This is a genomic window from Streptomyces sp. NPDC005803 (genome assembly GCF_040630435.1).
Classification (GTDB): domain Bacteria; phylum Actinomycetota; class Actinomycetes; order Streptomycetales; family Streptomycetaceae; genus Streptomyces.
The window spans coordinates 1-57671 of record NZ_JBEXXO010000005.1 but is presented as its reverse complement, the minus strand read 5'-3'; the positions used below and the strand labels follow the sequence as shown (position 1 = coordinate 57671).

At 71.7% G+C, this 57671-nt stretch carries 47 protein-coding genes (1 of these 47 running past the window's edge); 15 read left to right on the top strand and 32 right to left on the bottom strand.

Annotation, left to right across the window (positions count from 1 at the left end; all coding sequences use genetic code 11):
• Positions 1–2586 carry the 5' portion of a DNRLRE domain-containing protein gene (locus ABZ454_RS09200; protein WP_359536802.1) on the bottom strand. Its footprint begins 594 nt before the window's first position, so only the first 2586 of its 3180 coding nucleotides appear in the window; it begins with the start codon at positions 2584–2586; the stop codon falls past the left edge of the window.
• A gap of 614 nt (positions 2587–3200) precedes the next feature.
• On the opposite strand from ABZ454_RS09200, the gene ABZ454_RS09195 reads away from it, so the two are divergent.
• From ABZ454_RS09195 to ABZ454_RS09185, 3 genes are all read left to right on the top strand, one after another.
• Positions 3201–11102 carry a ricin-type beta-trefoil lectin domain protein gene (locus tag ABZ454_RS09195; RefSeq protein WP_359537122.1) on the top strand — a complete coding sequence of 2634 codons (7902 nt, stop codon included), beginning with the start codon at positions 3201–3203 and terminating at the stop codon, positions 11100–11102.
• 129 nt (positions 11103–11231) lie between these two features.
• Complete coding sequence (locus ABZ454_RS09190; RefSeq protein ID WP_359536800.1) at positions 11232–11963, top strand: hypothetical protein; 732 nt, start codon at positions 11232–11234, stop codon at positions 11961–11963.
• A gap of 48 nt (positions 11964–12011) precedes the next feature.
• Positions 12012–12278, top strand: a complete 267-nt coding sequence (locus ABZ454_RS09185) for a hypothetical protein (RefSeq protein WP_359536798.1) — start codon at positions 12012–12014, stop codon at positions 12276–12278.
• Positions 12279–12329: 51 nt separating this feature from the next.
• Here the strand turns inward: ABZ454_RS09185 and ABZ454_RS09180 are convergent, their stop codons facing one another.
• Positions 12330–13247, bottom strand: coding sequence for an RNA polymerase sigma-70 factor (locus tag ABZ454_RS09180; protein WP_359536796.1), 918 nt, complete (start codon positions 13245–13247; stop codon positions 12330–12332).
• Entirely contained in the window at positions 13244–14440 is a 1197-nt protein-coding gene (locus ABZ454_RS09175) for an FAD-dependent oxidoreductase (protein WP_359536795.1), read from the bottom strand. Before ABZ454_RS09175 ends, ABZ454_RS09180 begins: the two co-directional genes overlap by 4 nt.
• 159 nt (positions 14441–14599) lie before the next feature.
• Here ABZ454_RS09175 and ABZ454_RS09170 point away from each other — a divergent pair, with 159 nt between their 5' ends.
• Both ABZ454_RS09170 and ABZ454_RS09165 read left to right on the top strand, forming a co-directional pair.
• Positions 14600–15070, top strand: coding sequence for a MarR family transcriptional regulator (locus ABZ454_RS09170; protein WP_359536793.1), 471 nt, complete (start codon positions 14600–14602; stop codon positions 15068–15070).
• Positions 15071–15235: 165 nt separating this feature from the next.
• On the top strand, positions 15236–16828 hold the full coding sequence (locus ABZ454_RS09165; protein WP_359536791.1) for an MFS transporter: 1593 nt from the start codon (positions 15236–15238) through the stop codon (positions 16826–16828).
• A gap of 203 nt (positions 16829–17031) precedes the next feature.
• Here ABZ454_RS09165 and ABZ454_RS09160 read toward each other — a convergent pair whose 3' ends face one another.
• The 4 genes from ABZ454_RS09160 to ABZ454_RS09145 form a co-directional block, all read right to left on the bottom strand.
• Complete coding sequence (locus ABZ454_RS09160; RefSeq protein ID WP_359536789.1) at positions 17032–17829, bottom strand: VOC family protein; 798 nt, start codon at positions 17827–17829, stop codon at positions 17032–17034.
• Between the two features lie 89 nt (positions 17830–17918).
• On the bottom strand, positions 17919–19268 hold the full coding sequence (locus ABZ454_RS09155) for a carboxyl transferase domain-containing protein (protein ID WP_359536788.1): 1350 nt from the start codon (positions 19266–19268) through the stop codon (positions 17919–17921).
• Positions 19261–20721 (bottom strand): acyl-CoA synthetase, encoded by a 1461-nt coding sequence (locus ABZ454_RS09150; RefSeq protein ID WP_359536786.1) that lies wholly within the window; start codon positions 20719–20721, stop codon positions 19261–19263. Before ABZ454_RS09150 ends, ABZ454_RS09155 begins: the two co-directional genes overlap by 8 nt.
• A 107-nt stretch (positions 20722–20828) precedes the next feature.
• Positions 20829–22040 (bottom strand): MFS transporter, encoded by a 1212-nt coding sequence (locus ABZ454_RS09145; protein ID WP_359536784.1) that lies wholly within the window; start codon positions 22038–22040, stop codon positions 20829–20831.
• Positions 22041–22173: 133 nt separating this feature from the next.
• Here ABZ454_RS09145 and ABZ454_RS09140 point away from each other — a divergent pair, with 133 nt between their 5' ends.
• Entirely contained in the window at positions 22174–22605 is a 432-nt protein-coding gene (locus ABZ454_RS09140) for an Lrp/AsnC family transcriptional regulator (protein ID WP_356319689.1), read from the top strand.
• Here the strand turns inward: ABZ454_RS09140 and ABZ454_RS09135 are convergent.
• From ABZ454_RS09135 to ABZ454_RS09120, 4 genes are all read right to left on the bottom strand, one after another.
• The gene (locus ABZ454_RS09135) at positions 22583–24166 is read right to left on the bottom strand and encodes a GAF domain-containing protein (protein ID WP_359536781.1); all 1584 of its coding nucleotides are present in this window, start codon (positions 24164–24166) and stop codon (positions 22583–22585) included. The two genes, ABZ454_RS09140 and ABZ454_RS09135, sit on opposite strands and share 23 nt — an antisense overlap.
• Positions 24167–24184: 18 nt before the next feature.
• Positions 24185–25222, bottom strand: coding sequence for a rod shape-determining protein (locus ABZ454_RS09130; RefSeq protein WP_359536780.1), 1038 nt, complete (start codon positions 25220–25222; stop codon positions 24185–24187).
• Between the two features lie 152 nt (positions 25223–25374).
• Complete coding sequence (locus tag ABZ454_RS09125; protein WP_359536778.1) at positions 25375–25953, bottom strand: hypothetical protein; 579 nt, start codon at positions 25951–25953, stop codon at positions 25375–25377.
• Between the two features lie 207 nt (positions 25954–26160).
• Positions 26161–26604 carry a MarR family transcriptional regulator gene (locus ABZ454_RS09120; protein WP_356319685.1) on the bottom strand — a complete coding sequence of 148 codons (444 nt, stop codon included), beginning with the start codon at positions 26602–26604 and terminating at the stop codon, positions 26161–26163.
• 130 nt (positions 26605–26734) lie between these two features.
• Here ABZ454_RS09120 and ABZ454_RS09115 point away from each other — a divergent pair, with 130 nt between their 5' ends.
• The 3 genes from ABZ454_RS09115 to ABZ454_RS09105 all read left to right on the top strand — a co-directional run bounded on the left by ABZ454_RS09115 (position 26735) and on the right by ABZ454_RS09105 (position 30516).
• Positions 26735–27754, top strand: a complete 1020-nt coding sequence (locus tag ABZ454_RS09115) for an NADP-dependent oxidoreductase (protein WP_356319684.1) — start codon at positions 26735–26737, stop codon at positions 27752–27754.
• Positions 27755–28123: 369 nt separating this feature from the next.
• The gene (locus tag ABZ454_RS09110; RefSeq protein WP_359536775.1) at positions 28124–29641 is read left to right on the top strand and encodes an alpha-N-arabinofuranosidase; all 1518 of its coding nucleotides are present in this window, start codon (positions 28124–28126) and stop codon (positions 29639–29641) included.
• Positions 29642–29694: 53 nt separating this feature from the next.
• A complete protein-coding gene (locus ABZ454_RS09105) occupies positions 29695–30516 on the top strand; it encodes an EI24 domain-containing protein (protein WP_359536773.1) in 822 nt (273 codons plus the stop codon).
• 15 nt (positions 30517–30531) lie between these two features.
• Here the strand turns inward: ABZ454_RS09105 and ABZ454_RS09100 are convergent, their stop codons facing one another.
• The 3 genes from ABZ454_RS09100 to ABZ454_RS09090 form a co-directional block, all read right to left on the bottom strand.
• Positions 30532–32460 carry an FAD-dependent oxidoreductase gene (locus tag ABZ454_RS09100; RefSeq protein ID WP_359536771.1) on the bottom strand — a complete coding sequence of 643 codons (1929 nt, stop codon included), beginning with the start codon at positions 32458–32460 and terminating at the stop codon, positions 30532–30534.
• A gap of 190 nt (positions 32461–32650) precedes the next feature.
• On the bottom strand, positions 32651–33649 hold the full coding sequence (locus ABZ454_RS09095) for an aldose epimerase family protein (protein ID WP_359536769.1): 999 nt from the start codon (positions 33647–33649) through the stop codon (positions 32651–32653).
• A 26-nt stretch (positions 33650–33675) separates the two neighbouring features.
• Positions 33676–34590, bottom strand: coding sequence for an SGNH/GDSL hydrolase family protein (locus tag ABZ454_RS09090; RefSeq protein ID WP_359536767.1), 915 nt, complete (start codon positions 34588–34590; stop codon positions 33676–33678).
• A gap of 353 nt (positions 34591–34943) precedes the next feature.
• On the opposite strand from ABZ454_RS09090, the gene ABZ454_RS09085 reads away from it, so the two are divergent.
• Entirely contained in the window at positions 34944–35438 is a 495-nt protein-coding gene (locus ABZ454_RS09085; protein ID WP_356319678.1) for a DUF3145 domain-containing protein, read from the top strand.
• 79 nt (positions 35439–35517) lie between these two features.
• Here the strand turns inward: ABZ454_RS09085 and fabF are convergent, their stop codons facing one another.
• From fabF to ABZ454_RS09060, 5 genes are all read right to left on the bottom strand, one after another.
• On the bottom strand, positions 35518–36780 hold the full coding sequence (gene fabF, locus ABZ454_RS09080; RefSeq protein ID WP_356319677.1) for a beta-ketoacyl-ACP synthase II: 1263 nt from the start codon (positions 36778–36780) through the stop codon (positions 35518–35520).
• 76 nt (positions 36781–36856) lie between these two features.
• Positions 36857–37105 carry an acyl carrier protein gene (locus ABZ454_RS09075; protein ID WP_014045780.1) on the bottom strand — a complete coding sequence of 83 codons (249 nt, stop codon included), beginning with the start codon at positions 37103–37105 and terminating at the stop codon, positions 36857–36859.
• Between the two features lie 63 nt (positions 37106–37168).
• The gene (locus ABZ454_RS09070; RefSeq protein WP_359536766.1) at positions 37169–38170 is read right to left on the bottom strand and encodes a ketoacyl-ACP synthase III; all 1002 of its coding nucleotides are present in this window, start codon (positions 38168–38170) and stop codon (positions 37169–37171) included.
• Positions 38171–38183: 13 nt separating this feature from the next.
• The gene (locus ABZ454_RS09065; protein WP_356319675.1) at positions 38184–39098 is read right to left on the bottom strand and encodes an ACP S-malonyltransferase; all 915 of its coding nucleotides are present in this window, start codon (positions 39096–39098) and stop codon (positions 38184–38186) included.
• An 89-nt stretch (positions 39099–39187) separates the two neighbouring features.
• The gene (locus ABZ454_RS09060; RefSeq protein WP_356319674.1) at positions 39188–40387 is read right to left on the bottom strand and encodes a helix-turn-helix domain-containing protein; all 1200 of its coding nucleotides are present in this window, start codon (positions 40385–40387) and stop codon (positions 39188–39190) included.
• A gap of 120 nt (positions 40388–40507) precedes the next feature.
• Here ABZ454_RS09060 and ABZ454_RS09055 point away from each other — a divergent pair, with 120 nt between their 5' ends.
• Positions 40508–41164, top strand: a complete 657-nt coding sequence (locus tag ABZ454_RS09055) for a pirin family protein (RefSeq protein ID WP_359536765.1) — start codon at positions 40508–40510, stop codon at positions 41162–41164.
• A gap of 43 nt (positions 41165–41207) precedes the next feature.
• Here the strand turns inward: ABZ454_RS09055 and ABZ454_RS09050 are convergent, their stop codons facing one another.
• Both ABZ454_RS09050 and ABZ454_RS09045 read right to left on the bottom strand, forming a co-directional pair.
• Positions 41208–41522 carry a hypothetical protein gene (locus ABZ454_RS09050; RefSeq protein WP_359536764.1) on the bottom strand — a complete coding sequence of 105 codons (315 nt, stop codon included), beginning with the start codon at positions 41520–41522 and terminating at the stop codon, positions 41208–41210.
• Positions 41523–41617: 95 nt separating this feature from the next.
• Positions 41618–42208: a GNAT family N-acetyltransferase gene (locus ABZ454_RS09045; protein ID WP_359536762.1), complete on the bottom strand. Its 591-nt coding sequence runs from the start codon at positions 42206–42208 to the stop codon at positions 41618–41620.
• Positions 42209–42457: 249 nt separating this feature from the next.
• Between ABZ454_RS09045 and ABZ454_RS09040 the strand changes: the two genes are divergently transcribed.
• On the top strand, positions 42458–44581 hold the full coding sequence (locus ABZ454_RS09040; RefSeq protein WP_359536761.1) for an alkaline phosphatase family protein: 2124 nt from the start codon (positions 42458–42460) through the stop codon (positions 44579–44581).
• Positions 44582–44762: 181 nt separating this feature from the next.
• On the opposite strand, the gene ABZ454_RS09035 is transcribed toward ABZ454_RS09040, so the two are convergent.
• The 4 genes from ABZ454_RS09035 to ABZ454_RS09020 form a co-directional block, all read right to left on the bottom strand.
• Complete coding sequence (locus ABZ454_RS09035) at positions 44763–45587, bottom strand: hypothetical protein (protein ID WP_359536760.1); 825 nt, start codon at positions 45585–45587, stop codon at positions 44763–44765.
• A 77-nt stretch (positions 45588–45664) separates the two neighbouring features.
• Positions 45665–46312 (bottom strand): RNA polymerase sigma factor, encoded by a 648-nt coding sequence (locus tag ABZ454_RS09030; RefSeq protein ID WP_359536759.1) that lies wholly within the window; start codon positions 46310–46312, stop codon positions 45665–45667.
• 103 nt (positions 46313–46415) lie between these two features.
• Entirely contained in the window at positions 46416–46688 is a 273-nt protein-coding gene (locus ABZ454_RS09025) for a DUF397 domain-containing protein (protein ID WP_359536758.1), read from the bottom strand.
• On the bottom strand, positions 46672–47496 hold the full coding sequence (locus ABZ454_RS09020) for a helix-turn-helix transcriptional regulator (RefSeq protein ID WP_359536755.1): 825 nt from the start codon (positions 47494–47496) through the stop codon (positions 46672–46674). The genes ABZ454_RS09025 and ABZ454_RS09020 overlap by 17 nt, the downstream gene beginning before the upstream one ends.
• An 83-nt stretch (positions 47497–47579) precedes the next feature.
• Here ABZ454_RS09020 and ABZ454_RS09015 point away from each other — a divergent pair, with 83 nt between their 5' ends.
• On the top strand, positions 47580–48041 hold the full coding sequence (locus tag ABZ454_RS09015) for an ATP-binding protein (protein ID WP_359536753.1): 462 nt from the start codon (positions 47580–47582) through the stop codon (positions 48039–48041).
• Here ABZ454_RS09015 and ABZ454_RS09010 read toward each other — a convergent pair.
• Complete coding sequence (locus ABZ454_RS09010) at positions 48007–48822, bottom strand: serine hydrolase domain-containing protein (protein ID WP_359536752.1); 816 nt, start codon at positions 48820–48822, stop codon at positions 48007–48009. The genes ABZ454_RS09015 and ABZ454_RS09010 overlap by 35 nt on opposite strands.
• 92 nt (positions 48823–48914) lie before the next feature.
• Here ABZ454_RS09010 and ABZ454_RS09005 point away from each other — a divergent pair, with 92 nt between their 5' ends.
• Together ABZ454_RS09005 and ABZ454_RS09000 are read left to right on the top strand one after the other, a co-directional pair.
• Entirely contained in the window at positions 48915–49376 is a 462-nt protein-coding gene (locus ABZ454_RS09005) for a MerR family transcriptional regulator (protein ID WP_356319663.1), read from the top strand.
• Positions 49376–50392 (top strand): aldo/keto reductase, encoded by a 1017-nt coding sequence (locus ABZ454_RS09000; RefSeq protein WP_359536748.1) that lies wholly within the window; start codon positions 49376–49378, stop codon positions 50390–50392. Before ABZ454_RS09005 ends, ABZ454_RS09000 begins: the two co-directional genes overlap by 1 nt.
• A 35-nt stretch (positions 50393–50427) precedes the next feature.
• Here the strand turns inward: ABZ454_RS09000 and ABZ454_RS08995 are convergent, their stop codons facing one another.
• The 6 genes from ABZ454_RS08995 to ABZ454_RS08970 all read right to left on the bottom strand — a co-directional run bounded on the left by ABZ454_RS08995 (position 50428) and on the right by ABZ454_RS08970 (position 57368).
• A complete protein-coding gene (locus tag ABZ454_RS08995; RefSeq protein ID WP_359536745.1) occupies positions 50428–51630 on the bottom strand; it encodes an acyltransferase in 1203 nt (400 codons plus the stop codon).
• Positions 51627–52694, bottom strand: a complete 1068-nt coding sequence (locus ABZ454_RS08990) for an alpha/beta hydrolase (protein WP_359536744.1) — start codon at positions 52692–52694, stop codon at positions 51627–51629. The genes ABZ454_RS08995 and ABZ454_RS08990 overlap by 4 nt, the downstream gene beginning before the upstream one ends.
• Before the next feature lie 187 nt (positions 52695–52881).
• Positions 52882–53565: a response regulator transcription factor gene (locus ABZ454_RS08985; protein ID WP_356319658.1), complete on the bottom strand. Its 684-nt coding sequence runs from the start codon at positions 53563–53565 to the stop codon at positions 52882–52884.
• Entirely contained in the window at positions 53562–54956 is a 1395-nt protein-coding gene (locus ABZ454_RS08980) for a sensor histidine kinase (protein ID WP_359536741.1), read from the bottom strand. Before ABZ454_RS08980 ends, ABZ454_RS08985 begins: the two co-directional genes overlap by 4 nt.
• A 119-nt stretch (positions 54957–55075) precedes the next feature.
• Complete coding sequence (locus tag ABZ454_RS08975; protein ID WP_359536740.1) at positions 55076–56041, bottom strand: DUF4429 domain-containing protein; 966 nt, start codon at positions 56039–56041, stop codon at positions 55076–55078.
• A gap of 115 nt (positions 56042–56156) precedes the next feature.
• Positions 56157–57368, bottom strand: a complete 1212-nt coding sequence (locus ABZ454_RS08970) for an alpha/beta hydrolase (protein WP_356319655.1) — start codon at positions 57366–57368, stop codon at positions 56157–56159.
• Positions 57369–57671: the final 303 nt, after the last annotated feature.

Genomic DNA, 57671 nt, shown 5'->3' with positions numbered 1-57671 from the left:
CCCGTCGCCCGGGTAGAGCCAGAACCCGCCGTCCGGGTTGACGGCGAAGAGGTCCGTGGTGCCGTCGCCCGGGTAGGCGTCCTGGTAGTGCGCGATCAGCGCGGCCTTGCCGGTCGTCGCGTCGTACCAGTGACCGGCCGGGGCCAGCACCGGCTTGGCGTCGGCGCCCACGGTGTACGACGAGGTCAGCTGGGCGTACAACTCGCCGCCCGGCTGGCCCGGATACGTCCGCAGGATGCCGGCGTTGTCGATGAGGAGCAGGTCAGGGGTGCCGTCGCCACCCGTGTCACCCGGGGCGTCGGCGCTGTCCCTCGGCGGGACGTACGTCGTGTGGTCCGTCCGCGCGCTCGCGTTGCCGAGGCTGTCGTAGGCGTAGACCTGGAGCGTGTTGGGGCCGGCGTTCAGCGGCCGCAGGTCGGGGACGGTGGCGACGCCGTTAGCGTCGGCGGTGACGGTGGCCGGGCTGACACCGCCCCACGCGTAGGTGAATTTCGCGGCCCCCGGCGATTCGAAGGTGATCGGTCCGGTCCGGCCGAAGGTGACCGTCGCCCACGTGGCGCCGTCCGCGGTGGCCTTGAGGAACACGTCACTGGTGACGACGGGCTGGGACGGTCCGCTCGGGTCCACCGTGATGCGGCAGGGCTCCGTGCCCGGCGGGTAGTTGGTGGACACCGCACCCGCCGAGTCCTTGCCCATGGCGTCCCAGGAGAAGGTGGTGTTGGTGGTGATGTCCTTCAGCAGCGGATCGCTGGACGGGATGGTGTACGTGGCGGTGCCGCCGGTGCTGCCGATCGGGACCTCGACACCGGCCGGGACCGTGCCGCCGGTCTTCCAGAACCGGAAGCGGACCTTGCTCATGTTGTTGTCGGGGTCCTTGGCGCTCACCGACAGGGTGATGTTGGTCTTGCCGACCGTCACACCCGCGCCGGGGGCGGGCGTGCAGGCGCCGCCGGGCTTCGAGGAGCCGCTGGTGGGTTCGGACGGGTTGCGGTTGTAGACGGCCTCGATGGTCGCGGAGGTCGCCTTGAACTTGCGCCAGGTCTGGGTGTCCGACTCGCTCGTGGCCCGCATGCCCAGGGTGACGGCCGAATCGCCCCGGTCGGTGGCGTACTGGGCGGCGTCCTTGACGTTGAAGGCCTCGTAGTCGTCCGGGCAGGAGGTCGACCACCCGTGCGCGAAGGACTTGCGCTGGATCTCGTCGGACCAGCTCGGCTGGGCGTTCCACGTCGTGCCGGACGAGATCGGGCCGGTGCGCCAGAGCTGGAACTCGCGGTCCGTGCAGGACCAGGAGTGGTTGTTGAGCACCTTGAAGGTCGCGCTGCTGATCGTCGCGCCCTTGATGCTCTTCGACCAGTCCATCCGCCAGAAGGAGCGGGCGGTGCCGCCGGTGTCGGACTCGTGGCCCACGCGGGCGTCGGAGGTGCCGGAGGAGAAGTTGGTGCCGTTGAAGAAGCTGGTGCTCGGGTACGGCTTGTAGGCCACCGTCCACGCGTCCCAGCCGGGGTTCAGCGGCGGGTCGACGAACAGCGGGTACGTGACGCCCTCGCGTGCCGCCAGACCGGTGGCGGCGAAGCCGAGGCCGAGACGGGCCTCGTGCGTGTTCTCGCCGTCCAGGGCGATCGGCAGCGGCGCGGCCAGCGCGCCGGGCTCGACGCCGCTCAGGCCCGACAGCTTCAGCACGTCGGCCGGGGTGGCGACGGACGTACGGTTCGCGGTGCCCTCGGGCAGCTCGGGGTCACGGCCGCTGGAGTCCCACGCGAACGGCGTCGGGACCGAGCCGACCTCCTTGCCGGCCTTGTCGAGGACCTGGACCCTGCTGGCCTTGCGGTCCTGCCGGAAGACGGCCGTGGCGGAACGCAGGCCGTACGAGACGGTCCTGAGCGCTTCCTGCCGCGCGGCCTCGGCGGTCTTGACGATGAGGACCTGCGCCATGCCGCCCTCCTCCCGGGCGACGAGCAGCAGGTCGACGCCGGGGAGGACCTCGGAGTACAGGGCGCGCGGCCCGTCGAGGACCGGCTCGGGCAGGACGTCCGGCCAGGTGTACGCCACGGTGTGTCCGTCGAGTTCGACCTCGGCGAGCACCGTCTCACCCGGCGTCTCGGTGCGGGCGAACGAGCGGTCGGCGCGCGCCTTGTGGGCCGTGCCGCTCGCGAAGCGGACGGGCACGGCCGGGTTCGCGGGCGCGATGCCGAGGCCCTTGGGCGCCTTGGCCGTGCGCTTCAGGGTGTTGTCGACCGGGGCCCACGCGCCCTGGGCGTTCTTCGCCCGGGTCGCCGCGGCCGTGATCCGGGTCTTGAAGCGCCCGTCGGGCAGCGCCCAGGTCAGCGTCGTGGCGTTGGTCGCGGTGTCGACGAGGACCTGCGCGTGGGTGCGCAGGGCCTGCGCCATCGCGGCGGCCTCGTCGCGCGGGCCGGTGGAGGCGGGCGTGGCGTCGGTGGCGCCGCCCGCGGTGGTCGGGGAGGAGCCGCCGGGCTGCCACCACGGCAGCAGGGCAGCGGTCAGGGCGGCCAGCACGAGGCCGAGGGTCAGGGCCAGCCGTGTGCGCGTGCGCACGAAGGGGCTGAGAAAACGAGGCGGCGCGGTCACGGCGGTCTACTCCGGTGGGAACCATGCGGATTGAGGACAGCACAGACAGCCCCAGTCGGCAGGCCGCGGGGCAGAAGGCGGGCACACGATCACACATGTGAAGCGTTGACGTCCACGCGTGAAGGATTTATGAATCCGTTACGCGCCTGCGACGGCGACGTGAACGGGCGGCGAACCGGCCTGGTTCAGGGCTTTTCTGGGCCCGAATTGAGGGGGACCGCGTGAATGTCCCCGACCTCGTTGATTGACCGTCAGTGGAATGTTCTGCTCCGTTTCGCCCTGTGTCCCAGATCACTTCTATGGCCCACCGGCGTCTTCTGTCGATCTTGAATATGTGGCGGACATGCCAGAGAGTGCGCACGCACGCGTCTGAGGCAGAGGTGTGCCATCTGGTGTTTTCCGCACCTCGACCATCGTTTGAACCGCCAGGGTGGGAGTCGACGCGTATGCGTGCTTCAGGTCCGCTGTCATGGCTGGGGCGGGGACGCCTAGCCATGACGGACTCACAACGACGGCGCCGGCGGCGAAGCCGCGCGGCGATCGTCCTTCTGTTGTCCTCGACACTGACCGTGACCACCCTGGGCAGCCAGGCGCTCGCGGTTCCCGGCCCCGGCATGAGCCGCGAGGAGTCGATCGCCCAGGTCGGCCTCCCGGACCTGCCGGAGGCCACCACCGTCGAGGGCGACGCGGCCGCCGACAAGGCCCTGACCCTGGCCCCCGAGAATCCGGTCGCCCCGTACACCCCCACAGCCACCGCGGCGTGGACCTCCGGCACCGGGCAGGCCACGCTCGACGCGTCCAGCGCGCCCGGCACCACCGAGCCGGTCAGCAACAACCTGCCGGTCGCCATCGGGGTCCCCGAGGGCGGTGACGCCGCCGCCCTCGCCGGCGACTGGACCGTGGGCGTGGCCCCGCAGACGACCTCGCAGGACGCGGGCGTCTCCGGCATCGTCATGAAGCTCACCCCGCCGGCCACGGTCGACCCGGACGCCGAAGTGGCGATCAGCATCGACACCACGGGCTTCGCCGACCTCTACGGACCGCAGGCCGCCGACCGCTTCGGTCTGATGCTGCTGCCCGAATGCGTCTACTCCGCCCCGACCGAGGGCGACTGCGCCGACGGCGGCGGCACGACCACGATGTCCCTCTCCGACGGGGAGAAGGACGTCAAGAACGGCAAGAAGGACTTCCAGCGCCTGCGCAGCACGGTGAAGACCGTGTCCGCCAAGAACGCGCCGACCAGGACCAAGACGGCCAAGAACGCCCCCACCCGCAAGATCCTCAGCGGCAGCATCCCGGTCTCCAGCCTCCTCGACGAGGGCTTCGTCCCCTCCCGGGCGTCCAAGGCCTCCTACCAGGACGGAGTCCAGCCCGCGGTCTCCGCCAACGGCGGCGCCGCCGTCGGCGGCCTCGACACCGGCTCGTCGGCGTCCGGTGACTTCACGGCCTCGCCGTTGCTGTCCTCGGGCTCCTGGTCCTCGGGCTCCTCCTCGGGCGCCTTCACCTACTCGTACGACATCCAGGTCCCGGAGACCGCCGGCGGCCTGATGCCGAAGGTCAACCTGGCGTACTCCTCGCAGTCCGTCGACGGCCGCACGTCCTCGACGAACAACCAGGCCTCCTGGATCGGCGACGGCTGGGACTACAACGCGGGCTCCATCACCCGTACGTACGCCAACTGCCGCCAGGACTCCAAGAAGGCCGGCTCCAACAACGCCACCCACCGGACCGCGGACCTGTGCTGGGGTTCGGAGAACGCCACCCTCTCCCTCGGCGGCATGACCACCGAGCTGGTCTGGGACGCGACCCAGAGCAAGTGGTTCACGGCCAACGGCGACGGCTCCACCGTCCAGGTGATCAAGGGCGAGGCCACCGGCAACGGCGCCAGGGACGGTGAGTACTGGATCGTCACCACCAAGGACGGCACCAAGTACCACTTCGGCAAGAACAAGCTCCCGGGCTGGTCGAACCACGGCGACGCCGCCGACGACCCGACCACCGACTCGGTGCTCACGGTCCCGGTCTACGGCAACCACCCGGGCGAGGACTGCTACAAGGGCTCCACGACCACCGACTGGACGAACTCCTGGTGCACGCAGGGCTGGCGCTGGGGCCTCGACTACATCGAGGATGTCCACGGCAACGCCATGTCGATGTGGTGGAAGAAGGACGTCCCGAACTACTACGCCCGCAACTTCAACTTCAAGGCCCCGGTCGCCTACGACCGTGACGGCTGGCTGGACCACATCGACTACGGCCAGCGCAAGGACACCCTCTTCACCGCGACCGCCCCGGCCCGGGTCGGCTTCAAGGTGGAGGAGCGCTGCTACACCGTCGACGACGTCACCTGCTCCGAGACCAACTTCGCCTCCAAGGACCCGCGCAACTACCGGCCCTGGTTCGACACCCCGGCCGACATGCGCTGCGAGTCCGGCAAGAAGTGCTGGAACGCCGGTCCGTCCTTCTGGTCCCGCAAGCGCCTCGACAAGATCACGACCTCGGCCCAGCGGCGCACCGACACCGCGGCCCGCCAGGTCGTCGACGAGTACCAGCTGCAGCAGAGCTTCGCCAAGCTGCTGACCGGCCCGAACACCGCCCTGTGGCTGGAGTCGATCCAGCGCACCGGCTACGCCCGCAAGGGCTCCACCGACGCGAGCACGCAGCTCAACACGGTGCGGTTCGAGCCCAACGCCGAGGACATGCCGAACCGCGTCAAGGCGGTGCACGCCTCGCGCCCCGGGTTCTCCCGGCTGCGCATCGGCCGCGTCGTCAACGAGTACGGCGGCGAGACCATCGTCACGTACAAGCCGATCGAGGGCGACTGCCTCACCGGCGACCTTCCCCTGCTCGACCAGCAGCCGGGCGAGGACCGTGCCACGGCCATGGCCCGGCTGCAGGCCCAGCTCAAGGGGAACGACCGGCTCTGCTACCCGTCGTTCTGGAACCCCGACCCCGAGGTCGAGGACATCGACTGGTTCCACAAGTACGCCGTGGACACCATCGAGGAACTGCCGAACATCGACGGCAACTTCACCACCAGGACGGAGTACCGGTACAAGAGCCCGGCCTGGAAGCTCGCCGAGTCCGAGTTCACCAAGAAGTCCCAGCGCACCTACTCGCAGTTCGCGGGCTTCGAGCAGACCACGGTCCTGACGGGGCCGGTCATCGAGGGTGCCGCCGACACCGCCGGCCAGCGCTCCAAGTCCGTCACCCGCTTCTTCCGGGGCCTCGGCGACACCGTGTCCGTCAAGGACATCACCGGCGCCGAGATCGCCAAGGACCGGGAGCCGTTCGCGGGGCGGATCGCCGAGGAGCTCACGTACACCGACTCCACCAAGGCCGACTCCGACTGGCTGTCCCGCTCGGTCACCGAGCCCGAGGCCACCGAACTCGCCAGACGCGACCGCGACGACGGCCTGAGCCCGCTGCGGGCCTGGCGGGTCACGGAGCCGGAGGAGATCGCGTACACGAGGTCGTCCGGCACCAATACCGACGACCCGCGCACGCTGCGCACGGTCAGGTCGCACTCGACCTACGAGCCGACGTACGGTCTGCCGATCCAGGTCGAGTCGCTGGGCGACGACGCCAAGACCGGTGACGAGTCCTGCACCAAGCTGGAGTACCTGCACCGGCCCGACAAGAACCTCATCGGCCTGTCCAAGCAGGTGCTGATCTCGCCGACGACCTGTGCGAACGCCGACTGGACCGACCTCGGCTCGCTGAGCGGCGCCACCCGCACGGCCTACGACGGCACGGCCTACGGCACCGCGCTCGGCTCCGCCACCCGTGGCCTGGCCACCGAGGCGTGGACGCTCAACGGGGCCGGCACCGGCTTCCGGACCACCGGCACCAGTGAGTTCGACGCCATCGGGCGTGTGGTCAAGGAGACCTCGCCGGAACAGCTGCAGCAGCTGATCCCGAAGTCCTCCACGATCGCGTACGAATCCATCGGGCCTGCCACGGACCAGGTCTTCAAGGTCACCACGACCAACGTCCTCGGGCAGCGCCAGATACAGGAGCTGGAGCCGGGCCGCTCGGTCACCGTCAAGACGACCGACGCCAACGACCTGGTCAGCGAGGCCGTGTACGACCCGCTCGGCCGGCTCGCCGAGGCCTGGGCCCCGGGCCGTACCCCCGGCAGCGGCATCCCTGACTTCCGTGCGGTCTACACGGTCCCGAAGGAGGAGACCGACCCCACCGACCCGAAGCTCAAGATCCGCAGACCTCCGTACGTCACCACGTACGCGCGTGGTTACGAGGACCGGATCGAGACCTCCGTCACCCTCTACGACGGCCTCGGCCGTGAGCGGCAGACGCAGGAGGAGGCCGACGGCGGCGCCGGCTGGCTGATCACCGACACGCTGTACAACAACTCCGGTGAGGTCTACCAGACCAACAACGCCTACCTGACCGACGAGGCGAAGCCGGGCGAGCTGTTCAGCCCCCTCTCCGACACGACCGTCCCCAACATCACGCGCTACACCTACGACGGTCTCGGCCGCGTGCTGAAGGAGACCCCGTACCTCAAGTGGATCGACCCCACCACCAAGGAGTCCTTCTCCAAGGCGTACGAGGACCGGGCCGTCCGCTACGAGTACGGCGAGGACTGGTCGAAGGTCATCCAGCCGGAGGGTGACTCGTCCTACCGCGTCTGGACCGACGCGACCGGCCGCACCGTGCGCACGGACACCTTCAACCCGGCCGCCCCCGGCGGGTTCACGTCCACGCGCTACCGGTTCGACGCGCACGGCCAGGTCCAGACGGCGACCGCCTCGGCGGACACGACGCACCCCTGGTCGTGGACGTACAACCACAACGGCCAGGTGGAGTCGGCGACCGACCCCGACTCGGGCACGACCAGCACGACCTACGACGCCTTCGGCCGGCTCGAGACGATGACGAACGCCCGCGGCGTCAAGGTCTGGAACGGCTACGACGAGCTGTCGCGTCCGAAGGAGGCGCGCGAGGACAGCTCCGCCGGCAAACTGCTGTCCTCGTTCACGTACGACACGGCCCCGGGCGGCAAGGGCATGCCCGCCACCGCCACCCGCTACACCGATTTCCAGGCGTACACCCAGAAGGTCAACGGCTACACCAAGGAGTACCAGCCGACCTCGACCACCCTGTCCCTGCCGCAGTCCGTCGTCGACACATGGGGTCTGAAGAAGGACTACACGTACGACTACACGTACAACGACCGCGGCATGCTGGACGAGACCACCCTTCCGGCGGTGGGCACGTTCGACGCCGAGAAGCTGGTCGTCCGCTACAACAAGGACGGCAAGCCGCTCTCCATCTCCGGCAAGGACTGGTACGGCTCCGAGACCACCTACGACGCCTACGGCCAGGTGCTCCGCTCCACGCTCGGCGCCCAGCCCTACCGCGTGTGGACGCAGAACACCTTCGACGAGGGCAGCGGCGAGCTCACCGAGCAGTCGGTCTACCGTGAGAAGGGTGACGCCACCGCGGACAAGACCGTCGTCGGCGGCAACCTCGTCTCCGACCGGGGGTACACCTACGACCCGGCCGGGAACGTCACCTCGATCGAGGAGAAGTCCACCGGGATCGCGGAGCGCCAGTGCTTCGTCTACGACCCGCTGGGACAGCTGAAGTCGGCCTGGACCTCCAAGGACCGGACGAGCTGTGTCAACCCGAGGAACCCGGACGGCTCGCTCAACAAGAACACGGACGGCACGCTCCGGGCCGCCTCGGGCGCCGACGGCTCCGGCTACTGGCAGGAGTACGAGTACGACCTGCTCGGCAACCGCACGAAGCTGACCGAGAACGACCTCTCCGGCGACACCGCCAAGAACGCGGTCTCCACGTACACGTACGGCAAGAACGCCGCCAAGGACCAGCCGCACGCGCTGACCAAGGTGTCGAAGACGTACACGACCCCCGCGGGGGCGCAGATCAAGGCCGAGGCCACCCGGCTGTACGAGCTGACCGGCGAGACCAAGTCGGTCACCTCGGTCGAGAACGGTGACAAGCAGGACCTGACCTGGACCTACGACGGCCAGGTCGACCGGATCACCGGTGCGGGCACCGGCGGCAAGACCCCGTACGTGGGGCTCGGGCAGAAGTGCCTGGACCTGAAGTCGGGCACTGCCGCGGCCGGCCAGCCGGTCCAGCTCTACGCCTGCAACGCCTCGGCGGCGCAGAACTTCAAGTTCACGCCCACCCCGGGCACGGCGTCGGCGCCGCAGACGGACCCCGACAAGGGCACGCTCTCGGTGTACGGCACCTGGTGCCTGCGGCCCGCCGCCAACACCGCCGGGTCGGCGCTCCAGATCCAGAAGTGCGACGGCTCGGCCGCGCAGGAGCTGAAGCGCAACGCCACCGGCCAGCTGATCCACTCGGCCTCCGGCCTGTGCCTCGCGGTACAGGGCGCGGCGGACGTGAACGCGACGCCGGTCGTGCTCGCCACCTGTGCCACGGCCCAGGCCGCACAGCAGTGGCTGCCGCAGAACGACACCCGTCACATCTACGGCCCCGACGGCGCCCGCCTGCTCACCATCACGGGCAAGCAGGCGACCCTCCACCTCGGCGATGCCGAGGTGACCGTCCAGCAGGGCGGCGTTCCGGTCAACACCCAGCGCACCTACGGGGTTCCGGGTGGCGCGGTCATGCGCTACGCCTACGGCAGCGGCGCGGAGACCCTGGTCGCCCAGACCACGGACCACCAGGGCAGCGCGTACGCGGAGGTCGTCCTCAACGGGGCCATGTCGGTCCGCATCCGCAAGCAGGACCCCTTCGGCAACGAGCGCGGTACCGCCGGTGCCAACCTCCAGAACCACAAGGGGTTCCTGGGCCAGACCCGCGACGACTCCTCCGGCTTCCAGCCGCTGGGTGTCCGTCTGTACGACCCGGTGGTCGGACGCTTCCTGTCCGTCGACCCGGTGCTCGACCTGAACGACCCGTTGCAGTCCAACGGGTACGCGTACGCGCAGAACAACCCGGTCACCTACTCCGACCCGACCGGTGAGTCGATCGTCCTGAGCGCTTCGGAGAAGGCCGCGGCCCTCGCCGGGGCGGGTCTGTCCGCGGCGCAGGTCGCGCAGGCGCAGTCGATGCAGGGCAAGTCCCTCACCTCCGTCATCCTGGCGGTCGCGTGGGAGACGCTGAAGGACTTCATCGGCATCAACGACGCCATGGCCTGCTTCGGCGGCGACATGTGGTCCTGCGTCAGCATCGCGGTCGACGCCATCCCGTGGTCCAAGCTCGGGAAGATCCCGTCCGTGATCAAGGCGGTCAACCGCACCATCGAGGCCATCAAGGCGTTCAAGGTGGCCAAACGGGCCGCCGAGCTGGTCCTCAAGGCCGCCAAGGCCGCCGAGTCCGCGGCGCTGCGGGCCAAGAAACTGGCCATCGAGAAGGCCAAGAAGGAGGCCGCGCAAAGGGCCAAGAAGAAGGCCGCCGAAGCCGCCAAGAGAAAGGCCGACGAAGCGGCCGCCGCGAAGCGGAAGACGGGTAACCCCGTCCACAAGCAGGCCCAGGCCAAGGCCGCACCCAAGTCCTCCTCCCACCCGAGTGCGGGCAAGAGCGGGGGAAGCAAGAGTTCGGGGGGCGGTGGCGGCGGCAAGTCCGGCGGCTCCTCCCGCAGCAAGGGCGGCACCAGCGGGGGCGGCGGCTCCGGCAAGGCCGGCGAAGGCGGTTCCTGCCCGGCCAACAGCTTCGTGCCCGGCACGAAGGTGCTGATGGCCGACGGTTCCACCAAGCCGATCGAGAAGGTGAAGACCGGCGACAAGATCGTCGCGACCGACCCGAAGTCCGGTGAGACCGTCGTCCAGACGGTCACCGCCGAGATCAAGGGCCAGGGTCTCAAGCACCTGGTGAAGGTCACGATCGACCTCGGGGGCGGGGACGGTCCGAAGACGGCAACGATCACCGCGACCGCCGGCCACCCCTTCTGGGTCGCCGAGCTCGGTGAGTGGATCGACGCCACCGACCTCGAGTCCGGTGAATGGCTCCGGACCAGCGCAGGCACGTACGTCCAGATCACCGCGATCCAGCGGTGGACGGCGCGGGACGCCACGGTCCACAACCTGACCGTCTCCGACCTGCACACGTACTACGTGCTGGCGGGGGCGACGCCGGTACTCGTCCACAACGCCAACTGCCCCACCGCGGACGAGAGAGCACACGCCAGGGCTTCGGAGACCGCGGCGCGTTCTTCGAACCCAGGAGGCTCCACCGGCACGAACGGCGCCACGGGAGGATTCCTCTGGATCGAGGGCCACGGAACGTTCGACCTCGTGTCGAGCAGGCCCTATCCCGGGTACCAGCCGCCGTCCGGAGTCACGGCCGGTTATGAAACACACGTGGAGGCTCAGGCGGCTGCCCTGATGCATCAGTTCCAGGCGACGAATGCCCGGTTGATGATCAGCCACCCCGGCGGAGCCTGCGGAACGTGTGCCGGCTCGCTTCGCTCCATGCTCCCGACGGGTGCATCACTCACGGTGCGATTCCAGCATGGCAGGAGATTCTTCACGGGTGGTACTTTCGTCGGGGATTAATGCGTGCTGACACGTGATTGATCTCCGACCACAAAGGACGCCTCCTGGTGACTCCCGGGCAACCGGGCAGAAACTGCCAGGAGGCGTCCTGCATTTCACCCCCACATCGCCTGTGGCATAATTTGGCCAATGGATGATGAACTGCCTGCCTCGCGTGCATTCCTCAGGAGTGTGGACTGGTCGCGTCTGGAGCACGGTGGTGGGTCGGCGGCGCCTGGAACGCCCATGGTGCTGGCCGGCCTTGCGCATGACAGTGCCCCCGACGCGGCTGCCCGCGCCCTGCGTCACCTCTGGGATGATCTCCTTCATCAAGGGTCGCTCTACTCCGCAACGCCTAAGGCCGCCGTGTATGTTGCCGCGGTCCTCGGGGAGTCTCACGGCGATGAGTCCTCGATGAGCTCTCGTCATGAAATCGAACTGCTGGAGTGGCTGGCCGAGGTGGCCTACGCCGTGAGCGTCTCGAGGGAGCGTCAGCTCAAGGAGTGGTTCGGTCCCGAGGTGATGGAGCGCAATCCGCTGTTCGGCGAAGTGCGAGCGATTCGTCCCCTTGTCTTCACAGGGGTGCATCCTTACATTTCTGATGCGCATACGGATGTGGTTGAGGCCGCGCTACTTGCTGCCACCCACCTCCTCGATGCCCCGGAACTCGCGGCCTATATCGACGTGCTGGCTCCCGATATCAGGGATGTATTGGGCGTCAGCTCGAAGCAGGGATACCGCGATGCGGCGATTTCCGCACTTGCGGCGTGGGGTGAAAATGTTGAATCGCTGACCGCGTCCACCGAATCGACGGAGGAAGGGGCGAGCTGGAATGAATTCTGGAACTCGGGCAGAGGGCCTGTCGATAACCCTCCCTTCTGATCTCGAGATTTCATGACGGACGGGTGCTGCGGAATCTGCGGTCAGCCGATGGATGCCCATGAAGCCCATCGGCAGCACGACAACGACCAGCCTGCCCGAAAAGGAAGGCGTGTCGCGTATGTCGTCGTAGAACTGCGCGGAGCCACTGCCCACTTTCAGGCGACCGACGACCCCGACCGGACGTTCAGGACCGGTGCAGCCGATCTGGCGGGGCAACTCGGCATTGATGTTTCGGAACTTCTCGGCCGCCCCTGCACATGCTGGGTGGAGCCCACCGAATACGGGGTCATCCGAAGCGACTTCACCCTCGCCTGACCTAACGCCCGGCCGAGTTCTCCCGGCCGGGCGTTCCGGCGTGGAAGGTGCTCAGGAGAGTGGGTGCCGGGTGCCGCCGGCCACGGCGTGGAGCTTGTCGGGGTTGGCCACGTTGCGGATGGCCAAGATGCGGCTCTCCGCGTCGAAGTCGAAGGTCAGCGTGGCGATCACGCGTTCCGGCCCGCGGAAGACCACGCCCGGGCCGCCGTTGATCCAGGTGAGCTCCGCCCGCATCTGCCCGGGCTCGACGCCCTGATAGGTCATGGTGCCCAGCGCGGCGAACCAGCGGGCCACGGTGTCCAGGCCGACGACCGGCTTGAGGGCCTGGCGGACCTTGCCGCCGCCGTCGGTCCACAGGGTCACGTCCGGGGAGAGCAGCTCCATGAGGGTGTTGATGTCGCCGCCCGTCGCCGCCGCGAAGAAGCGTTCGGCGACGTGGCGTTGGCGGGTGCGGTCCGCGGTGAAGCGGGGCCGACGGGCCTGGACGTGCTCGCGGGCACGGTGCGCGGCCTGCCGGACCGCCGGCTCCGAGCGCTCCACCGCGTCCGCGATCTCCGCGTAGCTGAAGGCGAAGGCCTCCTTCAGCACGAAGACCGCGCGCTCCAGGGGGCTCAGTGTCTCCAGGACGACCAGCAGGGCCATGGAGACCGTATCCGCCGCGGCGACTTCGTCGGCGGTGTCCGGGCCGGTGAGGATCGGCTCCGGCAGCCAGGGCCCGACGTAGGTCTCGCGCTGGTGGCGGGTGGAACGGAGCCGCTCCATCGAGAGGTTGGAGGCGATCCGGGTCAGATAGGCCTTGGGGTCGGCGACCTGGGAACGGTCGGCCGCCGACCACTTGAGCCACGCGTCCTGGACCACGTCCTCCGCGTCGGCGGCGGAGCCGAGGATGCGGTAGGCGACGGAGAAGAGCAGGGTGCGGTACTGCTGGAAGGCGAGCTGGTCGGGGCCGGCCTGCCGAGGCTGGGTCACTTGGCGCTCCTGATCCGGGTGTAGCGGCCGCCGTGCGGCCAGAGGGCGCCCGAGGCGGGCATCCTCTTCATGCGGGCGAAGGTGGGCCAGGGTGAGGCGGTGACCGTCTCCTTGTACGTCACGGCCCGCTTGCCGGTCAGGACGATCCGGCGCGGGCTGTCGTCGGGGCGGGTGAACTGCACGACGGCGTCCTTGCGGCCCAGGCTGACGGGCGTGTGGTAGTAGCCGAAGCGGAAGGGCTTGGGCTCCTTGCCGGCGAGAACCCGCAGGATCGAGAGAGCCGCGTGCACGCCGGAGGGCATGCCGCTCTGGCAGGTTCCGTGCATCACACCGTAGCCCTGACGGATCGCCGCCGCGTCGCCCACGGCGAAGACGTCCGGGTGGGAGACCGAGCGCAGCGCGCTGTCGGTGACCACCCGGCCGCGCTCGTCGACGCTCAGGCCCGCGGCGGCGGCCAGCGGCGAGACCCGCGTGCCGCTGGTCCACAGCACCGCGGCCGCCGGGATGCTCGTGCCGTCCGCCAGTTCGACGCTGTCCGGCAGTACCTTGACCACCTCGACGCCGCCGCGCACCCGCACGCCGAGCCGGGCGAGCGCCGCGTCCAGGTGGGCCTTGGCCTTCGGGTGCATGGTCGCGCCCGGCTCCGCCCGGCCCAGCAGCACCACCTGGAGGCGGGGGTGCCGTTCGGCGATCTCCGCGGCGGCCTCGACGCCGGTCAGGCCGCTGCCGACGACGACGACGGTCCCCCGGTCGAGCCGGGTCAGCCGGTCGGCGAGGGCGGCGGCGGCCTCCGGGCCGTCGAGGGTGTAGGCGTGGTCGTCCACACCCGGGACGGCGACGGTGTCCGCGATGCTGCCCAGCCCGTAGACCAGGGGGTCGTAGCGCAGGACCCGGTCGTCGTCGACGCGGACGGTCTTCGCCTCGGCGTCCACGGCGGTGACCCAGCCGCGGACGAAGCCGGCCCCGGTCCCGTCCAGCAGCTCCGGGATGTTCATCGCGGCCGTCTCCTGGCCGGTGGCGGTCATGTGCAGCCGGAGCCGCTCGGTGAAGGTCTCGTACGGGTTGACGAGCGTCACGCGCAGGGTGCCGCGCTTGCGGGTGCGGGCCGCGAGCTGGATCGCGGCCGAGACCCCGGCGTATCCGGCGCCCAGGACCAGGACCTCGTGCTGCTGCGCCGCTGCTGTCGTGTTCATCGCTCTGCCGCCTCTTCCGTGTGGGTCGTTCCGCCGTGCGGACGACCAGCAGACGCAAGCCGCGCTTCCGTTCGTGACACGAGTTCCCCATGACCCACGTCACACCCTCAGTCGGTGGGTATGTTGACGTAGCTATCTCTGCATATCTATATTGTCGGCATGCCCGAGCGCCATGCGTCCACCCAGGACATCGACCACGTGGCGGCACGCCTCGTGGCGTGCCTGCCGGAGCTGACCCGGGCTCTCGACCGGCAGGTCGCGCGGGACTACGCGCACCCCAAGCCCTCTGAGGCGCAGCTCGCACTGCTCCGTCACGTCGAGGACAACGACGGGGTCACCGTGCGCGCGGCGGCGCAGGCCCTGCTGATGAAGCCGAACAACGTCAGCGCCCTGGTCACTCAGCTGACCGGGCAAGGGCTGCTGGAGCGCCGGCAGGACCCGACCGACAAGAGGGTCGCGCACCTGCACCTCACCCCGCTCGCCCGGCAGCAGGTCGCCGACGTCGAGCAGTTGCTGAGTGCCCACCTCACCCAGGCGCTGCATGCTCTGACGGACGGCGAGCTGGATGCCATCGGCTCCGCGCTGTCCGCGCTCTCGGCACTCGGCCAGCACGTGCGAGCACGCCACTGATCACGCGTTCCGGTCCGGTCACGGCCCGGAGCACCGCGGCGTGATCCCCGCGCGCGGTCGCCGCCCCGTACCCCTTGTGCGGCCGGTCGCCGGTCCCGTACGTCCGCGGCCGTGTCCCCACCGGTCCGCGCCATCTCCGGAACTCCTCAAGGAACAGGCACAGCCATGCCCTCCGTCACCACCGACTCCTCCGTCCCGCCGACGCAAGCCCCACCCGTGGACCGGCCCCGTGGTCTGCGGGCCAAGCCGTGGCTGACCCTGATCGCGGTCGCCTTCGGCCTCTTCATGGTCGGTCTGGACGGTTCGGTCGTCTCGATCGCCAATCCCGAGATCGGCCGGGACCTGGGGGCCTCCACGTCCGGGCTGCAGTGGGTCACCAACTCCTACCTGCTCGCCCTCGCCGCCGCGCTGATCCTCGGCGGCAAGTTCGGCGACCGCTTCGGCCGCCGGACCGTCTACCTGATCGGTGTCGCCGGCTTCACCGTGGCGTCCGTCGCCATCGGGCTCTCCGGGCCCATCGAGGGCGTCATCACCTTCCGTGCGGTGCAGGGCTTCTTCGGCGCCCTGCTGATGCCGAACACCCTCGGCATGCTGCGTGCCGTCTTTCCGCCCAAGAAGTTCGGCATGGCGGTCGGCATATGGGCCATGGTGTCGTCGGTCTCCACCGCCCTCGGCCCCATCGTCGGCGGCCTGCTCGTCCAGCACGTCAACTGGGAGTCCGTCTTCTACATCAACGCCCCCATCGGCGTCATCGCGCTGGTCTTCAGCATGATCGTGCTGCCGCAGACCAAGAACGACGCCGCCGCTGACGAGAAGTTCGACATCCTCGGTGTCGTCCTGCTGGCGGTGGCGCTGCTCGCCCTCGTGTTCGGTGTCGTCAAGGGCGAGACGTGGGGCTGGACCTCGGGCGGCACCCTCGGCGCCATGGGAGCCGGTGTGGCGCTCCTGCTCGCCTTCGGACTCCACGAGAAGCGGGTCGCGTCCCCGCTGTTGCCCATGCGGCTGTTCCGTAACCGGGCACTGACCATCGGCACGGTCGTCACGGCGCTGAACTTCTTCGTGCTGCTCGGCGTGATCTTCTTCGTCATGCTGTACCTGCAGAGCGTGCGCGGGTTCACGCCGGTGGAAGCCGGGGTACGCACGCTGCCGCTGAGCCTCGCGTCGGTCGTGGCCTCCCCGCTCGGGGCCGCGCTCACGGGCAGGTTCGGGCCCCGGTTCACCATGCCGCTCGGCATGGCCCTGCAGGCGGGCGCCTGCTTCGCGATGCTCGGCTGGAGCGCGGACTCCTCCTACGGCGCGATGTGGCCGCCGTTCATCGCGCTCGGTCTGGGCGTGGGCATGGTGATGGCGTCCTCCTCCGACGCCATCGTCGGCAACGCGCCGGTCAGGGACGGCGGTGTGGCGGGCGGCCTGCAGGCGACCGCACTGCAGATGGGCGGCGCGCTCGGGACCTCCGTGCTGGTGTCGCTCATCAGCAGCCGGGTCGGCTCCACCCTGACCGGTGAACTGACCGCCGCGGGCGTACCCGCGGGCACGGCCGCCGGCCTGGAGCAGGCGAAGGACGCGGTGGCCATGGGCGTGGCCCCGGTCTCCGGCGACATGCCCGCCCCGCTCAGGAGCGCCGTCATCGAGGGCAGCCACCAGGCGTTCATGAACGGCGTGCACACCTCCGTGCTCGTCGCCGGTTCCCTGTGCGTCATCGGCGCGCTGGTGGCCGCCGTCGGCGTACGACGCGCCCCCGGGCACCCCGCCGCCTGAGGGATGGCACCGGCAGGGCCGCCGGTCAGCGGTGTGCGCCCCGTGGCTCGAAGACGCCACGGGGCCCACACCGTGCCGGTGCCCCGGCCCGGAGATGCCGCGCCGCCGGGCCGGCCCCCTGCTCCCCGCACGCGGCGACGCGGCCGGCCCAGGCGGGGGAGCTCAGGGGGAGGGTGCGTCGTCCGCGGCGCGCCTCGCGGTGGTCAGGAGACGTCCGTGAGCTGGGGCTTCTCGCCCTCGGTCGTCGTGCCGTCGATCAGCGAGAACGCGGCGCCCTGCGGGTCGGTCAGGGCGGCGAACCGGCCGAACGGCATGGTCATCGGGCCGAACCGGAGCTGCGCCCCGAGCGCCTTCGCCTTCTCCACCGCCGCGTCGCAGTCCGCGACGGTGAAGTACACGTTCAGATACGGCGGCACCTCGGGCGGGAAGTCCTCCGTCATCTTCATGCGCCCCATGACCGGGTCCGCGCCCAGGTCGTACAGCCGGAAGTCGACCGCGTCGTCGTCCATGCGCTTCACCCCGTACCCGAAGACCGCCGGGAAGAAGGCGTCCGCCTTCTCCGGCTCCCGGGTGAAGATCTCGGCCCAGCTGAAGGCACCGGGCACACCCCGCGCCTCGAAGCCCTCGTGGGTACCCGCCTGCCACACCCCGAACGCCGCGCCGCCCGGGTCGCTCGCCAGCACCATCGTCCCGAACTCACCGACCCGCATCGGCTCCACCAGGACCGTGCCGCCGTTCTCGCGCACCTTCGCGGCGGTGGCCGCCGCGTCCGGCGACGCCAGGTACAGGCACCAGGCGGCCGGTACGTCCTGGCCGGGTACGGGCGGCATCAGGGCGGCGACGGCCTTGCCGTCCACATAGGCCTGCGTGTAGTTGCCGAACTCGGGAAGTGAGTCGCCGTACGTCCAGCCCAGCACCTCACCGTAGAAGCGCTTCGCCCCGTCGAGGTCGCTGAACGTCGCGTCGGCCCAGCACGGAGTGCCCTCTGCTTCTGCGGCCATGACCTGTCCTCTCCTCGCGTGATGGTTGCCCCCATTCGTCCCCTTTGCCACGCTAGCCACCCCTCGCTCCTCCTGCGCGCCGAACGGTGTCAGCGCCCCGGCGGGTCCGCCCGGACGACGGAGCGGGCGACGCCGAGGTCCACCAGATCCTGCGGCCGCAGCCGAAGCTGGCCGGCCGTGGCCCGCACCTGGTCGGGGGAGCGCTTCAGGATCGCCGCGGCGAGCTCCGGGGCGATGACGGAGAAGTAGCTGTCCGCGGTGACATGCGTGTTGCCCGGCGCCGCCAGGGCCAGCGCCCCGCCCGATCCGCCCTCGCCGATCACCAGGGTCGTGACCGGCACCCGGGCCGCCGCGATCGCGGTGAAGGCGTCGGCGATGGCCGCGCCCGCGCCGGCCCGCTCCGCCTCCGCGTCGTTGGCCGCACCCGGGGTGTCGACCAGGGTGAGGACCGGCACCCCGAGCCGGTCGGCCAGCCTGATCACCCGGGCCGCGGTGCGGTAGCCGGCCGGGCGGGTCGCGGTGCCGCACTGCGCCACGTAGGCGACCGGCTCGCCCTCGCGCAGCCCGAATCCGCAGAGCAGCCCCGGGTCCGTGCCCCCGCACCGGTCCCCGCTCAACGGGAGCCGCAGGCTGAAGTAGGCGTCCAGATACGCCTCCGCGTGCGGCCGGGACGCGGACCTCGCCCGGAGCACGGCGTCCCAGCCGGTCCGGGGCAGCTCCGCCGAGGAGAGCGCGGCCGGCACCGGGGCGGGCCGGGGCGGGGCGTCGCGGTGGGCGAGCAGCCGGAGCCAGTGGCCCACCGCGGCCGGCAGCCCGGAGGGCGGGACGACCGCGTCGATCTGGCCGGCCGCCAGCTGGCCCTCGGCGGTGTAGGCGCCGGGATCCGCGTCCGCCGGCCGCACCCGGGAGCCCGCGAAACCGATCTGCGCCCTGGGCAGCGCCAGGATCACATCGGCGCCCGCGCCCAGGGTCGCCCAGCCGCCGCCGGTCGTCGGGTCGCGCAGGACCGCGAGCTGCGCCGGACCGGCCGCGCGCAGCCGGGCCGACGCACGGGCCACCCGGTGCAGTTGGGTGAGCGCGATCATGCCCTCCTGCATCCGGCTGCCGCCCGTCGCGATGAGCGAGACGAGGGGGAGCCGCCGGGTGATGGCCTGCTCGTACGCCGCCTCCAGCCGGTCGCCGGTGCGCTGCCCGAGTGAGCCGCCGAGGAAGCCGAACTCGAAGGAGATGAGCACGCAGGGCCGGCCGCCGACCGTGGCCGTGCCGTGGACGACGGATTCCTGCTCACCGGTGCGGGCGGTGGCCCGGGACCGGGAGTCCGCGTACCCCGTCCAGCCGAGCGGCCCGTCGGCCGCGGTGTCCCCGGCGGGTGCGGCGGACTCGGTGAAGTCGGCGGTGAGGGCGGCGATCGCCTCCCGGGCCGTCAGCCGGTCAGCCATGGAGGGACCGCTTCATGATCTTGCCCAGGTCGTTGCGCGGCAGCGCGTCCAGGTAGCGGACCGTGCGCGGGCGCTTGTGCGGGGAGAGCTGGGCCGCGACGTGGTCCGCCAGCGCGGCGGCCGTGGGCGGGGACGCGGGGTCGGCCGGCACCACCCACGCGACGACCCGCTCGCCCAGGTCCGGGTCCGGTTCACCGGTGACGGCGGCCTCGCGGACGCCCGGGTGGTCCAGGAGCGCGTTCTCGATCTCGCCGGCGCCGATCTTGTACCCGCCGCTCTTGATCAGGTCGGTGGCCTTGCGGCCCACGATCCGTACGTACCCGTCGGGGTCGAGCGTGGCCATGTCGCCGGTGCGGAACCAGCCGTCGGCGGTGAGCGCCGCGGCCGTGGCGTCGGGGCGGTTCAGGTATCCGGTGAACAGGTTCGGGCCGCGCACCTGGATCTCGCCGATGGACGCCGGGTCGGCGCACGGGGTGCCGTCCTCCTCCACCAGGCGCAGTTCCACGCCGCGCAGGGGCGCGCCGACCGTGCCGGGGCGCGGGGCGCCGTCGGCCCGCACGCCGGTGTTCATCAGGGTCTCCGTCATGCCGTAGCGCTCGATGACCCGGCGGCCGGTCGCGGCCGCGATCCGTTCGTGGTCGTGGACGGGCAGCGCGGCCGAACCGGAGACCAGCAGCCGGGCGCCCGCGAGGGCCTTCGCGAGGCCGCCCGGCGCCGACGGCCCGGCCAGCGCGTCCGCCAGCCGGTGGTACATCGTCGGGACACCGAACAGCATCGTGCCGCCGGAACCCAGCTCCCGGGCCACGCCCTCGGGGGAGAACCGGCCGAGGTGGCGCACCGAGCCGCCCCGGCGCAGCGGGCCGAGGACGCCGAGGATCAGCCCGTGCACGTGGAAGAGCGGGAGGGCGTGGACGAGGACGTCGTCCCCGGTCCACTGCCAGGCGTCCTCCAGCGCGTCCAGCGAGGCGGCGACGGCCCGGCGCGGCAGGACGGCTCCCTTGGGCGGACCGGTGGTGCCGGAGGTGTACACGACCAGGGCGGGGGACTCGGGGGACGGCTCGGGGAACCCGGCCCCGGCGGCCGTCGGGGCCCCGTCCGTGGTCACGTCGAGCCGTGCCAGGGCCGCCAGTGCGGGCGGCAGCACGTCGGCGGCCGAGGCGAGCACCCTCGTCGGCGCGCTGTCGGCGACGATGTGCGCCAGTTCCCGTTCGCCCGTCTTCGGGTTCAGCGGCACGGCGGGCACCCCCGCCCGCAGCGCGGCCACCACCGCGACCACGGTCGGCGCGGTGGGCGTGGCCCACACGGCGACCCGGCCCGCGCCGGCGATGCGGGCCGCGGTCGCGTCCGCCGCCGCGGCCAGCTGTGCGTAGGTCAGGGAGACGTCGTCGAACCGGACGGCTTCGCGGGCGGCCGCCGGGGCGGACGCGTCCTGGAGGGCAGGCAGAAGTGGCATCACCCTGCGAACCCTAAAACGATTCCGGGCCCGGCTCAGGCGTACCGGAACCTCGGGCGGTACCGGCCGGCCCGGGCGTACCGGAACCGTCACGCGCGCCCGCCGGCTCAGGCGTCCCGCTGGATGGTCCGCATCCGCCCGTACGCGTACACGCAGCCCGCCAGCGCCAGGTCGGACAGCAGCATGAAGCCGATGGAGTAGGAGCCCTTCGCGCTGTAGATCGCCCCCATCACCAGCGGTGGCACGAAGCCGCCGAGCCCGCCCATCGCGCCGACGATGCCGGTGACGCTGCCCACCTTCGCCTGCGGTGTCACCTGCGAGACCAGGGCGAAGACGCTGCCGCTCGCGGTGCCGAGGCCGGCCGCCATGCAGAGGAGGGCGACCGTGCCGCCGGGCGTCAGGTCCGGGTCGAAGGCCTGGACGATCGCCATCAGCGCGGCGAGGCCGAGGGCGGCGGCAGTGACGAGCGCCGGATGCATCCGGTCCGAGAGCCAGCCGCCGATCGGCCGGAAGACGACCGTGACCAGGGCGAACCCGGCGGCCTTCGTTCCGGCGTCGGTCGGCGAGAGCTCGTACCAGGTCTTCAGGTACGTCGGCAGGTAGACGCCGAACGCGACGATGCCGCCGAAGCCGATCGCGTACAGCGCGGACAGCTCCCAGGTGACCCGGAGCCGGCTCGCCGCGCCCAGCCGGTGGGCCAACGTGTCGGTCGGCACCTGGCGGCCAGGGCGGTCGTTGACCAGCACCGCCGCCAGCGCCGCGTACACCACGAGCGCACCGGCGACCACGAGGAACGGCAGGTTGTCGCCGTGCTTGGCCATCCGCGGGGTGAAGTAGCCGGACAGCGCGACGCCTCCCATGCCCATGCCGAACACACCGAGCGCGAGGCCGCGATCGGCGGGCGGGAACCAGGAGTTGACCAGGGGGATGCCGATCGCGAACGTCGTCCCGCCCAGCCCCAGCAGGAAGCCCACGGCCAGCATCGCCCCGTAGGAGTCCTTCGCCGGGATCAGCAGCAGCACCGGCACGACGGTGAGTGCGGAGATCAGGGGGAACATCAGCCGCGCACCGTACTTGTCGGTGAGCGCGCCCACCGGGATGCGGCCCAGCGAGCCGACGAGCACCGGCACGGCGACCAGCAGGGACTGCTGGAACGAACTCAGACCGAGCCGGTCCTTGTAGTCCGCGGACATGGGCGCGATCAGGTTCCAGGCCCAGAAGGTGAGCGCGAAGCCGACCGTGGCCATCGCGAGGTTGCGGTAGGCACCGGAAGGTTTCTCGGCGACCGGGGCTGGTGACTGCTTCACTGCGGTATCCACACGGCCAGTCAAGGGCGGAAGCGGGTCCTGAGCCCGTCGGGTTACTCCGAACGAGAGGCCCGCAACGCGGACCCGCACCGGGCGGCCGCCGTCTCCGCAGTCGCGATCCGCCCGAAGCTGGGACAATCGCGGCATGGACCGTCTGGACAGGGAAATCCTCGGCGCCCTCCAGGAGGACGCGCGGATCTCGTACCGCGATCTGGGCGCCCGGGTCGGGCTCAGTGCCAACGCGGCCGCCGACCGGGTGCGCCGGCTGCGCCGCGACGGCGTCATCCGCGGCTTCACCGTGATCATCGACCCGGCCGCCGACACCAGGACCGGACTCGTCGTCTTCATCGACGTGACGCTGCGGACGGACACCACGCACGAGGTGTTCGAACGGGCGGTGCTGACCCTGCCCGGCATCACCGAGGTGGTGCACGTGACGGGCGGCCACGACTACCTCGTACGGGCCACGGCGGCCGACACCGCGGCCCTGGACGGGCTGCTGCGCCGGCTCAAGCGTGAGGCCGGCGTCGCCCACTCCAGCACCAGGATCGCGCTCAGAGCGGCGCCTGCCAGATGACGGCCGGCGCGCGCGCACCGTCCGGCTCGCGCCCGTCGTCGGCGACCGAGAGGCGGACCGCCGCCCGGCCGTCGGGCAGCACGGCCGTCGCGTCCACCTCCACCTCGATCTCCGACACCCCGGTCCGCCGGTGCGCCGCCGCCAGCGCGCCCCGCAGCGCGGCGAGCAGCCGCCCGTCCACCGGGTCCCGCACGAGGGCGTCCACCGCCCCGGCGAAGTGCACCGAGGGCTGGAACCCGAGCACCGCGGCCGCGCCGCTGGTCTCCCGCAGCACCCGGCCGCGGAAGGTGGCCGGCGCCTCGGCGGGCGGCTGCTGAAGGGCGAAGATGGCCGTCCGCACCTCCTGGATCGTGGAGTCCAGCTCGTCGACGGCCCTGCCGAGCAGCTCGTCCGTCTCCCCGCCGCCGGCCCGGCGGCGGGTCGACTCCAGCATCATCTCGGTGGCGAACAGCCGCTGGACGACGAGATCGTGCAGATCGCGGGCGATCCGGTCCCGGTCCTCGTACACCGCGAGCTGCTCGCGGTCGTGCTGGGAGTCCGCCAGGACCAGGGCGAGCGCGGCCTGCGAGGCGAACTGGGAGGCCAGCAGCCGGTCCACGTCGGTGTACGGCCGGGCGCCGCGCCGCCGGGGCAGGGCGAGGGTGCCGATCAGCCGCCCGCCGCTCTGCAGGGGCAGCATCATGCTGGGGCCGAAGCGGGAGCGCACCGGGGTGGTCATGCGCGGATCGGTCGCCGAGTCGTCGAGGAAGACCGCCTCGCCGCCCAGCAGCTGGACCAGGACGGGAGAGCCCGGGGCGATGGCCGTGCCCACCAGGCCGGCCGGGTCCTCCAGGGTGGACGCGACGACGATCTCCATGCCGCCCTCCTCGTCGGGCTGGAGAATCACCCCGGCCGACGCGTCGCTGAGGATCCTGGCCCGTTCGGCCACGGTCATCAGGGCGTCGGAGGCGCTCCCGCCGGTCAGCAGCGAGCGGGTGACCGCTGCCGCGCCCTCGATCCAGCGCTCCCGCTGCCGTGCGCCCTCGTACAGCCGGGCGTTGCCGATCGCGATGCCGGCCTGCGCGGCGAGGACCCGGAGCAGCGTCATGTCGGTGTCGCTGAAGTGCCCGGTGCTCTTCTCGGCGAGGTAGATGTTCCCGAAGACCTTGCGGTGCACCCGGATCGGGGCGCCGAGGAAGGAGCGCATCGCGGGGTGGCCGGGCGGCACACCGCGGGAGCGCGGGTCGCCGGGGAGGTCGTCGCAGCGCAGCGGCTCCGCCCGCTCGACGAGCGCGCCGAGCAGGCCCGTGTGGCCGTCGGGGAAGGGGCCGACGGCCGCCTGCTCGCTCTCGCTCATCCCGGTGACGAACAGCTCGCTGATCGTGCCGCGCCCGGGGTCCAGGACCCCGAGCGCGCCGTAGCGGGCCCCGGTGAGCGCGGTGGCGGTGTCGATGACCTGTTGCAGGGTGGCCCGGAGTTCGAGGTCGGTGCCGACGCCCAGCACCGCCTCCAGCAGCATCCGCAGCCGCGGTGACCGGGGGATCCCGCCGCTGGACGCCTCCTCGTGCGGTTCGTCGGTCATCCGCCGTGCCCGCGGGACTCAGGCGGCGAGCGGGTCGAGGACCATGGGGCTGATCCGGCCGTCCAGCATGGCGCCGAGCCCGAGGACGGAGCAGACGTCCGGCCGCTCGGCGATGTGCACCGGCATGCCCGTCGCCTCGCGCAGCATCTGGTCCAGGCCGGGCAGCAGCGCGCTGCCGCCGACCATCATGATCCCGCAGTCGGCGAGGTCGGCGACGAGATCGGGCGGGCAGTCCCGCAGGACCTTGCCCAGGCCGTCGAGGACCGCGGTGAGCGGGCTGTGCAGGGCCTTGCGCACGGAGGCGGTGTCGACCTGTACGGAGCGGGCCAGACCGGTCGCCACGTCCCGGCCGTGGATCTCGGTCACGGAGGTCCCGGGCGCGGCCAGCCCGTCGTCGCTGAGCGCCAGCTGGAGGGGGCGCACGGAGTGGCTGGGCAGCATCAGTTCGTGGTACTGGCGCAGGTGCTGGATCACCGCGTGGTCGATGGCGTCGCCGCCGACCGGGATGCGCACCGCGGTCACGATCGAGCCGAGCGAGAGCACCGCGATCTGGGTGGTCGCGGCCCCGCACACCATGATCATGGTGGCGGTCGGCTGCTCGACCGGCAGCCCGCAGCCGACGGCCGCCGCGATCAGGGTGTCGACGAGCTCGACCCGGCGCGCGCCGAGGCCGACCAGGGTCTCCACGGCGGCGCGCCGGGCGAGCGGATCGCTGTCGTGCGGGGTGCAGGCGGCGGCGCGCAGCCAGGGCTTGCGGCGCAGCTGGCGGCGGAGCTTCTCGCCGAGCAGGTGGCGCAGCATGCGCTGGGCCATCTCGATGTCGACGACGGTTCCGCCGGAGACCGGGCGGGCCACCCGGATGTAGTCGGGGGTGCGGCCCGTCATCTGTTCGGCGAGTGTGCCGACGGCGATGAGCGAGCCGGTACGGGTGTTCACGGCGGCGACGCTCGGCTCGTCGACGACGAGCCCGGGCCCTTTGACGTACACCCGGGTCCGGGCGGCCCCGAGGTCGACGGCGAGATGGCAACGGCGCAACTGCTCAAGGCTGACGGTCACGGCAGGTTCTCTCCCGAGAGCGCTGATGGGGGGACCGACGGGCAGCCGGTTCTCTTCGCATCGTGCGCCGTTCGAGGGCATCGTGCGCGTTGGGGTACGCCGGAGGGGGGACGGAGCTGACGGCTCGTCGGCCGCGTGGGGAGGGCCCGCGCTCAGTCGCCCGGCGAGGCGGGGAGCAGCCGCTGGAAGAGCCCCCAGGTGAACTCGGCGACGTACGGGAGGCCGGTGGCCCCGTCGGTGATCGCGAGGGCCCAGCGGGTCGGCGCGCTGCCCTCCATCGGGCGGGCCGGTGCGAAGGCCCGGGCCACCTCGTCCACGGTGCACGACCAGGGGCGGAGGTCCCCGGCCGGGCCGAGCACCGGAGCGTCCGCGCCCGGGGCCCGGACCAGCCACTCGTTCCAGACCGCCCCGCCCGGCGCCACCATCACCTCGAACCGCAGGCCGGGCCAGAGCGGCACCGGCCAGAACAGGGCGTCGCACTCCAGGTCGCCGATCGTGCGGCGCACGGACGACTCGGGCTCGCCGAGCACCTCGCGGTAGCGGCGCAGCGCCCCGCGCCCCCGCGGTGCCCGGGCCCTCGCCTGCCAGCGGCGGTTGGCCTCCCGCATCTCGGCGAGCGTGGCGCCCAGTTCGTGCCGGGCGTCCTCGACGAGGCCGGGCTGGTGGTCGGCCATCCGGCGCAGCAGGACGAGCTGGAACTCGCGGGGCCCGAAGGGAGCGGCAGCGGTCATGGAGTCAACGGTTCCACACCGGCGCCGGTGACCGCGTGCCCGGCTCCCCGGCACTGCCGTGGGCGGGACCCGCTGGCTCCTGCGGTCGTGCCGCCGGCCCGAGCGTGCGACCAGGAGAAGCCTGTTCACCGCGCGACGTCGCCATCAGGATGTCGGCGGGCTTGACGTCCCGGTGCGCGACCCCCTCGTCGCGCACGGTCGACAGCCTCAGGCCTCGGCGGGCGGTTCCCCGCCGAGCATCCGGCGCAGCAGGTCCCGCAGCACCGCGCGCTCCGTGTCGGAGAGGCCGGCCAGCGGCTCGCGGGCGAAGTCGAGGGAGTCGCGGAGCTCGCGGGCCGTCCGGGCGCCCTTCTCCGTGGGGGCGGCCAGCTTCACCCGCCGGTCACCCGGGTCGGGCCGCCGCTCCACGAGGCCGCGCGCCTCAAGACGGTCGACTATCCCGGTCACGTTCGACGGCTCGCACTTGAGCTTCTGGGCGATCCGGCGCATCGGCAGGGGATCCAGGGAGAGCAGTCCGAGGACCCGGGCCTGGGCGCCGGTGAGGCTGTGGGCGGCCGCTGCCTGCTCGTACTCCTCGTGGTACCGAGCCACGACCGCGCCGATCAGCTCGACGACTTCGAGGGTCAGCGGGTCCGTACGAGTGGTGGCCATGACACCCAGGATAGCCGGTTACTTGACAAGGTGAAATATCCAGGCGCATGGTTGTTTCACATGATGAAGCTTTTCTGCTCCGGCCGAACGGCTTCCCGCACTCCCTAGACATCGAGGAGACACCGAGCCCATGTCTGCAGCTCTTCCCACGTCCAGCCGCGAATGGCACCTCGTAGCCCGTCCGCACGGCTGGCCGAAGGCCGAGGACTTCGCACTGCGTGAGGCTCCGGTCAGCGCTCCCGCCGAGGGCCGGATCCTCGTCCGCAACCTGCACTTCTCGGTCGACCCGTACATGCGCGGCCGGATGAACGACGTGAAGTCGTACACCCCGCCGTTCAAGCTGGACCACCCCATGGAGGGCGGCGCGGTCGGCGAGGTCGTGGCGTCCGGCGCCGAGGGCTTCGCGGTCGGCGACCACGTCCTGCACGGTCTCGGCTGGCGCGAGTACGCCGACGTCCCCGCCAAGCACGCGGTGAAGGTCGACGCCTCCCTGGCCCCGCTCTCCGCCTACCTCGGCGTGCTGGGCATGACCGGACTCACCGCCTACGCGGGCCTGTTCGACGTGGCCTCCTTCAAGGAGGGTGACGCGGTCTTCGTCTCCGGAGCCGCCGGAGCCGTCGGCAGCCAGGTCGGCCAGATGGCGAAGATCAAGGGCGCCTCGCGCGTCATCGGCTCCGCCGGTTCCGACGAGAAGGTCAAGCTGCTCGTCGAGGAGTACGGCTTCGACGCCGCCTTCAACTACAAGAACGGCCCCGTCGCGCAGCAGCTGCGCGAGGCCGCCCCCGACGGCATCGACGTCTACTTCGACAACGTCGGCGGCGAGCACCTCGAAGCCGCGATCTCCTCGTTCAACGTGCACGGCCGGGCGACGATCTGCGGCATGATCGCCCAGTACAACGCCACCGAGCCGACCCCCGCCCCGCGCAACCTCGCGCTCGTCATCGGCAAGCGGCTGCGCCTGCAGGGCATGCTCGTGGGCGACCATGCCGACCTCCAGGAGCAGTTCGTCCAGGAGGTCGCCGGCTGGCTGGGCTCCGGCGAGCTCAAGTACCGCGAGACCGTCGTCGAGGGCATCGAGAACGGCTTCGAGGCCTTCCTCGGACTGCTCCGCGGCGAGAACACCGGGAAGATGATCGTCTCCCTCGGCTGACCGCCCGCACCGCCGTACCCGACCGAGGGCCGCACCCGCCAGGGGTGCGGCCCTCGGTCTTTCGGCGCCAGGCGTCCGTCCTCGTGTCCGGCATACCGGACACGGGGACGGAATTCTTGCGTGACCCGTTGACGCGGAAGCGCTTCGACTCTACGGTCCGTTCGCGGTGGCGGGCAGCATTCGATATGTCGAACGGTGGGGCGGGTATGGGAGCGGGCACGGGACGACCTGGCCCGCGTCGCAGGCGCCTGATCGCGACGCGGGACGCCTTCCCCCGCCCCGGCCGGCCCCCGCACCGAGGTGCGGCACCCGACCCCTGGCCGGGCAGCGGCCCCTGCCGGCATCCGTACCGACACCCCTGAGGACGTCATGACCCGCACCGCCCGCTTCACCCTCGACCCCGCGTTCACGGTCGGCGAGGTCGACCCCCGCCTCTTCGGCTCGTTCGTGGAACACCTCGGCCGCTGCGTCTACGGAGGCATATACGAGCCCGGCCACCCCTCGGCCGACGAAGCCGGACTGCGCACCGACGTTCTGGAACTGGTCCGCGAACTCGGCGTCACCGCCATCCGCTACCCCGGCGGCAACTTCGTCTCCGGCTACCGCTGGGAGGACGGTGTCGGCCCCGCCGACGAGCGGCCGCGCCGCCTCGACCTCGCCTGGCGCTCCACCGAGACGAACCGCTTCGGCCTCTCCGAGTACATCGCCTTCTGCAGGAAGATCGGCCCGCAGGCCGAGCCGATGATGGCCGTGAACCTCGGCACCCGGGGCGTCCAGGAAGCCGTCGAACTCCAGGAGTACGCCAACCACCCGGCCGGCACCGCACTTTCCGAGCGCCGCATCGCCCACGGCGACAAGGACCCCTTCGGCATCAGGCTCTGGTGCCTGGGCAACGAGATGGACGGTCCCTGGCAGACCGGCCACAAGACCGCCGAGGAGTACGGCCGGATCGCCGCCGAGACGGCCCGCGCGATGCGGCAGATCGACCCGTCCGTCGAACTCGTCGCCTGCGGCTCCTCCAGCCGGTCCATGCCCACGTTCGCCGCCTGGGAGGCGACGGTCCTCGCCGCGGCCTACGACCTCGTCGACTACGTCTCGCTGCACGCCTACTACGAGGAACTGGACGGCGACCGCGACTCGTTCCTCGCGTCCGCCGTGGACATGGAGTCCTTCATCGAGGACGTCGTCGCCACCTGCGACCACGTCGGGGCGCGGCTGAAGTCCACGAAGAAGATCAACCTCTCCTTCGACGAGTGGAACGTCTGGTACATGACCCGCAGCCTGCGGGAGGCCGAGGCGAACCCCCTCGACTGGCCCGAGGCGCCCCGTCTGCTGGAGGACACCTACTCGGTCACCGACGCCGTCGTGGTCGGCACCCTGCTCATCGCCCTGCTGCGCCACGCCGACCGGGTGACCGTGGCCTGCCTGGCCCAGCTGGTCAACGTGATCGCCCCGATCATGACCGAGCCCGGCGGCCCGGCCTGGCGGCAGACGACGTCCTTCCCGTTCGCGCAGGCCTCCCGGCACGGGCGGGGCCAGGTCCTGGACGTGCGGGTGGACTCGCCCACGTACGGGACGGCCCGGTACGGCGAGACGGATCTGCTGCACGCCACCGCCGTGCGCGACCCGGAGAGCGGCGCGGTCACCGTCTTCGCGGTCAACCGCGGTCAGGACGCGGCCCTCCCGCTCGAAGTCGCCCTGCACGGCCTCGGCCTGACGGGGATCGCCGAGCACCAGGTCCTTGCCGACGCGGACCCGGACGCCCGCAACACCCTCGCCGAGCCGGGGCGGGTCGCCCCGCACCCGGCCGAGGGCACGGCGCTCGACGGGGGAGTCCTGCGGGCCACGCTTGAGCCCATGTCCTGGAACATGATCCGCCTCGTCTGACGGCGGCCCCTCCCGCGAGGAGGGCCTGCCCCCCGCCCCGTTACCCTGACGCCATGCGTGATCTCGGGGCGGGCTTCGGCTATCTGATCAAGGGGCAGCGCTGGGTCGCCCGGCACGGCAGGTGGTTCGGCATCGGGCTGCTGCCCGGCCTGATCACCCTGGTCCTGTACGCGGGCGCCCTCGTCGGCCTCGGCTACGGGGCCGACGACCTGGCGGACTGGGCGACGCCCTTCGCCGACGACTGGTCCTCGCCCTGGCTCGGTCTGCTCCGCACCACCCTGACCGTGCTGGTCTTCGCCTTCGGCCTCTTCCTGGCCGTCATCACCTTCACCGCCGTGACCCTGCTCGTCGGGCAGCCGTTCTACGAGTCGCTCTCCGAGGAGGTGGACCGGGCCGAGGGCGGCGAGGTCCACGGGTCGGGGCTGCCGCTCTGGCGGGAGCTGTGGATCTCCGCCCGCGACAGCGTGCGCGTCCTGGTGCGCGTCGCGCTGTACGCCGTCCTGCTCTTCGCCCTCGGATTCGTCCCGGTCGCCGGCCAGACCGTCGTCCCGCTCCTCGGCTTCTGCGTCACGGGCTACTTCCTCGCCGAGGAACTGACCGCCGTCGCGCTCCAGCGCCGCGGGCTGGTGCTGAAGGACCGGCTCGTCCTGCTGCGCGGCCGCCGCCTGCTGGTCCTCGGCTTCGGCGTGCCGCTGGGGCTCGCCTTCCTGGTCCCCCTCGTCGCCGTCTTCCTGATGCCGGGGGCCGTCGCCGGGGCCACGCTGATGGCGCGCGACCTGATGGGGGAGGGCAGCGGCGTCGGTGACGATCCGGACGCCGGCGACGAGGAGGCCGAGGGAACGGTTGCCTCCCCGCCGCCGTACCGCGTGGACTGAGCTCACCGGCAGGGGTCAGCCGGTGTGCACCTCCAGCGCCGCGCGGACCGCGGACTCCAACGCCCCTTCGATCCAGGCGGGCTTGACGGACGTGTGGCAGCCCGCGAAGTGCAACGGCCCTTCGGGCGCGCGCACATGGGCGAGCAGCTCGGTGTGCTGGCCGGGCAGCAGCACGGACGCCTCGCCGTACGCGTACGGGTCGCGCATCCACGACTGGGTGGCGCCCGCCCCGGTGTAGAACACCTCGACGCGCTGCCCGTAGACGTCCTGGACCCCGGCCAAGGCGTGCGGGTAGCGCTCGTCGTCGTCCAGGGAGTCCCACTTCAGGGCGTCGTCGGCCCAGCTGTACGAGGCGAGGAGGACCCCGCCCCTGCTGCCGTCCACCGGGTGGGAGGGCTGGTACATGAAGCGGTTGGCGTTGTCGGTGACCGATCCGCCGCCGACGACATGGGCCGCCTCGGGCTGGTTGCGCGCGGTCGCGCGGTGCGCCGCGTAGTGGGTGCGCTGTCCGGGCGGAAGGTGGCCGGACGGTACGGAGGGGTGTGCGCCCAGCAGGGAGCCGTCCGCCGGCGCCTTGCCGAGCCGGTACGCGTCGTACAGCCCGGGGCGGACCGCCTCCAGCTCCCTTTTCCAGTCCTTCTCCTCGAACTCCCACCAGCGGCGGCTGAATTCGAGCAGCACCTTGGTGGCCGCGTCGTAGTGGACCTCGGTGATCGCGCGCCGCTTGCCGTACGAGAGCGCGGGTGTGACGGGCACGTGGCGCAGACCGGAGAACGGCACGGTGATGATCGCCCGGTCGCCGGTGAAGGTCTCCCGCACCACCTTTCCGTCACGGCCCTCGGACACCGTCTCGACGCGTACGCCGTCGTCCCCGTGACTGATCCGGGTCGCCCGGCGGTCCAGCCGCACCAGGTCCTTGACCCGTGCGTACATCGCGTCGGCCAGTGTCCCCGTGCCGCCGGGCAGCTCGTAGAACGCGGTGTCCGGGCTGATCAGGGAGGCCCCGATGAAGCTGTGCACGAAGGCGAGGTGGAGCCGCGAGGTGAGGTTCTCGACGGTGCCGATGAGGTCGATGGTGCGCTCGTCGAGCTTGGCGGCCTCGGTCAGGAAGCGGAACATCGACCAGTGGCCGTACCGCTGGATGACCCGGGCCCAGCCCTGGACGAGCTCCGCCCCCTCCTTGCCCTCGAACTCCGCGCGCACGGGCGCGAAGGCCTCCCGCACGATGGCCGAGGCGGGCTTGTCCTCGAAGGCCGCGGGGACCCCGAAGGAGCGGTTGACCGCACGCGGCTTCTTCGCGTAGTCCGCCTTGCGCATCCGGATGCCGTTGACGTGGATCCAGGTGTGGCCGGCGGGCTGTCCCGTGCCGTCGACGTCGACGAGGTGGAAGCGGCGGCGCTTCAGCCCGAAGTCGTCCATCAGCCCGGTGACCAGCGGGTGGCTGTCCGGGATGCGCATCGCCCCGGCCTCGGCGTACTGCTTCGGGTCCGCGAAGGGCGACTTCGCGTGCTCGTGACCGCCCGAGCGGAAGGTCTTGATCCGGCCGCCGACCCGGTTGCCGTTGGCCTCGATCACGGTGACGGTGTGCCCGGCCTCGCGGAGCAGATGGGCGGCGGTGAGCCCGGCCGGGCCGGCCCCGACGATCAGCACCTTCCGGCGGCCCTTGGCGCTGCGCGGCAGGCCCTTGGAGAGCAGGACGTCGCGGTAGTGCGGCACCAGCGACTCGTCCTGCTCGTCGCGTACGAGGATGGCGCGGGCGACGCCCAGGCAGGCGGCCCAGTCGGAGCCGGGGGCCGCGGCGGGGGCGGTGAGGGGCCCGCGGGCAGCCGCCTCCGCCGGGGTCACGGAGGTGGTCGCGAGGGCGGCGGCGCCTGCGGCGGCGCCCGCGATCATGGTGCGCCTGGAGGGCAGGCCGGACGTCGGTCCGGCGGGCTTGGAAGTCATGCGGCCACCCTGGGGGGCGTGGAACGGGGCGCATTGCGCGAACGCGCGTAGACCCCCCCGGAATCACTCTCAGGTGCCGCTTAGCGATCTTGTAGTATCGGCGTTCCCGCAGGTCAGATCGCCCGTAAGGGGCATGTGCACCCGAAGCGGTCACCGCCCCGCTCCGGGCCTTCCCCGGCCCGTCGGCGCCTCAGCGCACCGAGAACCCGTACACGGTCGTCGACGCGTACGTCTCGCCCGGCCGCAGCACCGTGCTCGGGAACTCCGGCCGGTTCGGCGAGTCCGGGAAGTGCTGCGTCTCCAGCGCGATGCCGGCACACGGCCCGAACGGCTGCCCGTCGAAGTGGTCCGCCGTGTACAGCTGCATGCCGGGCTCCGTCGTCGTGACGGTCAGCACCCGCCCCGACACCTCGTCGTACAACTCGGCGACCGGGCCGGCCACACCCTCGTCCAGCACGAAGTTGTGGTCGAACTCCTTGGAGACCGGCCGCGGCTCCCGGAAGTCGAACCGGGTCCCGTCCACCGGCAGGAACTCGCCCGTCGGCAGCGACTGGCCGTCCGCCGGGGTGATCCGCCCCGCCGCGATCCGCAGCCGCTGGCCCAGCGCGCTGCCCGAACCGGCGCCCGCCAGGTTCCAGTACGTGTGATTGGTCAGGTTGAGCACGGTCGGCGCGTCCGTCGTCGCCCGGTACGCGATCCGCAGCGCCCCGTCCTCGTCCAGCGTGTAGGCCACCGAGACCTCCAGCCGCCCCGGGAAGCCCTCCTCGCCGTCCGCCGCGACCAGGGACAGCTCCACCCCGTCCGCGAGCTCGCGGGCGTCCCACACGCGCTTGTCGAAGCCGATGGCCCCGCCGTGCACATGATTGCGGCCCTCGTTGCGCGTGACCTGGTACGTCTGCCCGTCGAGGACGAACGACGCCCCGCCGATCCGGTTCGCGTACCGCCCGACCAACGCACCGAAGTAGGGCCCGGTGTACCGCTGGTACGAGGCGAGGTCCGGCAGCCCGAGCGCCACCCCGGCCCGCGCCCCGTCCCGGTCCGGCACCTCGACGCTCTGCACGACGGCGCCGTACGTCAGCACACGCACCCGCGTGCCGCCGCGCTCCAGCGTCCAGCGGTGCACGGTGGTGCCGTCCGCGAGGGTGCCGAAGTCTTCCGTACGCGTCACCGTGTTCGAACCCGTGTCCATGATCGCGAACTTTAGCCCAACCGGCCCTACGCGGGAGGCCGCGCCGCCGTGACGTTGCGGTAGGCGATCTCGGCGAGCCGGGCCTGCCCGTCGCGCCCCGGATGGAACCAGTCCCAGTGGCTGAGCTGCTTGCCGGTGAACCGGTAGTCGAACACCGCCCCGCCGTCGTAACGGCAGCGCGGATCCTTCGCGCACACCTCGCTCAGCGCCCCGTTGTACGCGACGACGCGGTCCTGCACCGCCGCGCGCCGCGCCACCGCCGAGGCGCCCATGTCGTCCGCGTCACCCAGCATCGACTTGCAGATGCCCAGCTTCCAGATCTGCTTGCCGAGCTGATTGCTCCGGCCCGTCGACCAGAGCCGCTTGAGGTCCGGCACGCTCGACACGTACACCTGCGCCTTCGGCGCCGTGCTGCGCAGCTGACGCATCGACGCCTCGAACGACGCGCGGAAGTCGGCCACCGGCGTCATGACCCGCACCGAGTCCCGGCAGGCGTCGTTGGCGCCGATCATCACCGTCACCAGATCCGGGTGCTCCTTCGCGGCCAGCGCCATCTGCTCCGGCAACTGGGCGATCCTGGCCCCCGTCTCGGCGTGGTTCCAGCTGTGGACGGCCGCGCCCGAGGCGCCGAGGAGGCGCACCGCCAGGCTGCGCACCGTGCTGTCCGTGCCCGTCGACCAGGAGACCTCGGGACAGTCGGCCAGCACCGAACAGGCGTCGAAGCCGCGGGTGATGGAGTCCCCGACCGCGGCGACCGACTCGGGGCTGCGGTCCCAGACCGGGGCGGCCGCCGGCCGCCTGCCCCCCTCCGCCGCCGCGCCCTTCGTCGTCCCCTCGGGCCCGGAGTCACACCCCGTCAGAACAGTCGTGCCGAGGAACGTCACAGCGGCCAGTGCGGCCAGAGTGGTGCGCGAGCGGCGCCCCGCGGAGCGATCCGGCATGTCCTCGTCCCTCCTGTCCCATGCCCCCGGCACACCCGTGCGGCACCGGTCGGCGGGCCCCCGCGCCCTGGCGGGTGAATGCAGAGCGAATCGTGGGCCCAGGACCGACGGTACGTCACACCTCGGACGCCGACGCACGGTAGCTTTTTCCCGTCGAACCAGTGGCTCCTTCGGCCGCCCGGCTCCACTCGGGTGGCTCTCGTACCTCACCTCACGTCACATACCCGCTGTTCTCCGGACATTACCTCCCGATACTGTTTACTGACGACAGCCTCGGGCATCCGGCCGGTAAGAGGCGGTACAGGCGCGAGGCCGCTGGGGAAGGCGCACCTCGTCCCACACTGGAGGTCCCGGTGACGACACGTGGAGTCCTGTACGTCCACTCAGCCCCGCGCGCGCTCTGCCCACACGTCGAATGGGCGGTGGCGGGCGTGCTCGGCGTACGGGTCCAGCTCGACTGGATCAGACAGCCGGCCGCACCCGGCACCTGGCGGTCCGAATTCTCCTGGCAGGCCCGCCCGGGCACGGCGTCGAAGCTGGCCTCCGCGCTGCGCGGCTGGGATCTGCTGCGCTTCGAGGTGACGGCGGAACCGTCGCCGACCGCGGAGGGCGAGCGCTACAGCTCCACGCCCGGACTCGGCATCTTCCACGCCGTCACGGGCATGCACGGCGACATCCTCGTCCCCGAGGACCGGCTGCGGGCCGCGCTGGCCCGGTCGCTGGCCGGGGAGACGGACCTGGAGGTGGAGGTCGCCAAGCTCCTGGGCAAGCCCTGGGACGACGAACTGGAGTCCTTCCGCCACGCGGGCGAAGGCGCGCCCGTGCGGTGGCTGCACCAGGTGGTGTGACCCGTCGGCGGGGCCCGGGAACAGCACGGAAGCCCGCCTCCCCACGGGGGAAGCGGGCTTCACACGTACAGCGGCGGGATCACACGCTGCGGAACGCCAGCACCACGTTGTGGCCGCCGAAGCCGAACGAGTTGTTGATGGCCGCGATCGGCCCCTCGGGCAGCGGTCGCGGCTCGTCGCGCACGATGTCCGCCTCGACCGACTCGTCGAGGTGGTCGACGTTGATGGTCGGCGGAGCCATCCGGTGGTGCAGGGCCAGCACCGTCGCCACGGTCTCGATCCCGCCCGCGCCACCGAGCAGGTGACCCGTCATCGACTTCGTCGCGGAGATCGCGACGTGGTCCAGGTCGTCGCCCAGGACCTTGCGCAGCGCCTTCAGCTCGGCGATGTCACCCTGCGGGGTGGACGTCGCGTGGGCGTTGAGGTGCACGACCTCGGACGGCTTGAGGTCCGTCTGGTCCAGCAGGTTCTGCATCGCCGCGGCGATGCCGCGCCCGGTCGGCTCGGGCTGGGCGATGTGGTGGGCGTCGGCGGACAGCCCCTGGCCCAGCACCTCGCAGTAGACCCGGGCGCCACGCGCGGCGGCGTGCTCCGCGGACTCCAGGACGACGACCCCGGCGCCCTCGCCGAGGACGAAGCCGTCGCGGGCCGTGTCGTACGGACGCGAGGCCTTCTCGGGCTCGTCGTTGCTCTTGGACATCGCCATCATGTTGGCGAACGCGGCGATCGGCAGCGGGTGGATCGCCGCCTCGGTGCCACCGGCGAGGACCACGTCGGCACGGCCGGTGCGGATCATCTCGACGGCGTACCCGATGGCCTCGGCGCCCGACGCACAGGCGGAGACCGGGGTGTGGACGCCCGCCTGGGCGTTCACCTCGATCCCGACGTTGGCGGCCGGACCGTTGGGCATGAGCATGGGCACGGTGTGCGGGGAGACGCGGCGTACGCCCTTCTCCTTCAGCACGTCGTACTGGTCGAGCAGGGTGATCACGCCGCCGATGCCGGAGGCGATGACCGACCCCAGCCGCTCGGGGCGGATCTTCTCGTCCTCACCGGCCGGGCCGGTGAACCCCGCGTCCGCCCACGCCTCACGGGACGCGATCAGCGCGAACTGCGCCGAGCGGTCCAGCTTGCGGGCGAGCGGGCGGGGAAGGACGTCGCCGGGGTCGACGGCCGCGAGGGCCGCGATCCGGACGGGCAGCTCGGCGAAACGTTCGCCCTCAAGAGGCTTGACGCCGGAACGGCCGGCCATCAGACCTTCCCAGGTCGATGCGGAATCGCCACCCAGCGGAGTGGTTGCGCCGATACCGGTGACGACCACGGTGCGATTGGTCGAGTTCACTGGAAAATCTTCTCCACGTGTAGAGGGTCGTGAATCAGCGGCGCCACCGCCGGGTGGCGACACAGCCGGGCTGGGATCAGCCCTGGTGCTTGAGGATGTAGTCAGCGGCGTCGCCGACCGTCTTGAGGTTCTTGACGTCCTCGTCCGGGATCTTGACGTCGAAGCGCTCTTCGGCGGCGACGACGACCTCGACCATGGACAGCGAGTCGACGTCCAGGTCGTCGGTGAAGGACTTGTCCAGCTGGACGTCCTCGACCGGGATACCGGCGATCTCGTTGACGATCTCGGCGAGACCGGTGACGATCTCTTCCTGAGTGGCGGCCATGTTGGCGCTCCTTCGGTGTATATCTGCTGGGTTCGGACGTCCGGGCGAAAAGACCCGGTGTGCCTAGGGGAGGGTAACGACCGTCGCGGCGTAGACGAGACCCGCCCCGAAGCCGATGACGAGCGCGGTGTCGCCGCTCTTCGCCTGACCGGTCGCCAGGAGCCGCTCCATCGCGAGCGGGATCGAGGCGGCGGAGGTGTTGCCGGTGGTCTCCACGTCACGGGCGACCGTGACGTGTTCCGGCAGCTTCAGGGTCTTCACCATCGAGTCGATGATCCGCATGTTGGCCTGGTGCGGGATGAAGACGTCCAGGTCTTCCGGGGCGATCCCGGCCGCGTCCAGCGCCTGCTGGGCGACCTTCGCCATCTCGAAGACGGCCCAGCGGAAGACCGCCTGGCCCTCCTGCGTGATGGCCGGGAACTTCTCCGGACGGTCGGCGTGGAAGGTGTCCCACGCCACGGTCTGCTTGATCGTCTCGGACTTGTCGCCCTCCGAGCCCCAGACCGTCGGACCTATGGCCGGCACCGTGGACGGGCCGACGACGACGGCGCCGGCCCCGTCGCCGAACAGGAACGCCGTCGCGCGGTCGCTCAGGTCGGTGAGGTCGCTCAGCCGCTCCACGCCGATGACGAGTACGTACTCGGCCGAGCCCTCGACGATCATGCCCTTGGCGAGCGTCAGGCCGTAGCCGAAGCCCGCGCAGCCGGCCGAGATGTCGAAGGCGGCGGGCTTGCCCGCGCCGACCTTGTGGGCGATCTCGGTCGCGATGGCCGGGGTCTGCTTGAAGTGCGAGACGGTGGAGACGATGACCGCGCCGATCTGCTCCGGCGTGATCCCGGCGTCCGCGATGGCCTTGCCGGACGCCTCGACGGACATCGCGGCCACGGTCTCCTGCTCGGAGGCCCAGTGGCGGGTGGCGATGCCGGACCGGGAGCGGATCCACTCGTCGGACGAGTCGATCGTTTCGAGGATCACCTCGTTGGGCACGACCCGGGTCGGGCGGTAGCCGCCGACACCCATGATCCGCGCGTACGGGGCGCCCTGACTGGGCTTGATCTTCGACATGCTCTCGGGCTCCTTAGGCGCCCGCGTGCTCAGCGATGAGCGCGCGGGCAGCGTCGAGGTCGTCGGGGGTCTTGAGCGCGAGGGTCCGCACGCCGGGCAGGGCGCGCTTGGCCAGACCCGTCAGCGTGCCGCCGGGGCAGGCCTCGATGAGCGCGGTGACGCCCAGTGCCTGGAACGTCTCCATGCACAGGTCCCAGCGGACCGGGTTGGCGACCTGGCCGACCAGCCGGGAGATGACCTCCGCGCCGTCGGCGACGGTCTTGCCGTCGGCGTTCGAGACATATGTCACGGTCGGATCGGAGACCTCCAGGGCCGTGGCGGCCTCACGGAGACGCTCGACCGCGGGAGCCATGTGGTGCGTGTGGAACGCGCCGGCGACCTTGAGCGGGACCACCCGGCGCACGCCCTCGGGCTTGTCCTCGGTGAGCGCGGCGATCTGCGCGGCGGTGCCGGCGGCGACGATCTGGCCGCCCCCGTTGACGTTCGCCGGCGTCAGGCCGAGCTTCTCCAGGTGGGGGACGGTGACCTCGGGGTCACCGCCGAGCAGCGCGGCCATGCCGGTCTCGGTGACCGCCGCGGCCTCGGCCATGCCGAGCCCGCGCGTGCGCACGAAACGCAGCGCCGCCTCGTCGCCGATGACTCCGGCGAAAGCGGCTGCGGTGATTTCACCCACGCTGTGACCTGCGACGACAGCCGGCGACGCGTCGAGCGCGGCGGCGGAGAGCAGACCGGCGGCGACCAGCAGCGGCTGAGCCACCGCGGTGTCACGGATCTCCTCCGCGTCGGCCTTGGTGCCGTAGTGGGCAAGGTCGAGCCCGATGGCGTCGGACCAGGCCGCGATGCGGTCGGTGGCACCGGGGAGGTCGAGCCAGGGAGTCAGGAAGCCGGGCGTCTGAGCGCCTTGGCCGGGAGCGACGAGTACGAGCACCCTCACACTCTCTCTTGTGAACGGTCCGGAACGCCCGTGGGGACAGGGACCAAGAACCGTATGGGGAATTGTTGATGTCCGACAAAAGTCTAGGACTGGAGATCCCTGTCGGCCAGACGCCCGAGGATCAGGGCGATCCGCAGGGTGAACGCCGAGCGGACGTCGGACGGCGACCACCCGGTGACGTCTGTCACACGTCGGAGCCGGTAGCGCACGGTGTTGGGGTGGACGAAGAGCATCCTGGCGGCTCCTTCGAGGCTGCTCGCCTGTTCCAGATAGACACTCAGCGTCTCCAGGAGGGCGGAACCCGCTTCTTCGAGCGGTCTGTAGATCTCCTCCACCAGCTGATCCCGCGCGGCCGGGTCTCCCGCCATCGCGCGCTCCGGCAGGAGATCGTCCGCGAGGACCGGCCGCGGGGCGTCCTGCCACGCACCGCACGCCTTGAGCCCGGCGGCCGCCGCCTGCGCGGACCGGGTGGCCGCCAGCAGGTCCGGCACCACCGGGCCGGCGACGACCGGGCCCGCCGCGTACGGGCCGATCAGCGCCTTCGCGACCTGGAGCGGGTTGTCGCTGCCGCCCGCGATCACGACCAGGCGGTTGCCGAGCACCCCGGTCAGCACCTGGAGCTTGGCGTGCCGGGCGGCCCGCCGGATCGCCTCCACGGTCAGCTCGCTGTCGCCGTCGGGCGCGGTACCGAGCAGCACGCACACGTGCTCGGGGGAGTTCCAGCCGAGCGCGGCGGCCCGGGACACGGCGCCCTCGTCGGCCTCCCCGGACAGCACCGCGTTGACGACGAGCGATTCGAGGCGGGCGTCCCAGGCGCCGCGGGCCTCGGCGGCCTGTGCGTAGACCTGGGCGGTCGCGAAGGCGATCTCCCGCGCGTACACGAGCAGCGCCTCACGCAGTACGGATTCGTCGCCGGGCGCGGCGACTTCGTCGATCGCCGCCTCCATGACCTCGATCGTCGTCCGCACCATCTCCACGGTCTGCCGCAGCGTGATGGCCCGGGTCAGCTCGCGCGGAGCGGTACCGAAGACATCGGTCGAGATGGCCTGCGGGGTCTCCGGATGCCGGAACCACTCGGTGAACGCGGCGATACCGGCCTGGGCCACCAGGCCGATCCACGACCGGTTCTCCGGAGGCATCGCCCGGTACCACGGCAGCGACTCGTCCATGCGGGCGATCGCGTTCGCGGCCAGCCGGCCGGAGGACTGCTCCAGCCGTTTCAGGGTCGCGGCATGGAGGTGGGCGGCGTTCGCGGCGGGCTGCTCAGGATCGGATCGGGGCACGGGGACAAGACTGCCCTATCCGGACGGGTGCCCGAAGGGGCGGGGCCGGTGGCGGGTCGTGCCGGCGGAAAGTCGGCCGGGGCCCGGGCGCTGGTCAGCCCGGCGGGCTACCGTGGACGGGTGATTTCCGTACGTCGCTCGGGCGACCGGTTCAGGGGCGGGGACGGGGCGGCCGGCATCGAGTCCCGGCACTCCTTCTCCTTCGGCGCGTTCTACGACCCCGACCACCTCCGCTTCGGCCCGATCCTGGCCTGCAACGAGGAGCGTCTCGCCCCGGGCGCGGGCTTCGAGGAGCACCCGCACAGCCACACGGAGATCGTCACGTGGGTCGTCGAGGGCGAGCTGACCCACCGGGACTCGGCCGGTCACGCCACCGTCGTACGGGCCGGAGACGTCCAGCACCTCAGCGCGGCCTCCGGCGTCCGCCACGTGGAACGCAACGACGCCGGAACGCCGTTGACGTTCCTCCAGATGTGGCTCGCACCCCTGGAGCCGGGCGGCGAGCCCTCGTACACGACGGTCCCCGGCATCGCCGACTCCACCCCGTACGCCCTGCCGGAGGCCGGTGCGATGCTTCACGTGCGCCGGCTGGCCGACGGGGAGCGTGCGGCGGTGCCGGACTCGCCGAAGGCGTACGTGCATGTGGTGGCCGGGGGCGTGCGGGTCGGCGGCGAGGAACTGACGGCGGGCGACGGGGCGCGGATCACCGGGGAGAAGGACCTCGAACTGGTCGCGGACGGGGCGGCCGAGGTGCTGGTCTGGGAACTGCCCGACTGAGGCGTCGTCCGCTCGGTGTGCCCGGCGGGACGTCCGCCGTGCCTCACCAGTCGAATCTCCCCATGTCCTCTTCGGTCGCCTCGCGGTAGCCGACGATCACGTCACCGTCGAACTGCACGAGGCAGAAGCCCTCGGGGTCGAACCCGCACTGCTTGCACCATTCCGGATAGCCGGGCGTCTCGAAGCGGCCCGTCCGGGGGGACCCCTTGGCCCGGTCCGACCACGCGATCGTGTCGCCGACACGGAACTTGTGGAGATACACGTCCCCGAAGTGGAACTGGATCACCAGGTCCTCCTGCGAACCGCACCGGGGGCAGGGAGACGGTGCGGGCACGAAGAGCCGGTCGTACACACCCATGCCTGGGCACCTCTCACTCGGAACGGGCCCCTGACCTGAATCCGGCCGGAACGCACTGCTCAGCATGCGCGAAGTCGCCGACCGCGTAAAAGCCTTTAACGGCCGGAATCCCGCCGCCACATCGACCACATCGGCGGCCCGGACCGGAACGTCATCTCCTCGTGCACGGTGAACCCGTGCCGCTCGTAGAACGTCAGATTGCGCCGGTTGCTCGACTCCAGGAACACCGGCCGCCCGTCCGCGTCCGCCCGCGCGAGCAGCCCGCCCAGCACCTGAGATCCGCGCCCCGTACCGCGCGCGTCGGCGTGGGTGCCGATGTACTCGACGTACCAGTGCGCGGGACCGGCCGGGTGCCGGTGTTCCAGCGCGAGCAACCGCATCCCGGTCCGGGGCAGTTGGGCGCGTCCCGCGCGCACCAGCGTGGCCGCGTTGCGCAGCAGGTAGCTCACCGGCAGCTTCCACTGTCCGGGCTCGGCCCACACCGCCGCCACCGTGCGCTCCGGGTCGGTCCACACCCGGCCCGCCGGGACCTGCTGGGCCAGATGCGCGGTGAACAGCAGCCGCAGCCGCCGGTCCCGGTCGCGCGGCATCAGCCAGGACCAGACGGGGTCCTCGGCGTAGGCACTGGCGAGGACGGCGGCGAGCGCGGGGACGTCGGAGGCGGTAGCGCGGACTGTGTCGGCCATGGCGCAGGAGGGTATCGGCTCCCGTCATCACCGACCACGGGAAGGGCATGACCGGCCGCCCGGCCAACCTGGCGCGATTTTCGGCTATCACCGTGAAGCGTCTCGACCCGGCACCGGACCCGTGGAAATCTTCCGGTGCCTCAGGAATACGTCCTTGGTTCGCCCGCCGTTCGCACCGGCGGCCTACTTTGCGCAGGCACGCGCCGACGCTCGTCCCCCTGAATCACTCTTCCCCCAGAGGTCCCCCTGATGTCTCTCCAGACGATCGAGCCCCCTCACGCCGACAGCGAGAACAACGAGAACAGCGAGAACAACGAGAGCAACCGGAGCAGCCGGAGCAGCGAGAACGCCAACGAACTCCGCATCACCCGCCGCGGGATGCTCCGCACGGCTGCTGTGGCCCTCGGCGCGATGGCCGTGGGCCCGGTCGCCGAAGCGGTGGGCGGGGCGACGGCCAGTGCGGCCGAATACGTCCTGCCCCAGGGCTTCAACGGTGACATCTCCGATCTGAAGCACGTGGTGATCCTCATGCAGGAGAACCGGTCCTTCGACCACTACCTCGGCCAACTGCCCGGTGTGCGGGGACACCACGACAAGCAGGTCCTGAAGTTCCAGGACGGCACCGACGTCTTCCAGCAGCGTGACGCCACCGGAGCCATCGTCACGCCCGCCGTCTCGACCGCCACCTGGAGCGACAAGCACAACTTCTACGGTGCGAACGGGGGGCGGTGGGACACCTGGGTGAAGGACAAGGGCGACCACTGCATGTGGTACTACACGCCCGACTACATGCCGTGGATGTACTCGCTCGCCTCCCAGTACACCGTCTGCGACATGAACTTCTGCTCGCTGCACGGGCCGACCATCCCGAACCGCTACTACCTGATGACCGGTGCGGCGGGCGGCGAGGTCACCAACGCCAAGCAGAACGACTACAGCCGCCGCTGGACCACGGTCCCCGAGCAGCTCCAGCAGGCCGGCATCGACTGGCGGGTCTACTCCGACAACAGCGGCAACGGCGTCGGCGGCAGCCTCCAGAACGGCTATGTGGGCGAGTACGGCTGCAACGTCACCAACAGTTTCAAGGCCTTCGACCCCCGCACGGCGGACGCCGCCGACCTCGAACCGGGCACCGGCAAGATCTGGAAGGCCAACTCCTTCGTCTACGCGGGCGCCACCACGCCGAACGACGACTCCGAGGCGAACCTCGACGCGGTGCTCCGCGACCTGATCGCGGCCTGCGAGCCCGGGGCGGAGCACCCCCTCCCCGAGGTCTCCTGGGTGGTGATGCCCGCCGCGTGGAGCGAGCACCCGGGCTTCGACACCGTCCACGGTGAGCGCTACATGAACAAGGTGCTCAAGACGCTCCAGAGCAACGAGGACATCTGGAACCACACCCTCGTGATCATCACCTACGACGAGAACGACGGAAAGTTCGACCACGTCCTGCCGCCGCGCCCGGAGGCGGGCACGCCCGGCGAGTTCTCCGGCACCACCCCGTACGGGTTCGGCCCCCGGGTGCCGATGCTGCTGGTCTCGCCCTGGACGCGAGGCGGCTACGTCGCGTCGGAGGTGTTCGACCACACCTCCACGGTGAAGTTCCTGGAGACCTGGGCCGCCCACCTGGGCAAGCCGTTCACCTGTCCGAACATCACCGACTGGCGCCGCTCCATCGCCGGCGACCTGACCAGCGCGATCGACTTCGCGCACCCGCGCCCGGGTCCGGTCGTCATCGCCGACCCGGTCACCGGCACCCCGCCGAAGCCGCCGCGTGACCGGATGGAGCCGCGCGGCCTCTCCTTCCACCCGCACGCCACCTTCACCGAGGACCGCTCGGCCGGCACGGTGACCGCGTCCATGACGCTGGCCGGAGGCCCGGAGGGCAAGGCGGTGAGCCTCCAGGTCTTCCCCGACCGGTACCTCCCGTTCGCCAACACCCCGTACACGGTGACCGCGGCGGCCCCCCGCTCGTACACCTGGGACACGAACGAGACCGACGGCGCGTACGCCTTCTCCGTCTACGGCCCCGACGGCTTCCTGCGCTCCTTCGCCGGACAGGTGATTCCCGAGAGCGGGAGCACGAAGCACATCGGCATTCCGCGCGTCGGGGCGGAGCTGGTCAAGGGCAGGCGCGCCGTGGTCAGGCTGACACTGCACAACGACGGTAAGCACCCCGTCCGTTACACCCTGACGGCCAACGACTACCTCGGCGGCACCCGGACGTACACGGTCCCCGGCGGTCACTCCACCGTCGTGCACTGGCCCACCGAGCACGGCTCCTACGACGTGGTGCTCACGGCCGACACGGGGACCGGCTGGACCCAGCGGTACGCGGGCCGCGTGGCGACGGTCCGAGGCGAGGGAGGACGCTGAGGCGGAGCGCCGGACTCCTCGTACGGCAACGGCGAGAGCCGGACGTTCCGAACGGCCCTCGGCGGTGACCAGGGGCTGACGCACCCGGTGCCGCACAGCTGACCGACCCGACAGATCCGGGCCCCACGGTGGGTCCGGATCTGTCACGCCCGGGTGACCTCGTGCGGGCCTGCGGGCCGGCCTACTGCTCGTCGGCGAACTGCGGGTCCTTCGCCTGGTTGTAGATCTCCTTGCCGGATGCGTCGTAGGCGTGGACGTAGGGGTTGGGGCCCGAATAGTGCGGGCCGGAGGTGTCGGCGGACAGGGCTGCCGCGTAGACGAACGCGCCGCCCGCCGTGACGGCCGGGTACAGCTTCGGGTCGTCGCCGTAGCTGATGGCGATCTTGGCCACGTTGGACGCGTAGTGCCCGGCGCCCAGCATGAGGTACTTCCCCTTGCCCACGGGCGCGCCGAGGGAGTCGAAGTACGCGATCGTGTGACCGGTGCCCCACAGGCGGTTGTTGATGAACGTGGGCGGGGAGTCCGGGCTCGTGCCCTTGTCGCCCTTGGACTCGCACTGCACGTACTGGCCGGCGGAGTCGACGGCGACGACCACGCCGTCCCAGTCCTGCGAGGCGAGGGGCGTGCGGACCGCGACCACCGAGTGGTACCGCGACGCGTCCGAACCCAGGCAGGAGGACAGGATCTTGGTGACGGTCCCCGCGTCGATCGGGGTCGTCTTCCCGCTGGTGATGGTGAACGGGTCCGGGGCGGAGGGCACCGGAGACGAGGACGGCGTAGCACCCGATCCGCCCGACGTGGAGCCGTGCGAGGGGCCCGTACTCGGCGACGCGGCGGCGCCCGTCGGGTTTCCGGCGGGGCCGGCGAGAACCGGCTCGGCGTCCCCCGCCCCGCCGAAGGCGGCCACGGCCGCGACGCTCACCGCCGCGACCCCGGCGGCTACGGCCAGCGGCACGCCCCACCTGCGGTGCAGCGAAGCACGGTTGTCCTCGGGATCGATCTTCATCAGTAGCTCCTCACGAGTCCGCCGGTGATTCGGCAGATCACGATCGGAAGGAGCCGCAGGAATGCCCTGCGCGTCATTCATCGTGCGACCTCCTTCGCGTGGACGGGGTTACTGGAACTGAATGACGACGTCACCGTCGCTCCGTCGACGAGGTCGGCCCCCAGCCTCCGCCGGGCCCGGTGCAGTCGGGACTTCACCGTTCCCACCGCCACTCTCAGCGCTGCCGCGGCCGCCTGCTGATCCAGGCCCGACCACACGCAGAGCTCGACGACCTCGCGTTCGTGGCGCGGCAGCCGCGCAAGCGCCCGGTGGATCTCCGACATACGGCGCTCGTCGTCGACCATGACGACGACGTGGTCGGCGTGGTCGCCCACGGGCTCGTCATGCGAGACGAGCCGACGCAGCAACGCCTCCGCCCGCCGCAGCCGCCGCCTGGTGTTCGACAGCAGGTGGTCGGCGATGCCCAGCAACCAGGGCAAGGCGGAGTCGCGGTCCAGGACCGTCTCGGATCGCCGACGCCAGGCATGCAGGAAAACGGTCGACGTGAGGTCTTCGGCCTCGGACCAGTCGGCCGTCCGTCGGAACAGATGGTTGTAGACGGTCTTCCCGTGACGGTCGAAGATCCGGCCGAACGCCTCCCGGTCGCCGTCGACGGCCCGCGCCCACAGCTCCCGGTCGGATATCCCTCCGACCGGGGCGGCAGGATCAGCGTCGTTCAGTTCCATGCCCTGTACGTGTCCGGCAACCGGCCCGAGGTTCCCGCTGAGCCGACTTTGTATTTACGGGCGGACAGGCCCGGAAGTCCTCACCAAGAGGAACCCGGTCAGATCACTTCACGCGAAGGCCGTCCACGAAGCCCTGCCAGGCATCGGCCCCGACGACGAGGACGGGCCCGCCCGGGTTCTTGCTGTCGCGGACCGGCACGGAGGCGGCGCACCCGGTCGCCACCTCGACGCACTCGCCGCCGGTGTTCCCGCTGTACGACGACTTCCGCCAGGCGGCGCCGCCGGTCACGGTGCACTCGACGCACTCGCCGCCGCTCGTTCCGCTGTACGACGACTTGCGCCAGCGCGCTCCTGCCAACTCATGACTGGTTTCCATAGCGTTCCTCCATCACACGAGCGATCAGCGTTGCCGAGTCCTCGGGGGAGAGGGCTGTAGCTTGCAGTCGAGCGTAGCCGACCGAACGCTCCTTGATCACTGATGGGTTGGCGGTCATATGGCCTTGATCGTAGCTCTCCACGTAGAAGAGGTCAGGGTCGTCCTCGAAACGCAGCAAGGTGAACGACCCCATCATTCCCGTGTGTTGGCCGACGTCGAAGGGCAGTACCTGAACCTGTACCCAGGGGTCGTTCCGGAAGTCCAACAGCCGCCCAAGTTGTTCACGCATGACGTCACGGCCGCCGACCTCCTGGAGCAGCGCGGCCTCGCTCATGACGATCCACAGCGCGGGTGGATTCTCACGCCCCAGAATCCGCTGCCGGTCCAGCCGCGCGGCCGCCATTTCGTCGATCTTGTCCGGGTAGTCGACCCCGAGGAGGGCCCGCGCATACCCCTCCGTCTGCACCAGTCCGTACACCAACTGTGCCTGGTACGTGGAGATGTACGCCGCGCGCGCCTCCATCTCCGCATACGGCTGGAACCACGTCGGCAGTTGGCTGCGCAGGACCAGGCCCATCAGCCGGGAAAACGTCCCGTCCGTGCCGAGTCCGGCGTCGACCCGTTCGGAGAAGTCGCGGGTGGGGATCTTCTTCGTCGTCTCGATCTGGCCGATCAGTGACCCAGTACAGAAGATGATCTCGCCCAACTGGGCGTGGTTCAGGCCCGCGGCCTCGCGCAGGCGGCGCAGTTCCCAGCCGTAGTAATCCAAGGGGGAGGCGGTCGGGTCGAGCGACTGGATGTTGGCCACGGCGGGACCTCCGGTGTGCAACGCCTCGTGACGTTCGGTTCCGTACGTAGCCGAGCGTAGTCACCTGGTCGCACGATGGTGACATGAATCACGCAATCGCTCCCCGGACCGCGTCCGAAGAGCCGGTCTACCGCGCCGACTTCGCCATGGGTGAGCACTCGGCCCGGCACCTGCGGCGCATCCTGCGGCTCTACCTCGCCGGGTGGGGCATGGCAGAGGTCACCGACGCGGCGGAACTGGCGCTCACCGAGCTGGTCGCCAACGTCGTCCGGCACGTGCCCGGCCGCCGCTGCCAGACCTTCATCTTCCGGCTCCCGGGCGGTGAGGGCGTGCGCGTCGAGGTGGCGGACGACTGCCCGGGGGTGCCCGTCGTGGTGGCGGGAGACGCGTGCGACGAGGGCGGGCGGGGGCTGGTCCTCGTGGACGCCGTCGCCGACAAGTGGGGCGTGGAGACGCGCCCGGACGGCGGCGGCAAGACGGTGTGGTTCGAGTGCCTTGCCGCCGGTTCGCTCACGCCCTCAGCTCTGCCAGCACCGCGTCCGTGAACGGCGGCCACACCTCGGCCGCCCACGGCCCGAAGGGCCGGTCGGTGAGCGCCACGCAGGCCGCCCCCGCCGCCGGGTCGATCCACAGGAACGTGCCCGACTGGCCGAAGTGCCCGAACGTCGCGGGGGACGACGAGGAACCCGTCCAGTGCGGCGACTTGTGGTCCCGGATCTCGAAGCCGAGGCCCCAGTCGTTGGGGTTCTGGTGGCCGTAGCCCGGCAGTACGCCCTTCAGCCCGGGGTGGACGACGCTCTGCGCCTCCAGCACCGTGCGCGGGTCGAGGAGCCGGGGCGCCTGCACCTCCGCCGCGAACCGCACCAGGTCCTCGACGGTCGACACGCCGTCGCGGGCCGGTGAGCCGTCCAACGTCGTCGCGGTCATGCCCAAGGGCTCCAGCACCGCCTGGCGCACGTACTCCGGGAACGGGATGTCGGTGGCCTTCGCGATGTGGTCGCCCAGTACCTCGAAGCCCGCGTTGGAGTACAGCCGGCGGGTGCCCGGCGGGGCCGTGACCCGGTGCTCGTCGAACGCGAGCCCGCTGGTGTGGGCGAGCAGGTGGCGGACCGTGGACCCCTCGGGACCGGCCGGTTCGTCGAGCTCGACCGCGCCCTCCTCGTACGCCACCAGCGCCGCATAGGCGGCGACCGGCTTGGTGACGGAAGCGAGCGGGAAACGGTGCGCGGCCGGACCGTGCGTCGCGACGACGGTCCCGTCCGCTCGTACGACGCCCGCCGCCGCGGTGGGGACGGGCCAGTTCTCGATCATCGCCAGGCTCTGCATGGCTACGAGAGTAGGTTCTGTGTGACGGTGGCCGGGAATCGCATCCGGTATCGCTTGCTTAGAGTGCACTCCAGGGTCCTAGCGTGGAGGGCATGACGGTGATGGAGACCACTTCGGCAGGAACGGACGTCTGCGCGGCGCCCCCCAGGGCCCACCCGCGTCCCGAGGGCCAGGACCGCTACACCATCAGCGAGGTCGCCGCCTTCACCGGGCTGACCGCCCACACGCTGCGCTGGTACGAGCGGATCGGGCTGATGCCGCACGTGGACCGCTCGCACACCGGCCAGCGCCGTTTCACCAACCGTGACCTGGACTGGCTCGCCTTCGTCGGCAAGCTGCGGCTGACCGGGATGCCGGTGGCGGACATGGTCCGGTACGCGGAACTGCTGCGCGAGGGCGAGCACACCTTCGAGGCACGGCAGGAACTGCTGGAGGCGACCCGCCGCGACGTGAGGACGCGGATCGCGGAGCTCCAGGACACCCTCGCCGTCCTCGACCACAAGATCGAGTTCTACGCAGGCGCCCGGCGGGCGCCGGAAAGGCCCAGTGCCTGATGACTGACAACAAGATCGCCACCGTGGAGCTCGGCAGCGGCGGCCCGCAGGTCGGCGTCCAGGGCCTCGGCTGCATGGGCATGAGCGAGTTCTACGGGGACACCGACGAGGCCGCGGCCCGCGAGACCCTGGAGACGGCCCTCGGCGCGGGCGTCACGCTCTTCGACACCGCCGACATCTACGGCAGCGGCGCCAACGAGACGTTCATCGCGCCGTTCGTCGGCGCGCACCGCGACGAGATCACCCTCGCGACGAAGTTCGCCATCGAGCGGCGCGACGACGACCCGCACTACCGGGGCGTGCGCAACGACCCGGCGTACATCCGCCAGGCGGTCGAGAACAGCCTGCGCCGGCTGAACACCGACGTCATCGACCTCTACTACATGCACCGCCGCGACCCGGCCGTACCGCTGGCGGAGTCCGTCGGCGCCATGGCCGAGCTGGTGCGGCAGGGCAAGGTCAAGCACCTCGGGCTGAGCGAGGTGACCGGTGCGGAGCTGCGCGAGGCGCACGCCGTGCACCCGATCGCCGCCCTCCAGTCCGAGTGGTCGCTCTTCAGCCGCGACGTCGAGCGCAGTGCCGTGCCCGCCGCCGTCGAGCTGGGCGTGACTCTCGTGCCGTACTCGCCGCTCGGCCGGGGCTTCCTGACCGGGGCGTTCGCCGACGCGGGCAAGGAGCTGGCGGACAACGACTTCCGGAAGTTCCAGCCGCGCTTCACCGGCGACAACGCGAAGACGAACGCCGCGCTGCTGGAGCCGGTCCACAAGATCGCCGCCGCGCACGGGGCGACCGCCGCACAGGTGGCGCTCGCCTGGGTGCAGCAGCGGGCCCAGGTGCACGGGCTGGCCGTGGTGCCGATCCCCGGCACCCGCAAGAGCAGCCGGCTGCTGGAGAACGTCGGCGCGACCCGGCTGACGCTGAGCGCCGACGAGCTGGCGCAGCTGGAGCCGATCGCCGGCCAGGTGGCGGGGGACCGCTACCCGGACATGAGCAACACGGCCACGGCGCGCGAGTAGCCGTACCGCGGGTCCGGGCGTCCGCCCGGACCCGCTCACCCCAGCGCGAACACGGCGAACCCGACCGCCAGCACTCCGGCCAGCGCGCGGCGGGCGTTCGCGGCCCGCGTTCCCGTCTGCCACGGCGCCTCGAACCGCCGCGCGTACCGCGCGACGAGCACCAGCAGCCCCGCGAACACCGGCATCCAGGCCAGCCGGGCCAGGACCCAGCCGAGCGTGTCCGGGCCGGTCGTCAGCCCGGGCACCGCCCCGGCGAACGAGGCGGGCACCGCCGCGGCGAGCATCGCCGTCTGGTGCCAGCACAGGATCGTCATCGCCGACAGGTTGATCACGACGACCGGCGCCCACACCAGCGGCCTGCGCAGCAGCCCGCCGATCCGGTCGCGCAGCAGGATGGCCGCGCCGCTCTGCGTGGCGGCCAGGGCGAGGACCAGCAGCGACGGCGGGTGCGAGTTGGTGCGCGCCTCGCCGGGCACCCCGACCATCGACGCCGGGTAGTGGAGGAGCAGCAGCAGGGCGGCGAACAGCACGCCGCCGCCGACGAGCAGGAACCGGGCGCCCCGCTTCCCGATCCGGCCCTCGCCCCAGGAGACGCCGAGCTGGTACGCGAAGAGCCAGCCGGGCACGATGTTCAGCACGCTCAGCCACGAGGGCATGGCGTCCCCCAGCGGCCCGTAGCGCAGCAGATCGACCACGGCGACCGCGCCGAGCAGCGGGGCCGCGGCCCAGCCGCCGAGCCGCCTCGCCATGCGGACGCAGTACGGAGTCAGCGTGGTGACCACCGCGTACACACCGACGAACCAGAGCGGCTGGATCACCAGCGTCGACCCGGTGCGCAGCGTGTCGCCCGGCACCCCGAGCACGTGCAGCACCGGGATCATCGCCGCCCAGACGGCCGTCACCCCGAGCACCGGCCGGCCGAGCCGGGCCATCCGGCCGCGCAGCCAGATACCGGTGGTGGACGTCCGCCGGCGGTACGAGAGCACCGAGGCGTGGCCGCCGACCAGGAAGAAGACACCCAGCATCTGGAGCACCCAGCTGAACGGGGCGAGGGCGCCGAAGGACGAGAGCGGGCTGGCGTTGTGCAGGGCCCCGCCGCCGTCGAGCCGGAATCCGCCGAGCAGCCAGTGTCCGGTGGGCACGGCGAGCAGCGCCAGGGCGCGCAGACCGTCGAGGGCGCGGTCGCGGTGGGCGGGGGTGCGGGCGTCGATGCGGGAGGCGAGGGCGCGCAGGCTCATCGCAGGGCTCCTTCCGCCGCCGGGTACGTGCCGTCCGCGATCTCCGCGAAGGCGCGCAGGGACTCGGTGCCGGGGGCGAAGTAGCCGGTGTGCCCGTGGGCGTCGCCGGCGGGCACCCGGCGGGCGCCGAACTCCGGGGAGGTCGGGTCGGCTCCGTGGCCCAGCCCGGCGAACTCCACGTTCGGCACGTCGTCGATCCAGTCGTCGGGGTCCTTGGCGGCCCACACCCGGGCCTCGGTGTGCAGATCGCCGACGTCGTCCGCGCGCATCCCCGGCGAGCCGAGGACCACCAGGTCGCCGGCGCGCAGCCGGGACGCGGCGAGGCCGCAGACGACGGAGCCGTAGCTGTGGCAGAACACCGTGGGCGCGGGCACGCCGGTGGCGGCGAGTCCGTCCGTGAAGCGGGTCAGCCGGTCCGCGCCCGCCTCGGCGAGCGAGCCGGTCGCGGCGTCCACACCGATGCCGACGGGCGTGGTGTACCCGGCCCAGGCGATCACCGCGCTGCCCGGACCGGTCTCCGCGTACAGCGACTTGGCCATGCCGGCCGGCGTCCCGTACACATCGCTCGTACGGTCGAAGGTCCCGGCGTCGATGTCGGAACCCGGCACCACGACGGACACCCGGTCCGCCGTGGTCAAGTCCCCGAAGACCTCCGCCACTTGGCCGCGGCCGCGGGGATCGAAGGCGAGGATGCGGCGGTGCGGGTCCGCGGCGAGGCTCGCGTAGCGGGGGTCGTGACCGGCCCTCAGGGCCAGGGCGTTGGCGCGGTAGCGCAGTTCGACGGGGACGCCGTCGAGGTTGCCGACGACGAGCGGGTGCCGGGCGATCAGGGACTGCTGGTCCCGCTCGCCCAACCCCGCGAAGAACCGCGCCACTTCGGCGGGTGTGGCGCGCTCCGGATCGGGCAGCTCCCGCCCCAGTACGTCGTCAGACCGCCAGGCGGCCGTGCCCGGCGGCGGCCCCGTCAGCGCCTGCTGGGCGTTTCCCGACGCCCAGCCGGCGGTCCCCGCCACGACGGTGGTCGCCAGGGCGAGCGCGACCAAGGTCCTCGCATAGCGGCGCATCCGACCCTCCCTCTCCGGCTGAGCCGGCTCCCGCGCGCTGTTCGGCGCGACGGAGAGGAAGGTAGGAAGACGACGGGTGCGAAAGCGTCACACCGGGGGGCCACGTGCGGGGTGATACCGGGGTAGGGGGTGTACGGGGAGCGCACCCGAGGGCGTTCCGGGGGCTACCCCCCCGGCCGGGCGCCCCTCACCCCTCGCCCGGCACCACCACCCCCGCCTCGTACGCGAAGATCACCGCCTGGGCGCGGTCGCGCAGGTCCAGCTTGGCCAGCACCCGCCCGATGTGCGTCTTCACCGTCTGCTCCGCCAGCACCAGCCGCCCCGCGATCTCCTGGTTCGACAGCCCGCGCGCGATCAGCTCCAGTACCTCCGTCTCGCGCGGCGTCAGCCCGTTCAGCCGCAGCGCGGGCCCGCTCCGGGCGGCGCCGGACGGCCGCTGCCGGGCGAAGTCGGCGATCAGACGCCGGGTCACGGACGGCGCCAGCAGCGCGTCGCCGGCCGCCACCACCCGGACCGCCGAGATCAGGTCCGCCGGCGGGGCGTCCTTCAGCAGGAAGCCGGACGCGCCGGCGCGCAGCGCCTCGTACACGTAGTCGTCCACGTCGAACGTGGTGAGCATCAGCACCTTCGGCACGTGCACCACGCCCACCGGCGGGTTCAGCAGCTCGCGCGCCGCCGCCAGGCCGTCCATCTCGGGCATCCGCACATCCATCAGGACCACGTCCGGACGGGTCCGGCGGCTGACCTCGATGCCCTGGCGTCCGTCCGGCGCCTCACCGACCACGTCGATGTCGGCCTGCGCCGCCAGCAGCGCCGCGAAACCCGCCCGCACCATGGCCTGGTCGTCGACGATGATCACACGGATGGTCACGAGTCCTCCGGAGGCGGGAGCGGGACGGAAGCGGCGGCGGCAGGGGGCGCGGCCGGGGGTAGGGGGAGCCGCGCGGCCACCCGGAAGCCGCCGTCCGGCAGCGGCCCGGTGTCCAGCGTCCCGCCGGTCAACCGTACGCGTTCGCGCATGCCGACCAGCCCGTGCCCCGTCCCCGCCGTCTCCACGGGCGTGCGGGGAGCGAGCGACGAACCCGTGCGCTCCGGCGGGTCGTTGACGACCAGGACCGTCAGGTGCGCGCCGTCGGAGCTGATCGACACCCGGGTCCGGGCCCCCGGCGCGTGCCGGACCACGTTGGCCAGGGCCTCCTGCACGATCCGGTACGCCGACAGGTCCACCGTCTGCGGGATGCCCGCGAGCCCGGCGGGCAGCGACAGCTCGGCCGGCAGTCCGGCCCGTACGGTCGCCTCCACCAGCTGCTGCAGCCGGTCGAGCCCCGGCTGAGGCGCGCGCTCGCCCTCCGTGCCCTCGCTGCGCAGCACCGTCAGCAGCCGCCGCATCTCCGCGAGGGACTCCCGCGCACTCGCCGCGATCGACCCGAACTCCTCACGCGCCTGGTCCGACAGCCCCTCCAGCCGGTACGGGGCGGAGTCCGCCTGCACCGTGATCACCGACATGTGGTGCGCGACCACGTCGTGGAGCTCGCGGGCGATCCTGGTCCGCTCCTCCAGCAGCGTCCGCTGAGCCCGCTCGGCCTCGCTGATGGTCTCCTGCTCGGCGAGCCGGCGCTGGGCGTCGCCCCGTTCGCGTACCGTCGCGCCGATCACCAGCACCACGGCGCCGAGGATGAGGAGCAGGAGCGAGTTGTCGGTGCCGTGCTCGGGGGAGACCAGGAACAGGACGAGTCCCGCAGCGCCCGTCGCCAGCCAGACGGCGGCCAGCGTCCGCCGCCGCTCGCGCAGGCCAAGCGCCAGGAGCAGGAAGAGGTAGCCGATGAGGCCGGGCGGTGTCCACGGCCAGGCGGCGTCCTGCCCGCCGTCCTGCCCGAGCAGTACGACCGCGCCCAGGATGTGGGCCGGGAAGATGATCCACCAGGCCTGCAGCGGGCGGTGCGCCAGCATCAGCAGGGGGGCGGCCTGTGCGACGGCGAGCGCCCCCGCGAGGCCGCCGTTCAGGTGGTACTGGCCGGCCAGGACGGTGACCGTGACCGGGAGGAAGACGGCGGCCAGAGCCAGGACGACGACGTACGGCAGCAGCCGCTGCCACGACTTCGGCGCACCGGCCAGGAGCGGCGTCGGGGGGTGGGAGGGATGGGACAGCGCGTGGGCGAAGTCGCGCACATTGCGGCGGGCGGCGCTCAGCAGACCGTCCGCCGGCGGGTGCGGGGGAGCGGGCTGCGGCGATGACGGCGGGGGCGGGGAGGAAGGGGGCATGGCGTGATCAGGGTAGGCAGCGGGGCCGCCCGCGGGCGTCATACCGGGGTCCCGGTCCGCTGCCGCCGATCTCGTACGGGGGTATGACCACGCCGTACGAGAAGGCCGGCGCGGGCCCGTCACAGCTCGGCGAGCAGCTGTGCCTTCTTCGCACTGAACTCGTCGTCCGTCACCAGACCGGCCTGGTGCAGCTCCCCGAGATGGCGGATCCGCTCTGCGATGTCCGCCGGGTCCCGCCGCCCCGCGCCCACCAGGGCCGCCGCGGTGGCGACGGGCATGGACTGCTTCCTGCGGACGGACTCCAGTACGGACGCGGCGAAGGGCAGCGACTCGTGCACCGGCCCGTAGCCGAGGCCGAAGATCACCGCGGCCGGGTCCTGATCCGCCCGGGCCGGCCGCGCCGCCGTCGGCCGCGCGCTCGGGGCGGTGCCCGTCAGCAGGCCCGCACCCGGTGCGGCGGACACCTGGCCGACGCCCGGACCGGCGGCCGGGTCCACGGGCGCCGGCCCGCGCGGCACCAGCCGCAGGTAGCCCTCGAAGGCCTCCGGCGAACGCCACTCGACCCCGCTCAGCTCCGCGACCGGGAACGTCTGGTCGCCCGCCTTCCACTTCTCCGAGGAGGCGCCCGTCCAGAACCACCGGAACGAGATCCGGTCACCGTCGAAGTCGGCCCGGCCGTCGTACGCCTTGAAGCGCATCGGCGCCGCGGGGGCGGCGACCAGGAACCGGTCGGCGGGTTCGCCCGCCTCGGGCCCCAGCCGCGCGCGCAGCTCGTCCGCGTAGTACTCGGCGAGCGTCTCGCGTTCGGCGGGGAGCACCAGACGGTAGGGATCGCAGCCGTCCTTCAGCTGCCCGGCCGCCGCCTCCAGCAACGGGTCGGCGCCCGGTCTCGGGACCGCGCGCAGCACCACCGTGCCCCGCTTGCCCGGGGTCAGCGTCACCGACGACAGCGCCGCGTGCGGGACGCGGCGCTCACGGAGACTCTGCAAGAGCCTCGGCGTGCGGATCCCCCGTTCGAAGCGGATGAGCAGGGAGTCGGCGTCGAACTCCCAGGTGGCATGAATTCCGGCCAGCACATCACCCATGTGCCTCATCGTATGCGGCACTTGCCCGCTCGTCCCCCCTTGGAGGCGCTCGCAATGTGCGGCCGGACGCGGTTCTCTACGCGCGTCCGGCCCGTTCACGCGGTTCTTACGCGCGTCAGACCGTCCGGTGGCCGGAAATCTGTTCGTGGCAGCCGCTGTCGGCCTGGGCGCAGGTGACCGAGGCGTAGGCGCCCGCGCCGATCGCGGCGAAGTTGTCGAGGCTCTCGGTCCCCGGCTCGAAATAACCGCTGTGACCGACCGCGTCGCCCGCCGAGGCGATCCGCGCACCGAAGTCGGGATCCACCGGGTCGGCCCCGTGACCCAGGCCACCGAGCTCCAGGTTCGGCACGTCGGCGATCCAGTCGCCGTGGTCCCGCATCGCCCACACGTTGGCCCGGGTGTGCAGCCGGCCGACGTTGTCGGCCCGCATGCCCGGACTTCCCGCGACCGCGATGTCCGTCACCCGGCCGGGCAGTCCGTCCGCGGCGACCCCGCACAGCACGGAGCCGTAGCTGTGGCAGAACAGCGAGACGGGAGCGGTCCCCGGGAGCGCGCCGACGAGTGCGGCGAGCCGCACGGCCCCGCGCTCGGCCAGGTTGCCCAGGGCCGCGTCCACGCCGATGCCGGCCGGTGCGGTGTAGTCCGCCCAGGCGATGACCGCGGTCCGCACGTCCGGATGTGCGGCGCGCTCGGCCGCGTACAGGGACCTGGCCATGCCGACGGGGGCGGCGTTCGTCTTGTCCCCGGTGCGTTCCAGCGTCAGCAGGTTCGTGTCGACGCCCGGGACGACCACCGAGACCCGCTCGGCGCGTTCGAGGTCGCCGAGCACCTCGGCGGCGTGGCCGCGGCCCGACGGGTCGAACGAGAGGAAGTGCCGACCCTCGGCGAGCATCGACCGGAAGCGGTCCACCCGGTGCTGCGCGTCGGCGCGGCCGTCGGGGGAGAGTCTCTGGTCGTGCACCCGGCTCTGCTCGGCCGTGCGCGCCTGTTCCAGCGCCAGCCGGTTGGCCTGGTAGCGCAGGGTGACCGGAGCGCCGTTCAGATTCCCCACCACGAGGGGGTACTTGCGGGCCAGTCCGCTGCCCTGCGCGTCCGTGAGCGAGGCGAAGAAGTGCGCCAGCTTGTACGAAGGCGCGTCGGCCGAGGGGAGCGCGTGCCCCGCTATCGACCCCTTGGCCCAGGAAGCGAGGGCGACGGTGCGTGGCGCGTCGGAGTGCTGGTGACGCACGGCGGTCCAACCGGTGGTCGCCAGCATCACGAACACCACCGCGACGGCGAGCAGAGCGCGCCAGACGGTGAGCGTGGGGGAGGAGTCGAAGGAAGTCACTTCGGCACACATTAGGAGACGCGCGCGGGACGTCGTGGAGCAGGTGACGCACATCACCCGGCTGTGGGGAATCCAACTCCCTTTTCCTCACGCTGTGTACGGCCTTGCGGCACGCTGCGCCGCGCCGGACGCCCTCGGAGTGCCGCATCAGGGCGTCGTGGGCCGCCTGTTGTGAAGTCGGTCATGCGGCGGGTGTGAGGCGTGCGGCACACCGTCCCGGCGCAAGGGCGTCCGAGTCGGCGCGCCCCCTCCAGTGCCGCGTCAGTCAAGGTTCGCCCGGGCAAACCTTGACTGACGCGGCAC

Excerpts from the sequence above, each read along its gene's own strand:
- ABZ454_RS09150 (WP_359536786.1), bottom strand. The coding sequence starts at position 20,721 with ATGCCACTTCTGCCTGCCCTCCAGGACGCGTCCGCCCCGGCGGCCGCC.
- ABZ454_RS09165 (WP_359536791.1), top strand. The coding sequence starts at position 15,236 with ATGCCCTCCGTCACCACCGACTCCTCCGTCCCGCCGACGCAAGCCCCA.
- ABZ454_RS09140 (WP_356319689.1), top strand. The coding sequence starts at position 22,174 with ATGGACCGTCTGGACAGGGAAATCCTCGGCGCCCTCCAGGAGGACGCG.
- ABZ454_RS09135 (WP_359536781.1), bottom strand. The coding sequence starts at position 24,166 with ATGACCGACGAACCGCACGAGGAGGCGTCCAGCGGCGGGATCCCCCGG.
- ABZ454_RS09090 (WP_359536767.1), bottom strand. The coding sequence starts at position 34,590 with ATGCCGGATCGCTCCGCGGGGCGCCGCTCGCGCACCACTCTGGCCGCA.
- ABZ454_RS09075 (WP_014045780.1), bottom strand. The coding sequence starts at position 37,105 with ATGGCCGCCACTCAGGAAGAGATCGTCACCGGTCTCGCCGAGATCGTC.
- ABZ454_RS09030 (WP_359536759.1), bottom strand. The coding sequence starts at position 46,312 with ATGGAACTGAACGACGCTGATCCTGCCGCCCCGGTCGGAGGGATATCC.
- ABZ454_RS09110 (WP_359536775.1), top strand. The coding sequence starts at position 28,124 with ATGACCCGCACCGCCCGCTTCACCCTCGACCCCGCGTTCACGGTCGGC.
- ABZ454_RS09100 (WP_359536771.1), bottom strand. The coding sequence starts at position 32,460 with ATGACTTCCAAGCCCGCCGGACCGACGTCCGGCCTGCCCTCCAGGCGC.
- ABZ454_RS09175 (WP_359536795.1), bottom strand. The coding sequence starts at position 14,440 with ATGAACACGACAGCAGCGGCGCAGCAGCACGAGGTCCTGGTCCTGGGC.
- ABZ454_RS09005 (WP_356319663.1), top strand. The coding sequence starts at position 48,915 with ATGACGGTGATGGAGACCACTTCGGCAGGAACGGACGTCTGCGCGGCG.
- ABZ454_RS08990 (WP_359536744.1), bottom strand. The coding sequence starts at position 52,694 with ATGCGCCGCTATGCGAGGACCTTGGTCGCGCTCGCCCTGGCGACCACC.
- ABZ454_RS09015 (WP_359536753.1), top strand. The coding sequence starts at position 47,580 with ATGAATCACGCAATCGCTCCCCGGACCGCGTCCGAAGAGCCGGTCTAC.
- ABZ454_RS09105 (WP_359536773.1), top strand. The coding sequence starts at position 29,695 with ATGCGTGATCTCGGGGCGGGCTTCGGCTATCTGATCAAGGGGCAGCGC.
- ABZ454_RS09195 (WP_359537122.1), top strand. The coding sequence starts at position 3,201 with ATGAGCCGCGAGGAGTCGATCGCCCAGGTCGGCCTCCCGGACCTGCCG.
- ABZ454_RS09035 (WP_359536760.1), bottom strand. The coding sequence starts at position 45,587 with ATGAAGATCGATCCCGAGGACAACCGTGCTTCGCTGCACCGCAGGTGG.
- ABZ454_RS09185 (WP_359536798.1), top strand. The coding sequence starts at position 12,012 with ATGGATGCCCATGAAGCCCATCGGCAGCACGACAACGACCAGCCTGCC.
- ABZ454_RS09190 (WP_359536800.1), top strand. The coding sequence starts at position 11,232 with ATGGATGATGAACTGCCTGCCTCGCGTGCATTCCTCAGGAGTGTGGAC.
- ABZ454_RS09000 (WP_359536748.1), top strand. The coding sequence starts at position 49,376 with ATGACTGACAACAAGATCGCCACCGTGGAGCTCGGCAGCGGCGGCCCG.
- ABZ454_RS09070 (WP_359536766.1), bottom strand. The coding sequence starts at position 38,170 with ATGTCGAAGATCAAGCCCAGTCAGGGCGCCCCGTACGCGCGGATCATG.
- ABZ454_RS09170 (WP_359536793.1), top strand. The coding sequence starts at position 14,600 with ATGCCCGAGCGCCATGCGTCCACCCAGGACATCGACCACGTGGCGGCA.
- ABZ454_RS09095 (WP_359536769.1), bottom strand. The coding sequence starts at position 33,649 with ATGGACACGGGTTCGAACACGGTGACGCGTACGGAAGACTTCGGCACC.
- ABZ454_RS09025 (WP_359536758.1), bottom strand. The coding sequence starts at position 46,688 with ATGGAAACCAGTCATGAGTTGGCAGGAGCGCGCTGGCGCAAGTCGTCG.
- ABZ454_RS09050 (WP_359536764.1), bottom strand. The coding sequence starts at position 41,522 with ATGGGTGTGTACGACCGGCTCTTCGTGCCCGCACCGTCTCCCTGCCCC.
- ABZ454_RS09045 (WP_359536762.1), bottom strand. The coding sequence starts at position 42,208 with ATGGCCGACACAGTCCGCGCTACCGCCTCCGACGTCCCCGCGCTCGCC.
- ABZ454_RS09010 (WP_359536752.1), bottom strand. The coding sequence starts at position 48,822 with ATGCAGAGCCTGGCGATGATCGAGAACTGGCCCGTCCCCACCGCGGCG.
- ABZ454_RS08975 (WP_359536740.1), bottom strand. The coding sequence starts at position 56,041 with ATGGGTGATGTGCTGGCCGGAATTCATGCCACCTGGGAGTTCGACGCC.
- ABZ454_RS09120 (WP_356319685.1), bottom strand. The coding sequence starts at position 26,604 with ATGGCCACCACTCGTACGGACCCGCTGACCCTCGAAGTCGTCGAGCTG.
- ABZ454_RS09115 (WP_356319684.1), top strand. The coding sequence starts at position 26,735 with ATGTCTGCAGCTCTTCCCACGTCCAGCCGCGAATGGCACCTCGTAGCC.
- ABZ454_RS09160 (WP_359536789.1), bottom strand. The coding sequence starts at position 17,829 with ATGGCCGCAGAAGCAGAGGGCACTCCGTGCTGGGCCGACGCGACGTTC.
- ABZ454_RS09155 (WP_359536788.1), bottom strand. The coding sequence starts at position 19,268 with ATGGCTGACCGGCTGACGGCCCGGGAGGCGATCGCCGCCCTCACCGCC.
- ABZ454_RS09125 (WP_359536778.1), bottom strand. The coding sequence starts at position 25,953 with ATGACCGCTGCCGCTCCCTTCGGGCCCCGCGAGTTCCAGCTCGTCCTG.
- ABZ454_RS08995 (WP_359536745.1), bottom strand. The coding sequence starts at position 51,630 with ATGAGCCTGCGCGCCCTCGCCTCCCGCATCGACGCCCGCACCCCCGCC.
- ABZ454_RS08980 (WP_359536741.1), bottom strand. The coding sequence starts at position 54,956 with ATGCCCCCTTCCTCCCCGCCCCCGCCGTCATCGCCGCAGCCCGCTCCC.
- ABZ454_RS09040 (WP_359536761.1), top strand. The coding sequence starts at position 42,458 with ATGTCTCTCCAGACGATCGAGCCCCCTCACGCCGACAGCGAGAACAAC.